Raw genomic sequence first — 57671 nt, 5'->3', positions numbered from 1 at the left:
CCATCCATTCCTTTGGGGTAGTAAACGTACTGGACCAGATTTACACAGAATTGGTGGTAAGTACTCAGATAACTGGCACTTTAACCACATGTACGATCCGCAAAGTACATCATCGGGTTCTATTATGCCACGTTACCCTTGGTTAATTACGGGTTCTAGCAGTGAGTTAGATAAATCGATGACCGAGAAAAAAATGGAAGCTATGGTTACTCTTGGTGTTCCTTATACAGATGACGAAATAGCCAATGCACAACAAAGTATGTTAGAGCAAGGTGCTAAAATTGAAGAGAACCTTCATGCCGATCCTGATTTTACAAAAACGTATGAAGCGGATAAAAAATACGCTTCGGATAACGGTGAACCATTTATAGAAATGAAAAACCGAGAAATTGTAGCTCTTATAGCGTATTTACAACGCTTAGGAACAGATATTAAAGGAGAAACAGCACAAAATTAATCAACTAAAATTTTAAAAGTCATGTTGAAATTTGTAAAAAACCATATGGATAGTATTGCAGGAATCGAGATTTACCCAGTGATTTCTTTAATTATCTTTTTCACCTTTTTTGTAGTTCTATTTTGGTGGGTAATAACCGCTAAAAAAGATTATATAGACAAGGTAAGTAACATGCCATTAGACAACCAAAACGACGATATATTATGAGACAATTAGTTCCATCCTGGATTCGTGTTCCAGTAGCATTCTTTATTATTTTTGGAGCCGTAGAATTCTTTATAGATTCAGGAGACAAGCCAGCATTTGTTGAGTATCCAGCAGTTTTACTCTTTCTGCTTTTAGTATTATTAATATTAATTGCTATCGAAGCTATTATTGGTGCTTTAGAAAATGTGATGCTTCATAAATTAGATGAAGCTGGTAAAGCTCGTTTTTTAGCAGAAAAAGAAAATACCATTAAATTTACTTGGTTAAAAGAGACGTACCAAAAACTATTAGGACAAAAACCAATAGAAGAAGAAACGGAAATTATCCTAGATCATAATTACGATGGTATTAAAGAGCTAGATAATAACTTACCACCATGGTGGGTGTATTCTTTTTACATTTCTATAATTTTTGCTGCCGTTTATTTATTGAGATTCCACGTATTTGATGGCTATACACAAATAGACGAATTAGAAACAGAATTAGCCGATGCTAGAATTGCTTTAGAAGAGTATAAAAAAACGGCTAAAGATTTAGTAGATTTTAATACGGTAACCGTGTTAACTGATGCTGCCGATGTAAAAGCTGGACAAGCCATTTTCCAAAGTAACTGTGTTGCTTGTCACATGGCAGATGGTGGAGGTGGTATTGGACCAAACCTAACAGACGATCATTGGATATTAGGTGGTGGTATTAAGAATGTTTTTAAAACCATATCTGAAGGTGGACGTTCTGGTAAAGGTATGATTGCGTGGAAAGCACAATTAAAACCTGCACAAATGGCACAAGTAGCAAGTTACGTATTAACATTGCAAGGCACTATACCAGCAAATCCTAAACCTGCCGAAGGCGATATTTGGGTAGATGAAAATGCTCCTGCAAGCGAAGTACCTACAGAGGCTATGGAAACTAAAACAGAAAATATTATTACTTTAGAATAATAGATTTAATAAACAATACCTGCAACCTTTTATAATCTTGTAGCATAATAAAAAAACATGGAAACTCCAGAAAACGAAACCTTTAGAGACTCGATCGGTACGATTACCGAAGAAGGTAAACGCGCTTGGGTATTTCCTAAAAAACCAAGTGGTAAATTTTACGAGTATAGAAAATATGTAAGTTATATTTTACTAGCCTTTTTACTACTTGCACCATTTGTAAAAATAAATGGAAATCAGTTTTTAATGTTTAATGTTTTGGAACGCCGTTTTAATATTTTCGGATTTCCTTTCTGGCCACAAGATTTTCATTTGTTTGTAATATCCATGTTAATTGGTGTTATTTTTATAGCTCTTTTTACGGTAGCATTCGGACGTATTTTCTGCGGGTGGATTTGTCCGCAAACCATTTTTATGGAAATGGTTTTTAGACGAATAGAATACTGGATTGAAGGCGACAGAAACAAACAACGTAAACTAGACAAACAAAAATGGGATGCCGAAAAGATTAGAAAAAAAGGACTAAAAACAATCATATTTGTTTTAATCTCCTTTATTATTGCTAACGTTTTTCTGGCTTATTTAATTAGTAGCGATAAATTAATTCAATACATTTCTGAAGGCCCACTTAATAACATAAGTACCTTAATATCGTTACTTATTTTTACAGCGGTTTTCTACTTTGTATTTGCTTGGTTTAGAGAACAGGTTTGTATTATAGCTTGTCCTTACGGAAGGTTACAAGGTGCACTTTTAGATACAAAATCGATAGTTGTTGCTTACGATCATAAACGTGGTGAAGCTGAAAATGGTAGAAAAAAGTTTAGAAAAAATGAAGACCGAGAAGCTTTAGGTCATGGAGATTGTATAGATTGTATGCAATGTGTACACGTTTGCCCTACTGGCATTGATATTAGAAACGGTACACAATTAGAATGCGTAAATTGTACAGCTTGTATTGATGAGTGCGACCATATTATGGAAAGCATTAATTTACCAAAAGGTTTAATTCGTTATGCTAGTGAAGAAAACATAGAAAACAAAACACCTTTTAAACTAACACCTAGAATTAAAGGTTATATAGCGGTTTTAGCTATTTTAACTGGTCTATTGGTTGGTATGTTATTTTTAAGAAACGATGTGGAGGCTAATGTTTTAAGACTTCCTGGACAGCTATATGAACACAAAGAGAACAACATCATAAGTAACGTTTTTACCTATAAATTAGTAAATAAAACATCTAAAGATATTGAAGATGTGAGCTTTAAACTCATGTCGCATAAAGGCGAATTAAAATTAGTATCTACTGGTAACGATTTTATTGTACCAAGTCAAGGTATAGCAGAAGGCACCTTGTTTATTGAAATAAATAATTCGGCATTATCTGGCGATAGAAATAAAATAAAAATTGGCGTTTACAAAGGCGATAAGTTAATTGAAACCACTACGGCTAACTTTTTAGGCCCGCGGAGTTTTAAATAGTTAATGGTTAATTAGAGACAAATAACCAGCAACAAAAAACAAATTACTAAAAAAGAAAATTATGAAAATTAATTGGGGAACCGGAATTGTTATTGCTTTTATAGCCTTTATTTCGTTTATAATGTACTTTGTTATAAACATGAGTGTAAATAGCAAATACAACCATGATTTGGTTAGCGAAGATTATTACACCGAAGAATTACAATTTCAAGATGATATAAATAAACTAGAAACCGCTAAAAGTTTAAACAAAAATATTAGTTATAAGAAAACAAACGAGGGCTTGGTAATACAATTTCCCGATACCTTCGATTACAAAAATATTAAAGGAAAATTGTTCCTATATAGACCATCTAACAAACAACTAGACTTTGAGACTGCTATCTCTTTGTCTAATTCAAATTTGCTCATACCTGACAATCGTTTGGTAGATGGTCGTTGGAACATTAAAATAGATTGGCAATATAACGGAAAATCTTATCTTTTTAAAGAATCTATAAATTATTAGTATGCTGTTTTCGGCGTTTATATTAGGGCTATTAGGAAGTTTTCACTGCGTAGGCATGTGTGGACCCATAGCTTTTATGTTGCCCGTAGATCGCACAAACCAATTAAAAAAAGTATCACAAATTGCCATTTACCATTTCGGTAGATTATTAGCTTACAGTATTATTGGACTCGTTTTTGGGCTAATCGGTAAAAGTCTTTCCATTTTCGGCTATCAGCAACAACTCTCTATTACTATAGGGGTTTTAATGATTTTAGTAGTACTAATTCCGCAAAAAACATTTAACAAATACAATTTTTCTAAACCTATTTACAAACTAATATCTAAAGTAAAATCTGCTTTAGGTTCTGCTTTAAAGAAAAAAACAATGGACACGTTTTTAACCATTGGTTTTTTAAATGGCTTTCTCCCTTGTGGTTTAGTTTACATGGCAGTATTTGCAGCCATTGCTGGCGGTAATGCCTTAAACGGTAGTTTATACATGAGTGTTTTTGGCCTTGGCACCGTCCCTTTAATGACTACTGCAATTTACTTTAGTCACTTTTTAAAAGGCAAGGCAAGACAACGCATACAAAACATAATACCCGTTTTCGTGGTAATAATAGGTGCACTATTTATAATTCGGGGTTTAGGTCTTGGAATTCCTTACCTCTCTCCTGCTCCGGTTTACGATATGGTTACTAACGGTATCGATTGTCATTAATTTTTTAGTTTAATTTTAGGGTTACCCTCGTACCTCTGGTCGGGCTTTACGCTTCAAGTCCTCGCTTCGTACCTCGCTGTGGGCTTTCCACTGCAATCCCTAACCCACTTATCCGCGAAAGTAAGTTATCAGTACATCCATTCTGCTTATATCTAAAAGAGCTTTACAACGGCTTGCTAACTTTCCTACAATAGTATTTTTCAATCCCGCATAAAGAAAAACAATAGTTTTGTTTTTAAAAATAATAGTAATACTATTATATTTGCATTTAAATTTATTAATTATGGATTCATTACTGTCAAATTTAAAAATTTCTGTACCCGAAAAAATCTATGTGAAAGACCCAGAATCTTCTACCTTAGGAAAACGCATTATAGAGCATAGCATCCTTTTAATAGACGACATTGGTTTTGATAGTTTCACCTTTAAAAAATTAGGACAATTAATAGGCTCTAATGAAAGCTCTATTTACAGATACTTTGAGAGCAAGCATAACCTATTACTTTATTTATCGTCTTGGTATTGGGCATGGATAGAATACCAATTGGTGTTCGAAACTCACAGTTTAAACCCATCAGAAAAACTAGAAAAAGCAATCGAAATTGTAACCCGAAGCATAAAAGTAGATTCGAAATTCTCGCATATAAACGAATCCATTTTAAATAGGATTATAGTTAACGAAAACTCTAAATCGTTTTTAACTAAAGAGGTAGACCAAGAAAACAAAGAAGGTTTTTTTATTATTTACAAACGCATTGTACAACGCTTACGCGATATGATAATTGCAATAAACCCCGATTATAAATTCGCTTCTAGCCTAGGTAGCACAATTCTAGAAAGTGGTTTGCATCAGCACTTTTTAAAAGACCATTTTAAAACTATTACAGATTGTAATGATAGTACTACCCCAACGTCCTTTATAAAAAACCTAGTACTTAACACGCTCAAGTCTTAAATATGAAACACAAACAAATGACACCGTGGCAGCGTTTAATAGGCATGCTACAATTAGAAAAAAGAGATATTCTTCAAATTTTTTACTATGCCATTTTTGCCGGAGTTGTAGCCTTATCACTTCCTCTTGGTATTCAAGCTATTATTAACCTATTGCAAGGCGCTCAAATATCCACATCGTGGGTGGTTTTAGTTATCATAGTAACCTTAGGTGTTGCCTTTTCTGGCGCCTTACAACTTATGCAACTAAGAATTATAGAAACCATACAGCAACGTATATTTACGCGATCATCGTTTGAATTAGCGTATCGATTTCCAAAAATTAAAATGGCCGAATTACGCGATTATTACCCGCCAGAATTAGCAAATCGTTTTTTCGATACCTTAACCATTCAAAAAGGACTATCAAAAATTTTAATAGATGTTCCTGCTGCAGTTTTACAAATTGTTTTTGCTTTAATTCTACTATCGTTTTACCATCCGTTTTTTATAGTATTTGGGCTTTTATTACTAGTACTCATTTTTGTGGTTTTTAAATTCACAGCACGAAAAGGCTTATCCACAAGTTTATACGAGTCTAAAAACAAATACAAAGTAGCCCATTGGATTCAAGAAATTGCCCGTTCGGTTATTAGCTTTAAACTATCAGGTAGCACAAGCTTGGGTATAAATAAAAATGACGATTTGGTAAACAATTACCTAAAAGCGCGAGAGAGTCACTTTAAAGTTTTAATGCTTCAATTTATCCAAATGATAAGTTTTAAAGTTATTGTAACCGCTAGTTTACTACTTATTGGAGGTGCATTAGTTTTAAACCAAGAAATGAATATTGGGCAATTTGTAGCTGCAGAAATTATTATTTTATTGGTTATTGCTTCTGTCGAAAAACTAATTATAGGCTTAGAAGCCTTTTACGACACTCTTACATCCTTAGAAAAAATAGGTCAGATAGTTGATATGGATTTAGAAAGTCAAGAAGGCGAAACACCTCAATTTAGTAAAGGCTTACAGATTGAGTTAGATAACGTTTCTTTTGAAGTTGAGAATAGAGATGCCCACATACTAAAAGATATCTCTTTAAAAGTTAACTCCAAAAGCAGAATTTTAATTAAAGGAGAAAGTGGCTCAGGAAAATCTACTTTACTCCGTTTAATTGCCGGTGTAATTGAAGCTACAAGCGGTCATGTTTATGTTAACGATATGTCTATTAAAAGTATTCACTTAAATTTCTATCGTTCACAATTAGGCTTATCATTATCGGACGAAACACCCTTTGAAGGCACCATTAGAGAGAACCTAATCTTTTCTAACTCAAACATTTCAGATGAAAAAATTTATGAGATTTTAAATATCGTTGGTTTAAAATCTTTTATTAAATCGCAACCAGAAGGTTTAAATACTGTGTTATATCCAGATGGCAGGCAAATGTCGTACTCAGTATCTAAAAAATTAGTCCTAGCACGAGCTATTTTAAAGAACCCTAAAATACTAATTCTAGAAGATGCTTTAGATCGATTTAATAGAAAAGAAACTAAAGCTATTGTAGATTATTTATCGCATCCAGACAGACCTTGGGCTCTTATTGTAGTTAGTTTTAGCTCGGTATGGACAGATAAATGCAACGAAATTATAACCCTAGATAAAGGTCAAATAAAATCTAAAAACGACTAAGCTATGCTCAATATATCTCATAACCAATTGAATAAAAAAATTGATTTGGCGGACTATAAGTCTGGTAAAAAAATTATGAATATTAGATATTACAAATACTTTAACCGGTTTTTATTGGCCGCAGCCATCATATTATTTATTGTCATGTTTTTGCCTTGGACCCAAAATATTACAAGTCAAGGTACGGTAACTACTTTAAAACCCAATCAACGTCCACAGCACATTCAATCTCAAATACCAGGACGTATTGAGGAATGGTATGTTCAAGAAGGCGACGAAGTAAAAAAAGGCGATACTATCTTAAGAATATCCGAAGTAAAAAGCGATTATTTCGACGATAGATTAATGGAACGCACTAACGATCAAATCCTAGCAAAATCATCTTCCGTAACCGCGTATGGTGGTAAGGTAGATGCTTTAAATCGTCAAATTTCTGCCTTACGAAACGAACAAGAATTAAAGCTAGAGCAAACTCGAAATAAACTGTTACAGTCGCGATTAAAAGTAAAAAGCGATAGTATTGATTTGGAAGCTTCTAAAACCAATTTAAAAATTTCAGAAACACAGTTTAATCGTATTCAAACATTACAAGAAGAAGGTTTAAAAGCCGTTAAGGATGTTGAAGAAAAACGTTTAAAACTTCAAGAAACTCAAGCTAAATTCATTTCGCAAGAAAACAAATATTTAGCAAGTAAAAACGAAGTTATAAATGCACAACTAGAGCTATCTAGAACCAACGCTGTGTTTACCGATAAAATATCGAAAGCGCAAAGCGATATGTATACTGCGCAATCTAGCGGGTTCGATACAGAAGCTCAAGTTAAAAAACTTGAAAACGCCTATAGTAATTACAAAAAGCGAAATAGCTTATTGTATGTAACCGCACCACAAAATGGCTTTATAAACAAAGTACTAACAGGCGGTATTGGTGTTACATTTAAAGAAGGAGAACAACTCGTTGGTATTATGCCATCGCAATACGACTTAGCCGTAGAAACTTTTGTTCGCCCAATAGACTTGCCATTACTGCACATTGGCGAAAAAGTACGTGTACAGTTTGATGGCTGGCCTGCAATTGTATTTAGCGGATGGCCTAATGTATCTTACGGTACTTATGGCGCTAAAGTGGTGGCCATTGAGCGCTTTATAAGTAGTAACGGGAAATACCGTGTGTTGCTAGCGCCAGATAACACAGAGTATAATTGGCCTGAAGCCATACGTGTTGGTTCTGGCGCAAAAACAATAGCATTACTTGAGGATGTGCCCATTTGGTTCGAGTTATGGCGTCAAATTAACAGCTTTCCTCCCAACTATTATCAACCAGAAGGCAATAAAACAGCTTTTAAAAAAGATAAATAATGAAAGCATTTATATATAGTTTTCTTTTAGGTTTTAGCTGCGTGGTTTCTGCACAAGATAGCACATCGGTTATGGCTCTATCAGAATATTTGGGTTATGTTAAATCGTTTCATCCTATTGTTAAGCAGGCCAACTTAACCATAAACGAAGGTGAAGCTAAATTAATGAAAGCCAGAGGAGCTTTCGACCCTAAGTTTGAAGTAGATTATGCTAGAAAAAAGTTTAAAGACAACGAGTATTACGATAAACTTAATGCATCGTTTAAAATACCAACTTGGTTTGGCATAGAATTAAAAGGAAACTTTGAAGAAAACACTGGAGACTATTTAAACCCAGAATCTTACGTCCCGGACGATGGATTATACAGTGCAGGTGTTTCTATTCCTGTTGCTAAAGGGTTGCTTACAAATAGTCGTATGGCCATGTTAAGACAGTCCAAACTATATGTAAAACAAGCCCAAGCCGATAGACAGTTGTTGGTTAACGACATTTTATATAATGCAACATTAAGCTATTTTAACTGGCTAAAAACCTATAATGAAAAACGGGTTTATCAAGATTTTTTAGCCAATGCCGAAATACGATTTAATGGTATTAAAAAAAGTTTTGAAGTTGGCGATAAACCCGCCATTGATACTCTAGAAGCTAGAATAGCGTTAAACAACCGCAAACTTAACTTAGAAAAATCTAGAATTAAATTTATAAAGGCCTCTCTAGAACTTTCTAATTATTTATGGCTTAATGATAATACACCGGTTGAAATTAAAGACCAAATTATACCCGACATTAATACGGTTGCAACTATCGATTTAACCTTGAACACCTCTGGGTTAGATGTTGAAAGCTACGAAATAAACAATCACCCAAAACTGCAATCTTTAGATTATAAATTTCAAAGTTTAAAAATTGAAAAACGATTGAAGTTAAACAACCTTTTACCGCAAATAGATTTGCAGTATAATTTCTTATCCGAAACTCCTGAGGTGGCACGATCGTTTAGTACATCGGCCTATAAAAGTGGTGTAAATATTAGTATTCCTTTGTTTTTAAGAAAAGAACGGGGCGATTTAAAACTGGCCAGAATCAAGCTGCAAAACACGACGTTCGATATTAAAAACACACAGGTAAGTCTTAAAAATAAAATTAATGCTATAAATCTAGAATTAGAGTCTTACCTAATCCAAAATGATTATACAAACACAATTGTAAATGATTATTCTAAAATGCTAACAGCCGAAGAGCGTAAGTTCTTTTTAGGTGAAAGCTCATTGTTTTTAGTAAACTCGCGCGAATCAAAACTAATTGATGCCAAACTAAAAGCTATTGATCTTGAAAATAGTTTTTTTAAAACTAAGGCGACTTTATTTAATGTTTTAGCTCTTTCTGAAGTAGACATTAACTAAATTTTACAGCTACCACATATGGTTGATGTTTACCAAAATAAGGGACAAGAATTACTTGGCTTTTAGAAATCTTGCTAATTCTTGCAATTGATTCATTTAATTGTTAACTTTAGAATTAATAAAAAAAAAGTCTAAGAAAAATGAAAAAATTAAACATCATATTAACTGCTCTAATACTAACTTTTACGTCTTGTAAAAACGAAAAAAAAGAGATAAATACTGTTGAAACCATTGAAACTGAAACAGCAACGGTTGCACCCAAAAAAGTTAAAATTACTTTAAGCGCTAAAAGCGATAGCAATGTATCTGGAAATGTGGTTTTTAAAGAAACTGATGGCAGCGTGAGTATGACAGCCATTATAAGTGGTCTAACCGCTGGTAAACATGCTATACATATTCATGAATCTGCTGATTGCTCTTCTGCCGATGGCAAATCTGCAGGAGGACACTGGAATCCAACATCGCAACCACATGGTAAATGGGGAGACGCAAAGGGTTACCATAAAGGTGATATTGGCAATTTTACTGCCGATGAAAATGGAAACGGCACCATTTCTTTTTCTACGGACGAGTGGTGTATTGGCTGTGGCGATACTACTAAAGATATTCTTGGAAAAGCTGTGATTGTTCACGCCGGTATAGATGACTTAACATCGCAACCTTCTGGAGCTGCTGGCGCACGCGTTAGTTGTGCTGGTATTATTCAATAATTTTTTTATAGTTATATTTGCTGTTATACTGCCAATAAGAATGTATGTAGATAAAAATCCTCCCTTAGTAAAAAAGGGAGGATTTTTTTATTGGCTTAAATCTTAAAAGTCATAACGGGTAAAGTGGCGTGATTTACTACATCTTCTCCAATGCTGCCTTGAAAAAAGTGCGCCAAACCTTTTCTGCCATGTGTTGGCACTATTATTAAATCGGCTCCAATTTTATTCGCGCAATTTAAAACACCGTTTTCTATGGTATAATCGGATACGTAAAAGACGTCTTCCATTTTGTCTAAATTGCCCTCAGCTTTTGTAAAGAAATTAACGACTTTTTTCTCGATTTCTAAACTACTTTTAAACCTTTCGTTAGGTAAATTAACATGTATTAAATATAGTTTAGCACCTTGTTTACTAAACATTTCTTGAGCGCTTAAATACGATTTTATAGACTCTTCGCTAAAATCGCAGGCAAAGGCAACCACATCAAAATCGACATCCATCATATCGTTTTTAACTACTAAAACGGGTATATTAGAGTTGCGTACAACACGCTCTGTATTAGAACCTACAAAATACTCGGTAAAGCCATTTGCACCATGAGAGCCCATTACAATTATATCGGCGTCGTATTTTTTAGCTACGTCGTTTACCTCACTAAATACTTTAAAATGTTTTATTATTGGTGTTACTTTTAGATCGTCTAGATAGTCTTTACTTAAAAAATCTTTAAATTTTTGCTCTGCTAATTGCAGAAAAAACATGGTTTTTTGGTTTTGAATGCCATCGGTTGTAGATAGCATAATATCGGACATTTCTAGCATATGAAGGGCCAATAATTCGGCATCATGTTTTTTGGCTAGTTTTGCTGCTGTTTTTAAAGCATATTCTGAATGTTCTGAGAAATCTATTGGTATAATTATTTTTTTCATGGTCTTTAAGTTTTAGGTTCTTGTTATAAAGCAAAAACAGTTAAAATTGAATGTTTTAATACTTGATATTAAAATGACTTGGTATTAAACAGTCATAGAAAATAGTTGCGTATCTGGCTTTTTACGTTGCAGTAGCACATCGAAAGCCATACATATATTTCTAACAAACGGTTGTCCTTTTTGGGTGACTTCTATTTTATTAGAATATATATTTAGTAAGCCATCTTTTTCCATTTCCTTTAGTTTAATTAAAGTGTCCGGTAAGTCATTAAAATTAAGTTTTTCGTTTGTCCATGAGGTTTCAAATTGGCACATTAAATTTAAAATATGTTTTCTAATTACAAGATCTTCGTCATTTAAAATATGCCCTCTATAAACTGGAATAATATTATCTTTTAGCAAGTTATAATAGCTTTCTACTCCTTTTACATTTTGAGAAAAACCATACCAGCTATCACTTATCGAGGATACACCCAACCCAATCATTGCTTGTGTTTTTGAGGCGGTATATCCCATGAAATTACGGTGTAAATCACCATTAATCATAGATGTGAATAAGGAATCCGTAGTTAACGCAAAGTGGTCCATTCCTATTTCCTTATAACCAACTTCGGCTAGTAATTCCTTTCCTAGTTCGTACTGCTTGCGTTTTAAATCAGCACTTGGTAAATCGGCATCATCAAAGCCTCGTTGTCCGTTTCCTTTAATCCAAGGCACATGTGCATAGCTGTAAAAAGCTAGTCGGTCTGGAAGCAAAGCTTTAGTTTTCAAAATGGTTTCCTCAACGTGTTGTAAAGTTTGAAAAGGCAATCCAAAAATAATATCATGACCTACAGATGTGTATCCAATTTCTCTAGCCAACTCGGTGGCTTCCTTTACGTTTTCAAATGGCTGAATTCTATGAATCGCCTTTTGAACCGTTGGGTTATAATCTTGCACACCGTAACTAACGCGTCTAAATCCCACATCGTAAAGCGCCTGCAAATGCTCGCGAGTGGTGTTATTAGGGTGACCTTCAAAACTAAACTCGTGGTGTGGTGCTAATTTTGAAGTGTTTAAAATAAACGTAATAAGCCGTTTTAAGTTTTCTGGACTAAAAAATGTTGGTGTCCCGCCACCTAAATGCAACTCTTTTATAATAGGTTTTTCGTCAAACAATTCTAAATACAAATGCCATTCTTTTAAAACTGCATTTATATATGGAGACTCGACATTATGCTGTTTGGTAATGCGCTTATTACAGCCGCAAAACGTGCATAAACTTTCGCAAAATGGTAAATGAATGTAGAGACTTATACCTTCTTCAGAATTGCTTTCTTTAAAAGATTGAATTAATGACGATTTCCATTTTTTTAATGAAAATGTTTCTTGGCTCCAATACGGAACCGTTGGATAACTCGTATAACGAGGCCCCGCAATATTATACTTATTTACTAACGATTTTAACATACCTAACTTTTATATTTCAAAAGTATAGGAATAGCTCAAGTTATAAAATGACATATATCATACTAAATCTTGCAATTGAATTATTAATGACTTAACTTTCGGGTAAATAAAAAATCAATAAAAATGAAGAAAATAAGCATCCTATTAATTGCCTTAACCATAAGTATAGTATCATGTAAGAACGAGAAAAAAGAATCGCAAACGGAAGCTGAAACAACAGAAAAATATGTTGTGAAACCTGAAGGTACAACCGTAAAATGGACGGCCTATAAAACAACAGATAAACTTCCCGTTGGAGGGAAATTTAAACTTTTAAATTTCGAAAATAAATCTGGTGCAACACCACAAGAAGCTTTAAACAACTTAAGCTTTTCTATACCAGTTAGTAGTGTATTTACAAACGATGCTACCAACACCCGAGATGGTAAAATAATAAACTCTTTTTTTGGTGCTATGTTAGATACCGAATTTTTAAAAGGTACTATTAAATATGCTAATAATGCTTATGTAGCTTCTATTACCATGAATGGAGAAACTAATAATTTACCATTAGATGTTAAAATTACTGATGAAAGACGTGTAACCCTTACAGGGACTATGAATCTTAAAGACTGGAATGCATTAGATGCTTTAGCCTCTTTAAATAAAGTATGTTTTGATTTACATAAAGGAGCAGATGGTGTAAGTAAAACTTGGGAAGATGTAGCCATTGAAGTTGAAACTTACCTTCGCGAAAACTAAACCATATATATAGTATTAGTATTATTTTAATCACTAAAAAACTTATATGGAATTAGACCAGCTGGTAGAAAAATTTAAACAAAAAGACGAAAAAGCATTCGAGAAACTGTACAATATGTACAGCGATAGCATGCATGGTGTTATTTACAATATTGTAAGAGACCATGATATTGCTCAAGAAGTTATGCAAGATGTTTTTATAAAAGCATGGCATAAAGCGGATAGCTATTCGTCAAAAAAAGGTAGATTTTTTACATGGATTTTAAATATTGCTAGAAACGCAGCCATAGATAAAACGCGGTCTAAAGCCTTTAAAAACTCAAAACAAAACCTCAACTCAGATTTTTTCGTAGATATAATTGAAGGCAATGAAAACCTGGATGATAAAACGGATGCTATCGGCATTAAAAAATTTGTTGGTAAACTAGCCGAAAAATGTAAAGCGGTAATTGAACTACTTTACTTTAAAGGTTACACACAAAGTGAAGCGTCTGAAGCACTTGATATGCCAATTGGCACTATTAAAACCAGAAATAGAAATTGCATTCAGGAATTGAGAAACATGGTATTAAACTAAAATGGATATAAAAGCATACATAGAATCTGGAATACTAGAGCTATACGTAGCCGGAACCCTTTCTGAAAAAGAAAATGAGGAGGTTTATGAGCTTATGCAAAAACACCCAGAGGTTTTGCAAGAAGTTTTAGAAATTGAAGCAGCCATTGTTAAATTAACCGCTTCGACATCGCAACGCGATAGCGACCATATTTTACAGCGTATTAAGCAAACATTAGGTTTTGGTAGTGATAAGGACACCAAAGTAATCCCTATTGCTAAACCTAAATACAATTGGATTACTTATACAGGTTGGGCAGCTTCTATTGTTTTAGCTGCTGGATTATTATGGACCGTAAACCAGAACAAACAATTACAATCTGATATTCAAATAGCAGAAACACAACAATCTTTATTAGAAACCCAAATAGCTAATTCTAAAAACAGCTTAGAAGACGCTAATGTATTAATAAGTGTGTTACGCGATGATAATATTAAAAAAGTACCATTAGCAGGGCAAGGTAATTTTGCTAATACTTTTGCTAAGGTATATTGGGATAAAGATTCCGAGCGTATATTTATAGATGCTCTAGGTTTACCAGACCCACCAGAAGGGAAAGTTTATCAAGTTTGGTCTTTAACTTTAACACCGTTAACACCAACAAGTTTAGGAACTATTGACCGTTTTACCACAGACGCCAATAAAATATTCGAAATTAAGAATGCTAATGAAAGTGAAGCCTTTGGTATTACTTTAGAGCCTGCTGGTGGTAGCGAATCGCCTACCATGGATCAATTATATACTTTGGGTGTAGTAAGTGCTAGCTAACAAAGTAAACAAGCAGTATTAAATATTAAAAATGCACTACCAATTAATATAGTAGTGCATTTTTTTATGCGATAATAAAATTAAAACCCCTTAGCAAAACGCTACTAAACATTTATATATTTATACAAAGCCTAAACTAAATATAACACCGTAAAACCATGACCTTAATTAATTTTACTGCAGAAAGTGATAGTTTCAACTGGAAAACGGTGGATGATAATGTAATGGGCGGAAAATCTGAAGGTGCCTTTAAAATAAACGTTAATGGAAATGGCTTGTTTTACGGCGAAGTATCGTTAGAAAATAACGGTGGTTTCTCGATGGTTAAATACCCTATTGAAACTTTAAAAACAGCATCTTATTCTAAATTTTGTATAAATTTAAAAGGCGATGGCAAGACATACCAGTTTAGAGTAAAGACTTTTGAAAGCGACAATCATTCTTACATTTATCCATTTAAAACCACAACTTGTTGGGAAACTATAGAAATCCCTTTTATAGATATGTATGCAAACTTTAGAGGTAAAAAACTTGAGCTACCAAATTTTGAAGGTAACCAAATTGAAATGATCGCCTTTTTAATAGGTAACAAAAAAGCTGAAGCCTTTAATTTAGAGATAGGCAGCATCTCTTTAAGGTAAAACACTAACAAGTATGCCCGCGCTAGGGATTGAACGGTATGTTTGAGCTCCCTGACCTTTTAGGAAGGAGCGAGTAGTGAAAGCCCGTCCCTTGTGGTAGCGCCCAAATTACTGTTTAACTAAAACGAATGGCTTTAACTGGCGATATTTTTGTAATTAGGTAAGACGGAACCAGTAGCATGAGTAAGCACAGCACTAATGTACCTATGTTTAATGCTAAAATATAGCCAAAACTAATATAAACAGGTGCTTCTGAAACGTAATACACACTTGGATCTAACGGAAAAAGGCTAAAATATTTTTGCGCAAACAAAATCCCTAAACCTAAAATATTACCCCATAAGAGTCCTAATAAAATGAGGTAGGATGCATTGTAAAGGAATAGTTTACGAATGCTCCAATTACTGCTGCCTAAGGTTTTTAAAACGCCTATCATTCTGGTGCGCTCTAGTATTAATACAAGTAAGGCTGTTACCATGTTAAAACCAGCAATAAGTACCATTATGCCTATTATGCCGTAGGTGTTTTTATCGAAAATTTTAATCCACTCGAAAATAGAATAATAACGATCTGTAATGGTTTGCGAATCTAGTAAGGAGGAAATGTTTTGGTGTATTTCGGCGCCTTTTTCTTCTAATGCATCGTAACTATCTATAAATACCTCAAAATTACCAATTTGATCGCTTTCCCATCCATTTATACGTTGTAAATGGCGTATATCGCCAATAATATATTGAGCATCCAAATCTTGAAACCCAGAATTAAAAATACCAGATATGGTGTATGTTATTATGTTTGGTAATTTTTCGGAATCGTCCTTTGCAAAAACCATTTGAAAGGTATCACCGGCTTTAAAATGCATTCTATTCGCTAGATATTGAGATATTAAAACATTTTCGTTTCGCTTTTGTGTGTAATCTGGCAACTGCCCTTCTACTAGAAATTCTTTAAAATAATCCCAATTATAATCGGCACCAACGCCTTTTAAGTACAGCCCTTCAAAATCGGTTTCGGTGCGTATTACACCAAATTTTGTTGCTACACCTTGTACATGCTTAACGCCTTGTACTGCTTTAAAATCGGGATAAAAATCTTGATATATTGTAATAGGAATTACGCTTTCTTGGGAGTTATTGGTATCGTAATTTGTAATGGTTACATGGCCATTAAACGCAATAACTTTATCGCGTATTTTTTGTTGCAACCCTATACTTATGGCTACGGTAACCATCATTACAACCATACCAATAGCAATTGCAGCGATTCCAATTTTTATTATTGGCGCCGATATGCTACTTTTATACGCTTTACTACCAATAATGCGTTTTGCTATAAAGAACTCGTAATTCAAAAGATAAAAATGAGGTTTAGTGATTTCAAAAATACAGTTTTCCCAATAATTATTGGGCTAGTTTTAGTAATGATTTCTTGTGGAAGCAAATCCAAGGGCGATGTTTCTATATCTCAGGTTAAAATTAATAATCCAGAAGAAGAATTTACTAAAGTAGAAATAGATACGTCTATAGTTCTTGGGGTAAACCAAACCAACGTTTACCTCCCGCTATTAAAAGGAAAGCGAGTTGGTATTGTGGCTAACCAAACCTCTGTGTTTTTTACTAAAAGTGCAACACAACCGTTGGATGCCATAACATATACACACGTAGTAGATTCGCTTCTTGCTTTACATGTAGATATAAAAAAAGTGTTTGCTCCAGAACATGGTTTTAGAGGAAAGGCTGATGCCGGCGAGGTTGTTAAAGATGGTATAGATACTAAAACTAATTTACCTATTGTATCGCTTTACGGAAAAAACAAAAAACCATCGGAGGCACAACTAGAAAATTTGGATGTTGTTATTTTTGATATACAAGATGTAGGCGCTCGTTTTTACACCTACATTTCGTCCTTACATTACGTTATGGAAGCTTGTGCAGAAGCGGGAATTCCTGTAATTGTTTTTGATAGGCCTAACCCAAATGGTAATTATATTGATGGTCCTGTTTTGGAAATGGAGCACACTAGTTTTGTTGGCATGCATCCTATTCCTGTGGTTCATGGCATGACTATTGGCGAATATGCTAAAATGATTAATGGAGAAAGATGGCTAGCTAATGGTAAACAATGCGACTTAAAGGTTATTACCATGAAATATTACAACCACAAACTAAAATACAGCTTACCAATAAAACCAAGTCCGAATTTACCAAACGACCAAGCCATTAACCTATACCCTAGTATTTGCTTTTTTGAAGGTACCAATGTAAGTGCAGGCCGAGGTACAGAAACCCAATTTCAAATATTTGGAAGTCCGTTTTTAAATCCTGCTATATATAGCTTCCACTTTAAACCTCAACCCAACGAAGGTTCTAAATACCCAAAACATCAAAACAAAACATGTTATGGTAAGGATTTAACCAAAGTTGAGACTATAAATACTTTAAAACTAAATTGGCTTATTGATGCCTACCAGAATACAAATAATAAAGCTGAATTTTTTAATAGCTTTTTTACAAAGTTAGCAGGAACAAAAACATTACAACAGCAAATTGAATCTGGAATGCCTGAAACAGCAATTAAAGCCACTTGGAAAGAAGGATTACAACGTTTTAATAAAACGAGAAAAAACTATTTACTATACCATTGAAAAACATATTAGCCTCAATATTTTTCTTTTTTACTTCTGTAGGATTTAATTCGGCAGAACATGACACTACATCTTACTACAGAATAAAAACCGCTAAAAAACGTGCTAAACAATTTATGCGCCAACAAGGCATTCCTGGAATGTCTATATCGATATCTCAAAATGGTAAACTTATTTGGTCTGAAGGTTTTGGGTATGCCAAAAGAAAACCTAAAGTAAAAGTAGCCCCTAATAAAACATTGTTTAGAATTGCCAGTATATCTAAAACTATTACCGCCTTAACACTGGCACATTTAGTAGATAAAAAGCAAGTTGATTTAAACAAAAGTATTTACAGCTACCTACCCAATTACCCTAAAAAGGCTTACGATTTTAACATTAAAGAATTAGGCGGGCACCTTGCAGGCATAAGGCATTACAAAGGTAATGAGTTTCTATGGAATAAAAAAACATCCATTACTGAAGGCGTAAATATCTTTAAAAACGACTCGCTTTTATTTGAACCTTCAACACAATTTTCATACAATACATTTGGCTTTGTTTTGCTTAGTGAAATTATGCAAAAAGCGTCCCAAACCGATTTTAATGAATTAGTAAAACAAACTGTTTTTAATCCTTTGGGGATGACAAATACTTTGGCGGAAGATTCAGAATTAAACCTACCCAATAAAACTAATTTCTACCGAAAAAAAAGGGTGCTTTCTACTCCCGTCGCTAATGAGTACAAGGTTGCTGGTGGTGGTTTTTTATCTACTTCAGAAGATTTAATAAAATTTGGAGAAGAAATTATTTCGCCTAAAACAGTATCTGCCGAAGCTTTGCTAGAAATGACAACTTCTCAAAAACTAAAATCCGGTAAAATTACGGGGTATGGTATTGGGTTTTCTTCTGAATGCACAACAAACAATACACCAAAATATTACCATACTGGTGGTGGTGTTGGCGCGTCTACCGTTTTATTAATATACCCAAAAGAACAGATTGTCATCTCAGTTTTAACCAATAAATCGGGAGTAAAAATGGATGATTTTGCAAAAAAGCTCGAGGATATTTTTATTAATTAAAAAAGAAAGTGCCTAATTACAACTAAGTAACTAGACACTTTCACCTAACAAAAAACCTTAGATTAAACACTACATTAAGGTCTCTTTATGATAATTAAGTTTTCACAGAAATTATCATACACATAACAAATCAAACTAAATTTATATATTTTTTATTTCGTTTTCCACAATAGGACCAAGTTCAAAAACGCTTTCTAAAAGCTCTTTTTTTAATGCATTAGCCTTTTCTATTTCTCTATTAGCTTTATAAATTTTAGCTATATGAAATAACACATCGGGCTCAGAGGTTTTACCATTTACATGTTGTTCTAAAATTTCCATCGCTTCTTTTACTTCACCATGATTATAGAGTGTCCATGCTAACAAATCATACGATTGTGGCGTAGGTCTATTTTTAATTTCAACATAAGCAATCTCTAAAGCTTTTGCTGTATCTTTTTCGCTTTCAGCATATAACAAAGCGTTGTACTTATTATACATATCGCCATATAACGAATTTTCAACCGCATTAGCATATAGCTTTAATTGTTCTTCTTTTAAGACATTATTACCATTATATTCTGCAATTTCTGCCTTTAGTAAATGATAATCTGGAGCGTTGTAAGTTTTCGTAACTTCATTTAAAATACGAAGTGCTTCGTCAGGATTTTTTTCATAAGAATAAACAATCCAAGCAATTCCCTTTTTAGCATACGCATCGTTAGGATCTAACTCTAAAGCTTTTAAATAATGGTTGTAAGAAGCTTCAATACGTCCAGCGTGCCCATAATAATCGGCTAAATTGGTATACACCCATTGTTTCGTAGATGCCAAATTTGTACTTTCTGCAATTGTTTTAGCTTGTTCCATATATTTTATGGCAGCATCTATATTACCACGATGGTCCGACCATTTTGAAAGTCTTATTAAATAATCGAAATCATTATTTTTCTTAATAGCATCTAAGTATCTTTTGGCAGCATCATAATTACCTAATTCTAAATGCACATCGAAAAGCATTTTTTGCGTTCCTTTTAAACCTTCACCGTTATCTTCAGCCTTGATAAGTAAAAGTAAAGCTTCTTTAAAACGATGCTGAGAGACATAGTTTCTTGACAAAGCTCTTAAATATCCCGCGTTATTATAATTTGTTGCTTGATTTGCCTTAACTAAATATGTTTCTGCTTTAATTAAAGCTTCAATATTTCCGGTTTTATTAAAAATCACAGATTGAGATGCTGCAGCCTTAGCCAAGTAGGGAAATTGATTTGGTTCTTTTTCTAGCTTTTTTTCCCAGAAATTAAAATCCTCTTTTACTAATTGCAACACCTCTTTATCTGATGCTTCTAAATACCCAACATAATCCTTAGTATTTGTTATTTTTTTTGTGTTTTCGTTACAACTTACCATAAGCAGTAACAAAAAAATAAATGTTAATTGATTTGTCGTTTTCATATTAATGAGTGTTTGTGTTTGTGTTTTTTGTGTAGGTAAAAAATCTAGAACATGGTAATTACCACCATGTTCTAGAAGTAATATATCCTAGTGAGGAGATGCTAGGTAAGGAAATGAGGTCAAAAAGGTTTTATCATTTTCGCTAACATTATCGTTAGATAAGCCAGGGTTTTCAGTGAAATCTTCACCTCCAAAAATTAATAATAACTCAACAGTAATAACATCGTCAGCTAAAGCACGTCCAGAAAGTGTATTTGCTGGTTCGCCATCATAAAATGTAGTTGTTCCATCTAACGATACGTTTAAAACATCGGTAGCTAATAAACCAGTAAATGCTGCGGCATCTTGTCCAAGGGCATTCATTCCTCCATCGGCATAAGCAGGACTTAAGGCTAATAAATTAGCTTCAAATTTACTTTGAAATGCTGCACTTTGAGCTGTTGGTGTAGTAACGTTAAATGCATCTTTATCTGCACTCGCATTAAATACCGTATTTACGGCTGGTCTACCCATTTGATCTTCTTGTGAGTAGGTTCCAGAGAAATCTAAAACAGGCTCCTCCATACTCATATTATTATCATCGTCGTTCGAGCAGTTAAATGCTATTAACGATACTGTTAGCGCTAAGGTTAATATTTTTATATTTTTCATAATTTGATATTTTAATAAGGTTATTTTGTTTTATTATTTTCTTTTAGACTCTACCCATGTATTAATTTTCCCAGAACCACCAATCATAGATTTAGGTACCTCAACAACAATAGACATTACGTTAGTTCCTGCAAACGTATCAGATGCAGAACCTTCAGGTAAAAAAGCGGTTTCTTCCTCGCCATCGCCATCATCATCACCAGGAGTTAAAATTTGAGTGAATCGTGCAAAATCCATAAAGAATGGATCGTCTCTAGGACCTGCAAAAAAGGACATACCACCATTACTAGCAGTTACTGCCGCACTTCCGTAGCTTGAAATTGCTACACTTCCACCAGCTGTAGAAGTCGTTTCAATAATACTATTTAAGCCCGTTTGAGAAGGCGCAACAGGACCAAAAAAATACATTTTACCATCTCTAGGAATGGCTTGAATAACTAAATCTTCAACATTATCTTGGTTGGTATCAATATTGAACTCAACCATTACATTTTCATTAAATGATGCAGCTGCTGTGTTTGCAGGACTTATTAATCCTTGAATGTTAGCTACCAAAACTAAATTATCTTCATTTTCAGCTTGAAAGGCATAAAAATCGGTAATATCACTATTCCCTCCAGATACTTCTGGCGCGTCAATATGATCGGCCGCAATTACAAAGCAACTAGCTACCGCTACTACTCCAATTCCTAATACTCGTTTTAAATTTTTCATGTTTTTGAGATTTTTTGTTATTATTAATTTCACTCTCTGCCATACCTACGAAAAAAAAGAAATAGCGGTTTTGTTAAAGTTATGTTAAAGAAAAGACCGTGCAGATATTCAGTTAAAAGTTTACTTTTACAATCTATTTGAAAATTGAATTATGAACCCATCATCTGCAGGTTGGATTAAAAAGTTGATGAAAGAGATAGAAAGCAACAATCTCTTTTTAAAATTTGACGAGGCATCCTTTTATGAGTCTTTAAGGCTGTGCGGATTTATTTATGGTAGCAATCTAGAAGTTGTAAGTCAGGTAATTATAAATAAAAACCTAACAGAAGAAGAGCTTTGTAAAACCAATTTATGCCTCTCCTTATATTACATTCATGCCAATTCAAATTCAGAAATCTCTTTTATAGACAGCGTTATTGGGTTTTATACAGATATTGATGAAATTAAAACCTCCTTTTTTAGCGATTTATTAAGTGGTAAAAAGTCTAGTGATCAGCTTGAAAAAATAATACACAGGCGCATTCAAATTGATGCCAATGTACTCACCAAAAACTTTAACTACTTTATTATTAATGCACTTTTGTTTGTAGATGTATTAGCGTATAAAACCTATTTGGAGCAACACAGAATATCTAAAGATTATTTAAAAGACATGGAAGCTTCCATTACTTCTATTTCCTTAAATGTTTTAAATTCTAAAGAAACCAAAAACAAATATGACGATAGTTTAATAAAATTATTTGATGCTTCGTTACGTTATCAGGAAAACCCATATATAGACTACAATAAGGCGGTTAGCAACATTAACACAAACCTTGAAAAACATTACGTTTTAGACTTAGCATGTATGGCGACCTGGAGCGACCAAATGATTGACGTAGAAGAACAGCATTTTCTAGAAAAACTAGGTAACGACCTTAATCTAGGACTCTCTAAAATACATTACTCTATAAAGGCTGTTAATAAATTCTACACCATAAATAAGGATAATATTGCGCTTTTAAGCTCAAAAAACGTGGTACAAAGTTTTTACAATAACTCTAGTAAAATGGTTAACAAACTAATTACTAGAAATAGTAAACGCTTGTATCAAGAGTTAAAGGATAGCAAGGAGCTTATGGTTTTGCTAACACAATCTACTATTAGAGATTTAAATAAAGAGGAACAGAAAAAAGTACAAGAGCAACTCCTAGATATATTTAAGTCTATACCTAGTTTAGCTATATTTTTGTTACCAGGTGGCGCTTTATTATTGCCTTTAGTTGTAAAGTTTATTCCTAAATTATTACCATCGGCCTTCGATGAAAATAGGATTGAAGACTAAAACACTATAATTTTAGTTTTTTTTCCATTAGCTTTACAAGCACACTAACCAACTAAAATTACATGGAAACTTACACAATTGAGGAAATTAATGACTTGTTAAAAGGTGAATTAATAGGAAACACTACGCAACGTATTGAAGGCCCAGAGCAATTAAACCATGCTAAAAAACATCACATTACATTTATTGGTAGTAGTAAATACTTAAAATACTGGAATGATTCTGAAGCTTCTGCCGTTTTGTTAAATGATAACTTAACGCTAGAACCTGGAGACAATCGTGCTATCATAAAAGTAAAAAATGCCGATTTGGCGATGGCTAGGATTTTAGAATTATTTAATCCGCCAGAACCAGAATTTGAAACCGACATTCATCCTACCGCCGTAGTTCATGATACCGCTACAATTGGAAATGGCTGTAAAATTGGAGCCAATTGCTATGTAGGCAAAAATGTAGTTTTAGGATCTGGGGTAACACTTTACCCTAACGTTTGCGTTTTTGATGAAACTACTATAGGCGATCAAACCACTATATGGTCTGGAACGGTTATAAGAGAACGTTGTGTTATAGGTAATCATTGTATTTTTCATACCAATGTAAGTATTGGTGCCGATGGTTTTGGATATCGCCCAAGTGATGATGGCAGAGGTCTTACAAAAATACCGCAAATTGGAAATGTAATTATTGGTCATCATGTTGAAATTGGAGCAAACTCATGCGTTGATAGAGCTAAATTTAGCAGTACCATTATTGGCGATGGCTGTAAAATTGATAACTTAGTACAAATAGCGCACAATAGCGTTATGGGACGCTCGTGTATTATGGCTGGCCATAGTGGTCTTGCAGGTTCCGTAACTTTAGGCGATGGCGTTATTATTGGTGGTTCCGCTTCGATTAAAGACCACACCACAATAGAATCTGGTGCAACAGTTGGTGCCGGTTCTGGTGTTATGAATAACGTTAAAGCTGGCGAAACCGTTTTAGGATATCCTGCTCAAGATGCTAAGGCTATGCTTAAACAATGGGTAGCCATGCGAAGGCTTGTTAAAAAATAAGATAAACTTTAGCGAGTTGTTTATCGTTTAAAATTTACAAGCTATTAGAAACCTAAAAAACTTTAAATAGACTAATTAAATAAATACTTTTTTCGCTTTCGCGGAATTAAGAAAAGCCACTTTGTAAAAATAAAGTGGCTTCTTTATTTATTTATATAATTTTAGCTTGATATGACAATAAAAACAACGTTCTTTGATTACTCCTGTCTGTACAGTTACACCTAGGTAAAATTAAACCTATGGCAAACGCAGATGTTTTCGAGAACAACCAATTTGAAGGGCTTATCAATGGGCTTATAAAAAACAATTATGGCTGCTGCGATAATTTTATTCTACCACAAACTGTAAACGGCTTAAGGGCTAATATTCAGCTTTTAAGTGATGCAGGAAACATGACATTTTCTGGAATTGGAAATAAAACTGATTTTCAGCAAAACAAACTAATTAGAGGTGATAAAATTAACTGGATTGAAGCGCAAAGTTTAAATCCTTTTGAGCTGGTTTATTTACAAAAGGTTGAGCATTTTATTAAGTACTTAAACGAAACTTGCTTTACTGCTATTAAACGTTATGAAAGTCATTATTCAAGCTACGAAAAGGATAGTTTTTACAAACGGCATATCGACCAATTTAAGAATGAAAAGGGTCGTAAATTTTCAATCGTGTTATATCTTAATAACGACTGGAAAGATACTGATGACGGACTACTCTCGTTATACCCAGAGCATGGCAACCAAATAAATATTTCGCCTTTAGGAGGCCGCATGGTTTTTTTTAGAAGTGATGAAATGGAACACGAAGTTCATGCTTCGCATACGCGAGAAAGACAAAGTATTGCGGGTTGGTTAAAAAACTAAATAAACTATATTTTGGGTGCATTACAAAACTTACTTGATAGGTGCGTTAACGATTGAACGGCCTGTTTGAGCTCCCCGACTTTTTTGGAGGGAGCGAGTAGTGAAAGCGTGTTAAAACGGCCAAATAAAACAAAGTTATACCTATCTTTGCGCCACATAAATTATAAATGGCTTTTACATTACTTTCGTCTCCATTACAAGGGTTTACAGATTTTAGATTCCGTAATGCGTTTCATCATTATTTTGGAGGTATAGACACCTTTTATTCGCCTTACATAAGGCTTAACGGAAAGTTTAAAATAAAATCGTCCTATCAAAACGATTTATTACTAGAAAACAATACGACATTAGAGGTTATACCGCAAATTATAACTAACGATGCCGAAGAGTTTTTGTTTGTTGCCAAATATGTGCAAAGTTTAGGCTATAAGGAGTTAAATTGGAATTTGGGGTGCCCATACCCTATGGTTGCTAAATCTGGAATGGGTTCTGGGTTAATTTGTAATCCTGAAAAAATAAATACTATTTTAGAACGCGCCCATAAGGAAACGGATATTTTGGTATCGATGAAAATGCGAATGGGTTATGAGCATGCTGAAGAAATATTAGAGGTCTTCCCTATTTTAGATCAATATCCACTAAAAAACATTGCTATTCATGCCAGAATAGGCAAACAACTTTATAAAGGTCCTGTAAATCTTGATGCTTTTGAGCGTTGTATAAGCAGTACGAAACACAAGCTGTATTATAACGGTGATATTACAAGTGTGGCTAGTTTTAAAGCTATGCAAGAGCGTTTTCCTAGCTTAAATCATTTTATGATTGGTCGTGGCTTAATTGCCGACCCGTTTTTACCACAAATGATAAAAAATGACACCACAGAATATCCTGAAAACCGCTGGGACATTTTTGAAGAATTCCATAATACTATTTACCAGCAGTACGACGACTACCTTTCGGGACCAACACCTATAAAAATGAAAATGCTAGGCTTTTGGGAGTTCTTTTCGCAATCGTGTTCCAACCCTCAAAAAACTTACAAAGCAATAAAAAAAGCGACCAACCCGTTTAAGTACAAGCAGGCCGTTAAGCTTATTTTAAATAACGAACAAAAGTTATCTAGGTAACGTCTTAAATAGCACGAAATCTTTAAAAGAAACGTTAAAAACCTTAATAAGTAAGGCTATAGCTTTTATATTTACCAAAAAAAAATAATATGATGAAAAAACTATGTATGGTACTTGCTGTAATTTTATTTACAGCTTGTAGTTCTGACGATGCCCCAAAAGACTACACAAGCGAAAACGAACAAGAAATTCAGGCATATATTGCCACTAATAATTTAACTGTACAATCTAGTAACAGTGGTTTATATTATATAATTGATACCCCTGGAACAGGTGTTGCCCCATTAACAACCGATAGAGTTAAAGTAGCATACAAAGGCTATTTAACAGACGGTACTGTGTTTGATGAAAGCCCAGAAGAAGGTGTTTCTTTTACGTTTTTAAACAGTTTAATACCTGGGTTTACTGAAGGTATAACTTATTTTAAAGAAGGCGGAAGTGGTACTCTTATTATCCCAGCACATTTAGCCTATGGTAGTAGCACTAACGGAAGTATTCCGGCAGGCTCTGTAATTATTTTCGATATAGAACTTATTTATGTGAATTACAAAACTGAAAACGAAGCGGAAATTCAAAATTATTTAATAGAAAACGAATTAACAGCGCAACAATCTGGCACCGGTTTATTTTTCACGATTGATGAACCTGGAGACGGTCGACAACCCACAATAACGGATAATGTAACAGTTACCTATAAAGGCTATTTAACGGACGGAACCGTTTTTGATGAAAACACAACAGGGATAGATTTCAACTTAAACGGTTTAATATCTGGTTTTGCAGAAGGTATTACCTACTTTCAAGAAGGTGGAAGTGGAAAACTTTATATCCCAGCCCATTTAGCCTATGGAAACACAGGTGTTTCAGGAATTGAAGGAGGTTCGGTTATTATTTTCGATATCGCTTTACTATCTGTTAATTAGAATATATTTTTAACGATATATAAGAACCACCTTGTGAAAACAGGGTGGTTTTTTCGTTTACATACTCTTGGGAAAATAAATTTTAAAAGAAAAAACACCCCTGACATATTACGACACTAAACCCAATAATTTTGCATGTAAGTTTAACAAATAAATCTATTTTAAAATGAAAAATGCAATCAGTTGGTTTGAAATTCCTGTAATAAATTACGAAAGAGCCAAACAATTTTACACTACGGTAATAGCCAAAAAAATTATTGACCATCACATGCCAGAACAAAACGTTAAATATGGAATGTTTCCTTACGACACTGACAACAATGGTGTTGGCGGCGGACTTATAGAAGCAGAAGGACAAGAGCCAACAACCAACGGCCCAACACTTTATTTAAATGGAGGCGACGATTTAAGCGTACCTTTAAGCAGAGTAGAAACAGCGGGAGGAAAAATAATTATGCCAAAAACGGATATTGGAGAAAATGGATTTATGGCTCAATTTATTGACACCGAGGGTAACCGAATAGCATTACACTCATTCATGTAAAAACTGTAAAATCAAAAAACGAGGGATAGCGAATTGTATTTCGGTTCGCTATCTTTGTTATTATGTCGCAACTCTCAAGACTTATATCGATACTAACCCTGCTAAAATCTAAACGACTTTTAACAGCAACCGAGCTTGCTACAAAATTTGATGTGAGCGTAAGAACCATATATAGAGACATAAGGAAACTTGAAGAAGCAGGAGTTCCAGTAACCACACTCGAGGGTCGAGGTTATTCCCTTATGGAAGGCTATCAAGTAGCGCCAGTTCAATTTACCGAAACACAAGCCAATGCTTTAATTACGGCTCAACATATTATTAATCAATCCAAAGATGTGTCCTTTGTTAATAATTTTAATGAAGCGCTAATAAAAATAAAATCTGTTTTTAAAAGTTCGGTTCAAGAAAAAAGCGAAATACTAAATGATAAAATCCGTGTACTTAATTGGGAATATGAAGAGTTTTCTAGTGATGCTTTATCCGAAATTCAATTAGCTATTACGCATTTAAATTTTATTGAAATAGATTACCAAAAAGCTAACGACACCTCTGTTACAAATAGAAAAATAGAACCTTATGCTTTTTATTCTACAAATCAAAAATGGATTTTAATGGCGTGGTGTTATTTGCGTAACGAGTATCGAGCTTTTAGAATTGACAGAATTAAACATTTTAAAATTCTGCCAGAAACATTTGTAGACCGTAAATTCAATTTACAAGATTATTTTCGAGAATGTCCATATAACAAGTGATAAACACACCACCTTAAACATCTGCGCTGTCAATTTGACATTGAAAAACAAGCTTATATTTCCATGAATTATTTCGGCACATTTTTTGAAAAATAACAACCGTTAGTTATTGTTTAATTTTAAAATATATACCTATGAGAACATTGAATTTAATCCCTTTGTTTTGTTTGTTGTTTTTTAATTGTTCAGGACAAGACAAACAACAAAGCGAACCTCTAGCCTTAAAACCAGACGAAAATATTACAGTTAATAAAGAATATGATGAAAATGGTAATTTAACGCGCTACGATTCCATTTACTCCTACAGTTATTCTAGTAACGAAAAAGTAAACGATAGTTTAAAAATGGAATTTCAGAAGCATTTTAATAGTCATAGCTTTTTTAATGATTCGTTTTTTAATGACTTTTTTGGTCGTGATTCTGACTCGAAACAGTTTCATTCAGAAAACTTTTTTCATGATGGTTTCATGAATCATAATCAACAAATTGAACACATGATGCGCCGCATGGATTCTATTCAGCAATTATTTTTTAATCAGCAATCCAGACCTATTATTCCTGCAGAACCAGAAAACAAAAAACCAAAAACCGAACAAATAAACTTTAAACAAATTTAAAGTGTTAAAAAAAAACAAAAACCAGCATTTACACTGGTTTTTGTTTTTTTTAATCTTATTTACCATTAAGTTCCCAGAGTTCTACAATTTCTAGAGCACGCCAATTTTGTTGGCGTTTCGTATTTTTTGAAGCCAATTTCACTGATTTTTTATAGCAATTACTTAGTTGAAATCTACCTCCTTCGGCTAATTCTTTTTCAATAGGATGCTCTGTAGTTACTTCGACTATTTGCGCTAGGTTTGAAAATAGTATTACCAATTTACCATTTGGCAACAAGCGCTTTTTGGCTTGTTCGAAAAACTCAGGAAACAAGGTGGCGTTATAATACATGGCTTCATCAATATTTTTTATATCATTTGATGTTGGTAACCAAGGCGGATTAAATACAATTAATTCGGTTTGCTTATCCCATTTACCAAATAGCGATGCGTAATCCAACTCTATTTTTCTAGAGAGTTTGGTATCTTTTATAGATTCGGTTAAACCTACAATAGCATTAGGATTAGTATCGGTGGCAAAAACGTTTTGAAAACCATGTTTAAGTATTTGAAAAGATAATACGCCACTTCCTACTCCTACATCGATAGCCGATTTTTTAGGGCCTTTATAGCGTGCTAACCATTTATCGAATAGTATTAAATGATCAAAACGTGTTGGGAAATAAGCACCGTAATATGGATGAATTTTATTCCGTAACACCGGAATTACCACTCCTTTGCTATACCATTGCCAAGAACTATTTAGACCTTGTATTTGAACAAATGTTAATATAAAACTACTAGTTTCTGGATACAGCACTTTTAACCACCCAATAGCTGGTGCTTTTTTTACAGTTAATTGATGGTCTGTAACCTCGATTAATATAAGATTTGAAAGCTTATGATACGCAGATCTATATGCACGTTGCTCTTTAAAAGTAGTATGTGTCAATGTGGTTTTTAAATGAACATCGAGTGCTTTAAGAAGCAGCAAACCATTGCTATAAAAGGCTGTAATTAATAAGGGTTTACCGGCTTCTAAGGTTTTTATGGCCTGCTTAACATCGGTACTGCTATTAAATACTTTTAAGGGTTGCTTAAAAATAAAAGGTGTTGGTTTGTTTATTTTAATATCTAACATGATAGTTACTATTTAGTGCGTGAGGGATTGCAATGAAAATCCCACAGCCTGACTGGAAGGAGGTGCGAGGAATTGTAATGTAAAGCCCGACCCAAAGGGGCACGCCCAAAACTGGAATCCAGTAATTGTTACTTTAAATCCTCGTTAATTTACGTTGTATGATAATTGGAAGTTGCATTTCTAGGAATGCGTAAACCTTTATTAAAAATAAATTGATTTAGTATAAGCCCAGGTCGTATTTTTAAAGCCATGATTTTTAGATTGACACGCCATGCGAAGTAATGACATAAGCAGGGCGAAAGATTACTATTAAATAGGTATTATCTAGCAATCAGGCATTAAGTTGGCCACTAGGATTTGAAATATAAATTCGGACTAATGTGTTAAGTCTTTGCTTTTCGCGAAAGTATTGCGAAAACATGAATTAATATGAACAAACAAATAATTTTATACCAAAGATACCTTATAAAACACCATTACAACTCTAATATTCAAGTAATAGCAAATTAAAAGCTTAACCTATGTAAATGGCAAAGTTCAATGCTATGGTTATGGATTTTAAAAAGATATAATAAGTGGAGCCGATTTAACACTTGTATAAGACAAAACACTAATGTTAACAAGCGTTAAATAAAAACTAAAACCAACCCTATCGCTGTTATGTTTTTTATATTTGGGGTTCAGCTAATAATAAACCATGCAGAAACAATTACTTAGATTATTGGTATGCCTTTTGGCAGTATCATTTACTCAAGCACAGAAGCCCAAAGCACCATCATCATCAGAGATTTATGAATCCCTACAAAAGCTAAACTTTTTAGGTTCTATTTTATATGTAGCAGCACATCCAGACGACGAAAACACGCGTTTAATTGCATACATGTCTAACCAAGTAAAAGCAAGAACGGCGTACTTATCGTTAACACGTGGCGATGGCGGGCAAAACCTAATTGGCCCCGAAATAAGAGAACTTTTAGGCGTTATTAGAACTCAAGAATTATTGGCTGCAAGACGTGTAGATGGTGGCGAACAGCTGTTTACTAGAGCCAACGATTTTGGCTACTCTAAGCACCCAGATGAAACTCTAGATATTTGGGATAAAGAACAAGTACTAAGCGATGTTGTTTTGGCCATACGCCAATTTAAACCCGATATTATAATTAATAGATTCGATGAAAAAAGAGCGGGCAAAACACACGGACATCATACAACTTCGGCTATTTTAAGTATCGAGGCATTCGATTTAGCTAACAATGATAAAGCCTACACATCTCAATTAAACCAAACGGAACTTTGGCAACCAAAGCGTTTATTTTACAACACAAGTTCTTGGCGTTATGGCGGTCAAGAAGCTTTTGAAAAGGTTGATAAAAGCAACATGCTAACCTTCGATATTGGTACCTACTACCCTACAAAAGGTTTAAGTAATAATGAATTGGCAGATTTGGCTCGTAGCCAACATTTATGTCAAGGTTTTGGTCGTTTATCACAACGTGGCTCGGACATTGAGTACATCGACTTTTTAAAAGGAGAACCTTTAAATGGCTCGAATAATATTTTTGAAGGTATTGATACCACTTGGAACCGAGTAAAAGGTGGAGGTGCTATAGGCGATATTTTAAATACTATTGAAGCTAACTTTAACTTTAAAAATCCAGCGGTACATATTCCTGGGTTAATTGAAGCATACAAATTACTTCAGAACATAGATAACGAACATTGGAAAACTCAAAAAACTAAGGAGCTTAAGGCTATTATTGAAATGTGTGCTGGATTGTATTTAGAAGCATCGGCCGAAACGAATTGGGCAACCCAAAACGAAACCATAAAACTAAATATTGAAGTACTTAACAGAAGCGACTTACCCATAGTTTTAGAAAGCCTAAACAATGCCAGCGATTTAAACATAGCTAAAGGTATTACGCTTAAAAACAATGTAAAATATGATTTTAGCGAGGTTTTAAAAGTCGCTAATAACGCAGAACCTACTACGCCTTATTGGCTAAACGAAAAAGGATCTTTAGGTATGTATAAAGTGGATGATAAAACACTTATTGGAAAACCAGAAACGCCACGAGTTTATAATATCGATTTTAATCTATTAATTAACAATACACCAATAACCTTTACAAAACCTGTTATACAACGCTTCGCAAAACCAGATAAAGGTGAATTGTATCGTCCGTTTGAAATCATCCCTGAAGTTTCGGCAAAAATTACAGAGAAGGTAATTATTTTGGATAATGACCAACAACAAGACATCACTGTAGTTGTAAAGGCTGGAAGAGATAATCTTGAAGGCGATGTTGAAGTTTGCCATCCGAACGGTTGGAGTATTTTACCAAAAAAGCAAAAGGTATCTATAGCGCATAAAGGCGAAGAACAATTACTTACGTTTACGGTAATTCCGCCTAAAGAACAGAGTGAAGGCTTTATTGGTCCTATTGTTCATATTGGCGATAAAAGTTATACCAAAGAACTTATTGATATAGATTACGAGCATATCCCTTTCCAAACGGTATTGCTGCCTAGCGAAAGTAAAATTGTGCGATTAGATATAAAAAAACGAGGCAATAATATTGCGTATATTCAAGGTGCCGGTGATGTGGTTCCTGAAAGTTTAGAGCAAATTGGTTATAACGTTAGGATTATATCGCCTGAGGATATTACTCCTGAAACATTAAGTAATTTTGATGCTGTTGTTGTTGGCATTAGAGCTTATAATACGGTTGAAGAATTAAATTTTAAACAGCAATTATTATTCGATTTTGTTGCCAATGGCGGCAACATGGTGGTACAATACAATACCAGCCACCGTGTAAAAGTAGACGCTATAGGGCCTTATAATTTAACATTATCGCGAGATAGAGTAACCGACGAAAACGCCGAGGTTAAATTTTTAAACCCGGACCATGAGGTTTTAAATTTCCCTAATAAAATCACACCAAAGGATTTTGAAGGATGGACTCAAGAACGCGGTTTGTATTTTCCTGATAGTTGGGATAAAGCGTTTACGCCTATCCTATCCATGCACGATAAAGGAGAATCTGCAAAACATGGTAGTTTACTTCTAGCAAAACATGGTAAAGGCTATTACACGTATACAGGTTTAAGCTTTTTTAGAGAGTTTCCTGCGGGTGTTTCGGGTGCTTATCGCCTATTTGCAAACATACTTTCCTTAGGAAAAGAAGATATACCACAGCCAGTAAAACTGAATGATTAATCATGAACGAAGACGCACCTAAACAAAAATGGCATTCGCTTTACACCTTAGTTTTGGTGGCCAATGCCATATATTTTATAATATTTTACCTCATTACTAAATCCTTTTAAACGATGCAGACATTAAATTGGATTGACTGGTTGGTACTCGGCATAACCCTAATTGCTATTGTAAGTTATGGTACTTGGCAAACACGAGGTAGCAAAAATGTAAAAGATTATTTAAGAGGTGGAAACACATCCAAATGGTGGACTATTGGTCTATCGGTTATGGCTACACAAGCCAGTGCGATAACGTTTTTATCTACGCCAGGGCAAGCCTTTAATGATGGCATGGGGTTCGTTCAATTTTACTTTGGCTTACCTATTGCCATGATTGTTATTTGCATGGTGTTTATACCCTTGTATCACCGCCTAAAAGTATATACCGCCTACGAGTTTTTAGAAAACAGATTCGATTTAAAAACCAGAACTTTAGCGGCTATTTTATTTTTAATACAACGCGGATTAGCTGCTGGTATTACCATTTTTGCACCTGCCATAATATTATCGGTGGTACTAGGATGGGATTTATTAACGCTAAACATCGTTATAGGATGTTTGGTTATTATTTACACCGTTTCTGGTGGAACAAGAGCCGTAAACGTAACGCAAAAGCACCAAATGGTAGTTATTTTTATTGGTATGCTTATCGCCTTTTTATTAATTGTAGATAAGTTACCTGAAGATATCACTTTTAGTAAAGCCTTAGATATTGCAGGTGCCAGCGGAAAAATGGAAGTGCTAGATTTCTCATTTAATTTAAATAATCGCTATACATTTTGGAGTGGTATTATAGGCGGTACTTTTTTAATGCTTTCTTATTTTGGAACCGACCAAAGCCAGGTGCAACGTTACCTTTCGGGTAAATCGGTTAAAGAAATGCAGCTTGGTTTGGTTTTTAACGGCCTTTTAAAAATCCCTATGCAGTTCTTTATTCTGTTAGTTGGTGTTATGGTTTTTGTGTTTTATCAGTTTAATGAAGCGCCTGTAAACTTTAATCCTACCGCTACCGAGTTGGTGTTAAACTCTGAATATGCCGATGATTTTAAAGCATTGCAAGCAGAACAAAAACAAATATTTAGAGATAAACAGAAAATTATTGAAGCCTACACCACTTCTGATAATCCTGAAACCGTAAAATATATTGCTGCCGCAAATGCTGCCAATGATGAATTACGAAAAGAAGCTCGAGATTTAATTGATAAAGTTTCCGATAGCCAAGATATTAAGGTAGAAAGCAACGATAAGGATTATGTATTTATACATTTTATTTTAAACAATTTACCGCGTGGTTTAATTGGTTTATTATTAGCAGTAATTTTAAGTGCTGCCATGTCTAGTACAGCAAGTGAGCTTAATGCTTTAGGAAGTACTACAACTATAGATTTATACATTAGAAATACCGGAGAAAAAACCGAAGAAGAAAAAGTAAAAGCATCGCGTTGGTTTACATTCCTTTGGGGTATTATTGCCATTGGAGTTGCCTGTATTGCTAATCTTGCCGAAAATTTAATTCAGTTGGTAAATATTATCGGTTCCATATTTTACGGTAATGTTTTGGGTATTTTCTTGTTGGCGTTTTTCTTTAAATTTGTGAAAGGAAATGCCGTTTTTATTGGCGCTTTAATTACTCAAGTATTAGTTATTGCCTTGTATCTATTAGATTTATACCAGTATATAAACCTGCCATTTTTATGGCTAAACTTTATAGGCTGTATTATAATAATGGCTATTGCCTGCATAATTCAATTTATAACACCAAAAACTAAAATAAATGCTTAAAACTATTAATTGGGGTATTATTGGCTTAGGAAGTATTGCCAATAAATTCGCAACGGATTTATTAACTATTGAAGATGCTAAACTTTATGCCGTAGCGTCTAGAAACCAAGATAAAGCAGATGCATTTGCTTCAAAATATAATGCTACTAAGGCTTATGGTAGTTATGAAGCTATGGTTGAAGATAAAAATATTGATGCCATTTATATTGCAACACCGCACACTTTGCACAAGGAAAACACGCTATTATGCTTAGAACACGGTAAAGCCGTATTATGCGAAAAGCCTTTTGCTATGAATGCTGATGAAGTTGCTGAAATGATAGCAAAAGCTAAAGCCGAAAATGTACTACTTATGGAAGCTCTTTGGACTTACTTTTTACCGCATTACCAGTATGTTTTAAAAGCCTTAGAGGATAAAGTTTTTGGTAACTTAGTTAAACTTGAAGCCGATTTTGGTTTTCATAGAGGTTTTGATGATTCGACGCGATTATTTAATAAATCCTTAGGCGGTGGCAGTTTGTTAGATATTGGTATCTACCCTATTTTTGCTGCTTTATCGACTTTAGGAATGCCTAAAACTATAAACGCCGAGGCTACTTATTTTGAAAATGGAGCAGACTCATCGTGCACCATGCTTTTTGATTATGATGATACTAAAGCGCTACTAAAAAGCACCTTACTTGAAAATGCTCCTACAGAAGCTATTTTTTATTGTGAAAATGGAACTATTAAAATAAATACCATGTTCCATATGCCAACTACGGTAACGTTAATTCCTAAAGGTGGCAAACCAGAAACTATAGATTTTAATTACAAAACAATTGGTTACAACTACGAAACCATACATTTTAATGGGTTACTTAGAGCGGGAAAAACAGAAAGTGATGTGATGACTTTTGCCTTTAGCGAGCAGCTAATTAAAACCTTAGATGCGGTTAGAACAAAAATAAACTTGGAGTATTAATTAAAAAGTACTCTAGCTGATAGGTGCGCTAGGGATTGAGGCATTTGTTGAAGCTCTTTTTGTGTTGTTGCACCTATGCAACACAAAAAAGCGACTGCCGAAAGCCCGCCCCTTGTGGTAGCGCCCAAATAATGAACAAAAAAAACGCAACCTTAATAGATTGCGTTTTTTTTATTGATATAGGTTATGGCTTACATGGCACCCCAAGCTTTTAAAGACTCGGTGTTCATTTTTACATAAGCCGCATTATCTGCTTTTTTAGCTAAGTCTAACGACGCTTTAGCCGCCGCAATAGCCGTTTTTGTGCTTCCTGCTTTAGCGTGTATTAAGGCTTGTTTTCTTAAGTACCAAAAACGTGGGGTATCTTTTGTCATTTCGATGGCTTTGTCTATCCAAACTTTGGCTTTATTGATATCCTTGTCGTTTTCTAGGTAATAGGTTGCAGAAGCGTAGTAATCTTCTAGACTAGGTCCATTCATGGCACCATCGATACTTGCTGTAACTTCGGCATCTGTAGGCACTGTAAAACCTAACCCTACCCAAGTTTTTTCCCAAATAAACTCTAATCTAGCACCTGTGCTACTTAGGTTGTTTATATCGATAGTAAAGGATTCTACATTAAAAGGAATTTCGTGAGCCTCAACACTTGTTTTTGCAGCTACGTACTTACCATCTAAATCTTTTGGTGTTCCAGATGTTTCGCCGTCGTTATAAAAAATAACATCCCAAGCATCGGCATTTGGTATAGTAAAAATAGAATAAGAACCTGCTTTTAAGGTTTGGCCATCTATTACAGCATCTGTACTAAACGTAATTTTTGTTCTCGCATTAGCTCCTGTTCTCCAAATTTTACCGTAAGGTACTAAATCGCCAAAAATAGTACGATCCTTAACACCTGGTCTTGAGTACTCGATAGTGACATCTGTAACTCCTACTTTTTGTTCTAACTTAGAGAAAGGACTAGGTTGTGGCGTTGCAATTTGTGCGCTAACACCATAAAAGGTGGCACACGACATGAATAATAATAGTAATTTTTTCATTTTCTCAGTTCTTAATATTTGGTTTAACACTGTATAAAATTAAGGATAATTACATGGCTAACTGTTAACAAAAGCTTAAAATAAAAATCTTACAAGACAGCCTTATAACCTCTTAAAAACTAACACAATAGGTTTAAACTATACTACCATAATAATTTTTGTTTAACTTTTAATTATATTTGTTAAACATTTTGTATTTTTGATGTAAATAATAGAAAACATGGCTAAGAAAAAAACAGTTTCGAAAAACGATATCATTACTTATTACATGGATTACGTGTTGGAACATGACGAGAATCCTAAAACAGTATTTGCCTTTTCCAAAATAAATAATTTTGAAGAAGCTAAATTTTACGAGCACTTTGCTTCTTTTGAGGCTATAGAGAAAGGTATTTTTGAAGCCTTTTTTACAAATACAATAACCGTTTTAGATAAAAGTGAAGATTACAAAATTTTTGATGCCAGAAACAAGCTATTAAGTTTCTATTACACTTTTTTCGAGAATTTAACGGCCAACAGAAGTTATGTTAAACATGTGTTGGACAAGTATAAAACCGACTTTAAAGGTTTAAAAATGCTTACGGGTTTAAAAGCACATTTTACGCAATTTATTAGCGAATTGGGCATACAAATGTTAGATATTAAACAGGAACAATTAGAAAAAATTCAAGACAGAGCACTAAAAGAATCGGCTTGGTTACAATTTATACTAACCATGAAGTTTTGGTTGGAAGACACATCGGCCTCTTTTGAAAAAACAGACATATATATTGAGAAATCTGTAAACACCACTTTTGATGTGATTGACGTTGCGCCTTTAAAAAGTGTTATAGACTTAGGTAAATTTTTATTTAAAGAAAAATTTCAAATGAATTAATAGCCCATGAAAACTATAGACAATATACCAACATCGAAAATACAAAGGGCGACTAAGCTAGTAGCTACAGGCGCCAAAGTAGGCGTAAATTATTTAAAATATTACGGCGATAAAATAGTTAACACACCCGAAGATGCGAAGGCACGCCTAGACAAAAGTAATGCTACCGATATTTACGACGGCTTAAAGAAATTAAAAGGCAGTGCACTTAAAGTAGCGCAAATGCTAAGTATGGAAAAAAGCATTTTGCCACAGGCTTATGTGGAAAAATTCTCTCTAGCACAATTTTCGGTACCGCCATTATCGCCGCCACTAGTAATAAAAACATTTAAAAAATATTTTGGAAAACATCCAAATGATTTATTTGATACTTTCAACGCAACTTCTGTAAACGCTGCAAGCATCGGTCAGGTGCATATTGCAACAAAGAATGGGAAAAAACTTGCTGTGAAAATCCAATATCCAGGAGTTGCGGAAAGTATTGCTTCAGATTTAGCTATGGTAAAACCAATAGCTATGAGTATGTTTAATATAAAAGGAAAAGACTCCGATAAATATTTTAAAGAAGTTGAAAACAAGTTAACAGAGGAAACCAATTATGTTTTAGAGATACAACAAAGCAAGGAAATTGCTAAAGATTGTGCGCATATTCCAAACCTTTTGTTTCCTAATTATTATGAGGCTTACTCCTCTGAACGGATTATAACTATGGATTATATGAAAGGTGAGCATCTTTCAGAATTTAATGCCAGTAATACGAATCAAGAAAAATCAAATAAAATAGGTCAGGCACTGTGGGACTTTTACATGTTTCAAATACATAAGTTAAAAAAAGTACATGCAGATCCACATCCTGGAAACTTTTTAGTAAATAAAGAAGGTGAATTAATAGCGCTCGATTTTGGGTGTATGAAAACCATTCCTATGGAATTTTATACACCTTATTTCGAATTAGCCAAGGCAGAAAACATTAACAATAAAGACTATTTTGTTTCAAAATTATACGAACTAGAAATACTTAGAGAAGACGATAGTAAAGATGAAATAGCCTTTTTCACAGAAATGTTTCATGATATGTTAAGTCTATTTACCCAACCATTCCATCAAGATACCTTTGATTTTTCGGATGCTAGATTTTTTGGAAAAATAGCCGAATTAGGGGAACGCTACTCTAAAAGTACCGATTTAAAAAAGATGAATGGTAATCGTGGTTCCAAACATTTTATATACATAAACAGAACCTTTTTTGGACTTTATAACCTAATGTTCGATTTAAAAGCACAAAACATTAAAATAAATAATTATTTAAACCTATAATGGCGTACTTTAACGAAAGCCATATAAAAAACTTGGAGCATTTATATAAAATCAACTTAATAAATAGTTGTTCTGGATATAAATCTGCCAATCTTTTAGGAACAAAATCTAAAGAAGGCAACGAAAACTTAGCCGTTTTTAGTTCGGTTACTCATATTGGTTCGAGTCCAGCTATGTTAGGTTTTTTTTTAAGACCAACCACTGTTATTAGAAACACCTATGAAAACATAAAGGAAACAGGTTATTTTACTATAAACCATATTCATAATAGCATAACTGAAGATGCGCATCATACATCTGCCAAATACGCTAAAGACATCTCGGAGTTTGATGTTACCGAATTAACGCCAGAGTACAAACCCGATTTTTTTGCACCATTTGTAAAAAATTCGCCTATACAATTAGCCATGGAATATGTAGAAGAATATGGTATACAGGCTATTAACACTATATTAGTAATAGGAAAAATAGTTGGGTTGTATGTAGATGACACTTTTCTAGAAGACGATGGTTTTATTAACCTTGCTAAAGCCGAAGTCGCTGCAATAAACGGATTAGACGCTTATGCCATTCCCAACACAAATAAGCGTTATGGTTATCAGCGACCAAAAGTACTGAATGCAAAAAGCTGATTACCACTAAATTTTTAACAGTGCTAATTTTTATACTAACACATGAATATTCTTGTAACTGGAGCCACAGGCTATATTGGCAAACGACTTATACCCTTCTTACTTAATGAAGGGCATAAAGTGGTATGTGTTGTTAGAGACCAACTTAGAGCCGATAAAAGTTATGCCGAAGATGAAAATATTTATGTTATTGAAGGCGATTTTTTAAAACCCGAAACTTTAGAAAACATCCCTATTAAAATTGATGTGGCGTACTATTTAATTCACTCCATGTCCAACTCGTCTAAAGATTTTGAATCGCTTGAAGCCCGTTGTGCCACAAACTTTAAAAACTACATTGAAACTACCGAGGTTAAACAAGTAATTTACTTAAGCGGCATAACTAACGAGAAAGAATTATCGAAACATTTACAGTCTAGAAAAAACGTTGAAAGCCTTTTAGAATCTAAAACCTATGCGTTAACCATATTTAAGGCGGGCATTATTGTTGGATCCGGAAGTTCGTCGTTTGAAATTATTAGAGATTTGGTTGAAAAACTCCCTTTTATGATTGCGCCCAAATGGCTAAATACTAAAACACAACCTCTGGCGGTAAGAGATGTTCTAGCCTTTTTATCTAAAGCTGCAGGAAACGAAAAACTATTTAACAATAGTTACGATGTTTTTGGACCAGAAGTTATTACCTATAAAGAAATGTTGCTACAGTTTGCCGAGGTAAGAGAACTAAAGCGATACATACTTACCGTACCTGTAATGACACCAAAATTATCGTCGTATTGGCTTTATTTTGTAACATCAACATCGTACAAACTAGCTTCTTCGTTAGTGGATAGCATGGGTGTACAAATTATAGGAAAACCAAGCAATATTAACAAAACCCTTGGGGTTAAACCACTTACGTATAAAGAAGCAGTGGCTTTAGCTTTCGAAAAAATAGAACAAAACAGTATAATTTCTAGCTGGAAAGACTCTATGGTAAGTAGCGGCAGATTAAGAAACCAATTGCATAAATATGTAAACGTACCTAAATACGGTTGTTTTACAGATTATAAAGAACGCAAAGTTCAAGATGCTGAAAAAACCGTAAACAAAATTTGGGCTATTGGAGGAAAAACGGGTTGGTATTATGGTACCGTTTTATGGCGATTACGCGGCTATATAGATAAATTATTTGGTGGCATTGGATTAAGACGGGGCCGTACAAGCCCAACAGAATTAGATGCTGGCGATGCTCTAGATTTTTGGCGCGTTATTTTTGCCGATAAAAAACAACAAAAACTACTGCTTTATGCCGAAATGCGTTTACCCGGTGAAGCATGGCTAGAATTTAAAATTGAAGATGGCTTGCTAAAACAAACTGCAACCTTTAGACCACGCGGACTTTGGGGCAGACTCTACTGGTATAGTGTATTGCCTTTTCATGGATTTATCTTTAGTGGAATGATTAACAAACTCGTTAATGTCAAAGCGTAAAAAGGGCGACTTACCTCAAAAAATATGTGTGGTATGCAAAAGGCCTTTTACTTGGCGTAAAAAATGGGAAAAGAATTGGAGTAACGTTAAATATTGTAGTGAAAAATGCAGACGCAACAAAACACAGGATTAGTATGGTTTAAAAACGACCTGCGTGTACATGATAATATCGTTTTAAATAGCGCAATAGAAAATAACACCGCAGTTATAGCTGTCTTTTGTTTTAATCCAGAACTTTTTAATACAGATAAATTTGGTTTTAAAAAAACCGAAAAATTCCGTGCTCAATTCTTAATTGAAAGTGTTTCTAATTTAAAGGAAAATCTTAAATCTTTAAACATTGAGCTTTTAGTATTTCAAAATAAACCAGAACAAGTAATTCCAAAACTGGTAAATGACCATGATATTAAAAACATTTACCTTCAAAAAGAATGGACCAGTGAGGAGAAGCATAGTATTAAAAAAGTAAAAGCTTTAGTTCCGAATAACTTGATATGGCACGAGCTGTTTAATCAATTTTTATTTCATCCAGAAGATATTAATTTAAACCTTGAAAATATACCGCAAGTATTTACAAACTTCAGAAAAAAAGTTGAAAAGGAAAGCCATGTAAGACCCTCTACTTCTTTCATACTTGCTAAGGAAAATCTTCAACTAAACAACGAAACTAAAATACCAAAACTTACCGACCTTGGTTTTGAAAATTTCGAAAAACACAGTAATAGCGCTTTTCCTTTTAAAGGTGGAGAAACTGCCGCCTTAAAGCGTGTAAACCATTACTTTTTCGAAACAAAAAAATTAGGATTTTATAAGAAAACAAGAAACGGCTTAATTGGTACAGATTTTAGTTCAAAATTTTCGCCGTGGTTAGCAAATGGTAGCCTTTCTCCAAGAACAATTTATTGGGAGGTTAAAAAGTTTGAAACAGAACATTTTAAAAACGACTCTACATATTGGCTTATTTTCGAATTGATTTGGCGCGATTATTTTAAATACGTTTCGCTAAAACATAACAGTAGTATTTTTAAAATTGGCGGCATTCTTAACAAAAACTACCATTGGAATACCAATAAAACAAACATAAACCATTGGATAAATGGAACAACAGCATCTCCATTTGTTAATGCAAACATGATAGAGTTAAAAAAAACAGGATGGATGAGCAATAGAGGTAGGCAGAATGCGGCATCATATTTTTCAAAAGAACTCATGTTAGATTGGAGAATTGGTGCTGCATATTTTGAATCTACGCTACTAGATTACGATGTGCACAGCAACTATGGCAATTGGATATATGTATCCGGTGTAGGCAACGATCCTAGAGACCGAAAATTTAATGTACAACTCCAAGCCGAACGTTACGATGCCAACGGGACATTCCAAAATCTTTGGTTACAAGAAACTCTTTTCTAAATGAAAATTCTAAGACTTATACTAGGCGATCAACTCAACATAAAACACTCGTGGTTTAAAGAACCTAACGATAACGTTGTGTATTGCTTATTTGAAATGCGCCAAGAAACAGATTATGTTACCCATCATATTCAAAAAGTTATTGGATTTTTCGGGGCAATGCGTCAATTTTCAGAAGACCTAAAAGACAAAGGGCACCACGTTGTTTATTACAAAATAAACCAAGCGGAAAACACCCAAAGTTTAACCGATAACCTTTTAAAGGTCATAGGGAAATACAACATAGAAACCTTTGAATATCTAGAACCAGACGAATACCGCTTAGACCAACAATTAATAAAGTTCTGCAAAACTATCGATATACAACATAGCGTCACCTCTACCGAACATTTTTACACCAATCGCAATGATTTAAAAACCTTTTTTAAGGATAAAAAGCAATACCTCATGGAAAATTTTTATCGCGATATGCGTAAAAAACATGATATTTTAATGCATGCGGGACAACCCGAAGGCGGTAAATGGAACTACGATAAAAGTAATAGAAACAAATGGAAAGGCGATGTTGATATACCTACCTACAAATTATTCAAAAATAATGTGGATGCTGTTATACTTGACATTGAACAATCTAAAATAAAAACCATTGGAAAGTTTGATACCAAAACCTTTTCCTATCCAATTACTAGAAAACAAGCTTTAGAGCAACTAAAGTATTTCTGCAAAGCACTTTTAATTCATTTTGGAGATTATCAAGATGCCATGCATACAGATGAAGTCTACCTTTTCCATTCACGTTTATCTTTTGCCATGAATGTAAAACTCATTTCGGCTAAGGATGTGGTAAAAACGGTACTCAATTACTACCGCAAACATGGTGAAGATATTAGTATTTCTCAGGTAGAAGGTTTTATAAGACAAGTTATTGGGTGGCGAGAATACATGCGTGGCATGTATTGGGCTTTAATGCCAGGGTTTAAAAATGAAAACCAACTAAATAACAAAAATAAGTTACCCGATTTCTTCTGGACAGGAAACACCAAAATGAATTGTCTAAAACAAGCCATTTCCAACTCGCTAGATAATGGTTATGCCCACCACATACAGCGTTTAATGATTACTGGAAATTATGCACTGTTAACAGAAACACATCCCGACGAGGTAGATAAATGGTACTTAGGTATTTATGTGGATGCTGTGGAATGGGTTCAAATTACCAATACAAGAGGCATGAGCCAATTTGCCGATGGAGGTAAAATTGCAACAAAACCCTATGTATCATCTGCGTCGTACATTAATAAAATGAGTAATTACTGCGATAATTGCCATTATAGCAAAAGCAAAAAAACAGAAGACAACGCCTGCCCTTTTAATAGTTTATACTGGAATTTTCTAGATTCTAAAAGACTAGAGTTACAAAACAATTTTAGAATGAAAATGATGTACAGCGTATTAGATAAAATTAAAGCTCCAGACTTAGCCAAATTAAAAGAAAGAGCCCAACATATAATAGCGCATCAAGATGAATACTAAACCAGAATTACATGTTGTTTGGCTAAAACGCGATTTGCGTTTACAAGATAACGAAGCTATTTATAATGCCCTTGCTACAGGCAAACAGGTTTTAATTATATATAGTTTTGAGCCTATATTACTTAACGATCCGCACTACAGCGAACGCCACTGGAATTTTATAAAAGAATCGTTAGTAGATATTAACCACCACCTTAAACCTTACAACTCCAAAGTATTTATTGCACAATCTAACATCATTGCTGTTTTTAATCAGTTACTTTCAAAATACCGCATCACTAAGGTTTTTTCACATCAAGAAACAGGTATTTTAGTGACTTATGAACGTGATAAGAATTTTGAACGTTTCTGCAAAAATAATCTTATTACTTGGGTGGAAAACATTAATAACGGTGTACAGCGAGGTTTAAAAAATCGCGACAATTGGATGGCATTATGTAATTCGTATTTTGAAATTACGCCATTAAACTTCGCTCCTAATGCCAATCAATTATTAAGCATACCCGAAATTGAAGCCATTGAAGCTCATTTTAAAATCCCCGATTTAACCACACCAAGCAACGCCATATTCCAAAAAGGCGGACGAACCATGGGTTTAAAGTATCTAAACTCTTTTTTTAAAGAACGCTACCCGAATTATATGCAGCACATTTCGAAACCAGAATTATCTAGGTCGAGTTGTAGCCGTATATCTCCCTATATAGCTTGGGGTAATTTATCCATTAGAGAAGTGTACGCTCAAGCATTTCATCTTAAAAAAACATCAAAACATAAAAAAGCCTTGGAAGCTTTTATGTCTCGTTTACAATGGCAATCTCATTTTGTACAGAAGTTTGAAATGGAACACACCATGGAAGAAGCAAGCATAAACAAGGGGTTTCATAAACTTAAAAAAAGTATTTCTCAAGACTATTTAAAAGCTTGGAAAACGGGTACAACAGGATATCCAATAATTGATGCATGCATGCGCTGTTTAAACGAAACTGGTTACTTAAATTTTAGAATGAGAGCCTTAGTGGTTTCTTTTTTAACTCATAATTTATGGCAACCTTGGCAAGAAGCTACCACGCATTTATCGCAAATGTTTCTTGATTTTGAACCAGGTATACATTTTCCACAATTACAAATGCAAGCCGGAGAAACAGGTATTAATATGTTACGCATTTACAACCCCATTAAAAATAGTTTAGAACATGATCCTGATGCTCGTTTTATAAAAAAATGGTTGCCAGAACTAAAAAATATTGAAACTCCATTTGCCCACCAACCCTACTTAATGACACCTCTTGAAAAACAGTTTTTAAATTTTAAACTTGGAGTAGATTATCCCTACCCTATTGTTGAGCTAGAATCTACACGAAAAAAAGCATCAGACGTCCTTTGGAATCTTCGAAAAAACAAAAAAGTGCTTAATGAAAGTGAACGCATACTAAAAAAGCACACTTTAAAGAAATCAAAATAAAACACAAAACACTACATAACAGATAGTTACACGTTAACCACAAATAATTCTTATAGCATTATGAATACTTTTGTTTAATCTTTTTGTTAAAAAGATAAACATTTTGTACATTTGAAGGAATAAGAATATAAAATGATACTTAATTCTACACATTATAATAAAAAACAGAAAGAAATCTTGAATGATTTGGTTGGTAAACCATTCTCTTTTTTAGAGTCTCTTAGAATGAACGGTATCGGTTCTAAACGTATGGTTATTGAGGATGTTAGTCTAAATTTAAAAGTGTATATGAACGCTGTTTCAGATATCAATTACGCCAATATAGAGCTACGTAAACAAGGAATTCTAATTTATATTAATCAAGGACTTAAAAATTTCACGTGGTCTATTCCCTACTATCAGTTAGTTATTTACCGAACCAACGGCATTAGTATTCATGCCCAAGGAAAATTCATTCATTTTAAAAACAATAAAATGTTTAAAGAGAACAAACAATTTTTCACGAAAATGCTTGATGAAAAAATAAATTTTGATGAACAACATAATTTTTTAAACCAATGAGTTTAGAAATTCAAGACATAGATAGAATAATTGAAATGGCGTGGGAAGACCGCACAACCTTCGAAGCCATAAAATATCAATTCAATATATCTGAGCAAGAAGTAATAAAGCTCATGCGCAAAGAAATGAAACCAAAGAGTTTCAAACTTTGGCGAAAACGTGTTCAAGGTAGACAAACCAAACATGAAAAATTAAGAGTCTTTGAAAAAGGACGTTTTAAATGCAGTAGACAAAAACAAATTTCGAATAATAAAATTTCAAAACGCTAAACAGTGCTTTGTTTGAGTTAATCACCTCAAAACAGCACATAAAAAAGAAAATATGGAAACAGACAACTTAGCACCAACTAAAAACGACAATAAGTTAAATGGCTTTAGTCTAGACGACATTGGAGACGAACACCAATTTACTGGGTTAGAAACAGCAATGAAACCAGATGCTTTTAAACTTTCTAATTCCGAAAAAAAAGAACGCATTTCTATTTTATTTGAAGAAATTATGGATGTTATGGGCTTAGATTTAACCGACGATTCTTTAAAGGGCACACCACAAAGAGTTGCCAAAATGTACATTGACGAAATTTTTTCAGGTTTAAACCCGTTAAATAAACCCAAAATAGCATTATTTGATAATAAACATAATTACAATCAAATGCTAGTGGAACGCGATATTACATTTTATTCCAATTGCGAGCATCATTTTGTACCCATTATTGGAAAAGCGCATGTTGCTTACATCTCATCAGGAAAGGTTATTGGCTTATCAAAACTAAATAGAATCGTACAATATTATGCTAAACGTCCGCAAGTACAAGAACGTTTAACAAATCAAATTGCAAACGAATTAAAAACCATTCTAGAGACTAACGATGTGGCCGTAATTATTTCAGCAAAACATTTGTGCGTGTCCTCTAGAGGCATAAAAGATGATACATCATCTACGGTAACCGCTTTTTATGGCGGAACATTTAATACCCCCGAAAAAATCACAGAATTTCAAAACCATATAAACAGCTAAAAACATGGAATTAATAGACAGAGCAATAGAATTTGAACAACGAAAAATGAGATCTTTATCTACCAGCGATCGTGTAAAACTTTCTAGAGAAGCGAAAGCCTTAATTTTAGATTTAAATGAAATTTATAAGGTAAAAAAAGACGATAAAATTATGGATATCATGAAACGTTTAACCGTAATAAAAAGAAAGATTGAACGCCGACTTAAAGGTAAACTTTTATAAAAAGTAAAGATTTCATATATAATTTGCAAATAAGTATTAAAATTTTTCTAATAATTCTATATAAAAATAGTTAATCTACCATAATTTACTATATTGGCAAAATTGGTAATCCAATACTACCAATTAGAAAAGATTAAAGATTAAAAAAGAATTATGGAGATTATTGATAAAGCTTTAGAATTTGAGCAACGAAGACACACTTTTAAAACTACAAGTGAGCGCATCGAATCATCTAGAGAAGTAAAAAGCTTAATATTAGGATTAAACGACATTTATAAGGAGAAAAAAGATCCTGAAATAATGGACCTAATGAAGCGATTGACTGTTATAAAACAAAAAATTGAAAAAAGGCTAAAGGGCAGGCCATAGCAAATAAAATGCCCTGAAAACCATGAAAACAATAATTGTAATTGGTGGAAGCAAGGGCATTGGAAAAGCTTTAATAGATAAACTATTAATATCCTGCCGTGTTATAAACATTAGCAGAAGTACTCCCGAAATATCGCACAACCACTTAACTCACCATTCGTGCGATGTAATAAATGATGAATTACCCAATATTGAACAAGCCGACGGACTTGTGTATTGTCCTGGTAGCATCAATTTAAAACCTATTTCAAGATTAAGTATTGATGATTTTAAAAGCGATTTCGAAATCAATGTACTTGGTGCTGTAAAAGTTATTCAAAAGTATCTTCCCATTTTAAAAAATGGCAACCAAGCTTCTATCGTACTTTTTAGTACAGTAGCGGCAAAATTAGGTATGCCATATCACGCGAGTATAGCAGTTGCTAAATCGGGTGTTGAGGGTTTAGTTAAATCCTTAGGCGCAGAATTAGCACCAAATATTCGTATTAACGCCATTGCTCCTACTGTTACCAATACAGAGCTTGCATCCAAGCTTTTACGGAATGACAAGATGATTGAGAATATAACAGAACGTCATCCGCTTAAAAAGTTTCTTGCTCCAGAGGAAGTTGCAGAAATGACTGCGTTTCTTTTATCGGATAGTTGTGCTTCTGTTTCTGGTCAAATATTTGAAATGGACTGTGGTATAGTTAGTTTTAAAATATAACTTATGAATACGCTCAAAGCATTTTTAGCGACTTTTAGCACTAAATCTCGACCTAAAAAGATGAATATTGATTCCATCTATGATATTAAAATTAATGCCATAAATGCAAAACCAATCAACTTATTACATTATAGGGATAAACATATTTTATTTGTAAATGTTGCATCTAAATGTGGTTTTACTCCACAGTATAAAGATTTACAGACCCTAAATAACAAATATAAAGACCATCTAGAAATAATTGGTGTTCCTTGTAATCAATTTGGAAACCAAGAACCTAACAGTGAAGAAGAAATAGAGTCTTTTTGTAAAACTAATTATGGGGTTACTTTTTTAATTACAGAAAAGATAAATGTAAAAGGGAAACATAAACATCCTTTATACAGTTGGCTAACCAAAGCAATTAATAATGGCACGAAAAACTCAACGGTTAAATGGAATTTTCAGAAATATTTAGTAGGTCCAAATGGCGATTTAATAGACTATTTTTTACCAACCATAAACCCATTAAGCTCTAAAATTACTAAACACTTAAAATAAAAACTATGTTCGGATTATTCAAAAAGAAATCAAAAAAGGAGAAATTAGAAGACAAATTTAAAAAGCTGATGAACGAGTGGCACTCATTATCATCAATAAACAGGTCTGCTAGTGATGATAAATATGCTGAAGCTCAGGAAATTGCTAAACAAATAAACCTGCTCAAAAATGAAGCTGCTTAAATATTTTATAATATTCTTAATTATTAATTTTGGTGCACTAGCAATAGGCAGTTGGTTAATGGGCAATGGACCAAAATCCGATTGGTATACAAATTTAAACCAAGCACCTTGGACACCACCAGGCTGGGTTTTTGGTGTAGCTTGGACAACCATAATGATCTGTTTTTCGGTTTATATGGCCTATTTATATAAACAATTCCCGCATGTAAATACACTTGCGCTTTTCGCTATTCAGCTCGTCTTAAATATTATATGGAACTATATTTTTTTCGCACAACATTTTGTATTGGTTGGCTTTATTACCATAATAGCGCTTACTTTAGTTATTATCAGCTTCACTATAATTTACAAAAAAGATTTAGGTGCTAAAACACTTTTAATAATCCCCTATTTAATTTGGATTTGTATTGCCACATCTCTCAATGGATATATATTATTAAATAATTAAGAAATGAAAATATACAGACTACATAAAAAACAAAACCTACCAATAAGTATTGATACAGCTTGGGAGTTTTTATCCAACCCAAAAAATTTAAAAACTATAACACCAGATTATATGGGATTTCATATCTTATCTGGAGCAGATAGACCTATGTTTGCGGGTCAAATTATACAATACATTGTTACACCTGTATTGGGAATAAAAACAAAATGGGTAACCGAAATTACTCATAGCGTAGATAAACATTATTTTGTAGACGAGCAACGTTTTGGCCCCTATGCACTATGGCACCATAAACATTTTATTAAAGAAATTGATGGTGGTGTAGAAATGGAAGACATTATAGATTATAAAGTACCCTTTGGATTGCTTGGGCAATTGGTGCACCCAATTTTAGTTAAACCTAAACTAGAAGAGATTTTTAGTTATAGAACAACAAAATTGGAAGAATTATTCGGAAAATACTAGGAACCGAGAACCCCTAGTTAAAATAGCATTTTAATTGTAACGGCACCGCAATAAAGTCTTTAAAACAAAATAACCCGTTGCAACAAAAAACACAAAATTAAAACACTTAATGAGTAAAAAAGTAAATATTTTCTGGTTTAGGCGCGATTTAAGATTGGATGACAATGTGGGCTTTTTTGAAGCCCTAAAATCTAATAATCCAGTATTGCCCATTTTTATTTTCGATTCCGAAATTCTAGAAAAACTACCGGAAGATGATGCTCGTGTTACATTTATTTATGAAACGTTGCAAAACATGCGCTCTACTTTGCAAGACCAACATAACAGTAGTATAGCAATGTATCATGGCAAACCCATTGATATTTATAAAGATTTAGCTGAAGAATACAGTATTGAAACTGTTTATACTAACCACGATTATGAGCCATATGCCAAAGAGCGTGATGAACATATAGAAGCATTTTTAGCCAAACATAATATTGAATTTAAAACCTTTAAAGATCAAGTTATTTTTGAAAAAGATGAAATTGTTAAAAAAGATGGCGATCCTTACATGGTTTACACACCATACATGAAGCTCTGGAAACGGATTTTCAATACTAAAGATTTAAAAATTTATTATACAAATCCATATCTAGATAATTTGATAGAACACTCTAGGTTACCAAACATAAGTTTATCGGATATTGGTTTTAAAAAATCCATTCAGGACATAGCACCATATACGGTAACACCAACACTTATTCAAGAGTACGAAAACACGCGTAATTTCCCTGCCAAAGACAGCACGTCTAAACTTGGTCCGCATTTACGTTTCGGAACAGTAAGTGTTAGGAAAATGGTAAAAAAAGCCATAGCAGAACAAAACGAAATATTTTGGCAAGAATTGATTTGGCGTGAATTTTTTACGCAAATTCTTTGGCACTTTCCACATACTAAAACAGATAGTTTTAAACCCAAATACGATCGTATTGAATGGCGCAACAACGAAACCGAATTTAAAGCGTGGTGCGAAGGTAAAACAGGCTATCCTCTTGTTGATTCTGGTATGCGCCAACTTAACCAAACCGGTTTTATGCATAATAGAGTAAGAATGCTAGTTGGTAGTTTTCTTTGCAAACACTTACTTATAGACTGGCGCTGGGGCGAAGCTTATTTTGCCGAAAAACTACACGACTACGACATGGCAAGTAACGTTGGTAATTGGCAATGGGTTGCTGGCAGCGGTGTTGATGCTTCTCCATATTTTAGGATATTTAATCCAACAACCCAAATTCAAAAGTTTGATAAAGACCTTAATTACATAAAAAAATGGGTACCAGATTTTCAAGAATTAACCTACCCAAAACCAATTGTGGAACATAAATTTGCAAGAGAACGTTGTTTAGATACTTATAAAGCTGCATTAAATTAATTTTCCACTTAATATTTAGTTTGTTATAAAAAATGCCGTACTTCGTTGTAGCGCTACTGCAACAAAAAACTTCTCAAGTAAAATTACTTTATACATTAAAATGGGTTTTGAAATAAGGCTAATATGGAAGATACTTTTTTTTATACCAATCTTACAAATTATAAAGAACCTGTAACAAAATTACTTTCAAAACCAGAGCTTTTTAAACAGATTCCTAATAATTGGTCTATTGTTATTACCGATATAAAAGGCTCCACGGCGTCGGTTCAAAAAGGCCTATCGGAACTAGTAAACCTAATAGCAACCGGTAGTATTGTTGCCGCATTAAACATTGCAAAAAAACAATCCATAGATATTCCTTTTTTCTTTGGTGGCGATGGTGCAACATTATTAATCCCTCCTGTTTTACTACATGACATTATGGAGGCTTTAATTTTGCACCAAGAAAACATTAAAAAAGAATTTGATATTTATTTAAGAGTTGGGCATGTTCCTATATCTCAAGTTTACAAAAACAATCAGGAGTTAAAAATAACCAAGGCAAGCATTAACAAATTACTTACTATTCCTGTTGTACTAGGCAACGGCTTACATTTTGCCGAAAACCTTATAAAATCTAAAGATGCTGTAGTTGATAATTTAAACAAGCAAACAGACGTATTAGATTTAGATGGTATGGAATGTCGCTGGAATAAAATTCCGCCACCAGAAAACTCCAACGAAGTGGTGTCGTTGTTAATTAGTGCTACAAACGAACCGGACCAAGCTCCTATTTTTAAAAGCATATTAGAAAAAACCGATGAACTTTATGGCCCATTAAAAAACAGGAACCCCATTTCTGTACCAAAATTAAAACTGAATTTTAATTATAAAAAAATAAAGACCGAACTAAAGGCAAGCAATAAAAAGTTTGGAGTTAGAAATTTTTTAAAGGTTTGGATTACTGGACTTATTGGCAACTTTTATTATTTACCCAATAAAACCGGTAGAAAGTATTTAAAAGAGCTAACTCAATTATCGGATATTCTAGTTATAGATGGGCGAATAAATATGGTGATTTCTGGAACATCTAAACAAAGAAAACTGCTAACCACCTTTCTTGATGGTTTAGAAAAAAACAAGAGCATTGTTTATGGCATTCATGTTAGTAACCGAAGCATTATGTCGTGTTATGTACAAAATAGAAATGCTAAACACATCCATTTTGTTGATGGTGGAAGTAGCGGCTATACTAGAGCTGCTAAGGTTATAAAAAGAAAGTTAAGCTAAGTTTCTAGTTTAGTATTATAACCTAAAACCACAAACAAACTCCCCCTTTAACCAAAGCAAAAGCGATAGCAAACACCTGCGTTAGCGATTGAACGGCCTGGTTGAGCTCCCGACCTAAGGAGGAGCGAGTAGTGAAAGCGCGACCCTTGGGGTAACGCCCAAACTTATATTTTAAAGTTCTTTTGCTTGGCCTTAAAATTGTTATGCTAATAGGCTTTTATAGCAGATTAATTATATTTACAGTAAACCAATACAATAATGGAGCATAATTTTATAGACGAGCAAACTTTTAAAAATAAAACCTTTACCGAAAATGAATTTGAAAAAGGCGATTACGAATTATGCACCTTTATAAACTGTATTTTTTTAAATGCCAATTTATCGCACACACGATTTATAGAGTGCGAGTTTCATGATTGTAATTTAAGTTCGGCTAATATTTTCGATACTAGTTTTCAAGATGTGTATTTTAAAGGCTGTAAGCTACTTGGTTTAGATTTTGAAAAATGTAGTGATTTTGCTTTTACTATTAAAGTGGAGCAATGCCAACTAAACCATGCCTCTTTTTATAAAATGAATCTTAAAAAAACACTATTTAAAGGTTCTAAACTAGATGGTGTTGATTTTACAGAATGTAATTTAAGTAATGCTGTTTTTGATGAATGTAATTTAATAAACGTAACTTTTTTTAACACGAATTTAGAAAACACGAACTTTAAAACCTCCGAGAATTTTAAAATAGACCCGGAAAACAACCGTTTAAAAGGTGCTAAATTTTCGTTAAGGACTATAGAAGGACTTTTAAGTAAATATCAAATAAAAATTGAATGAGGTTATGAAAAAAATTTATTCGGTTGAAGAGTACATAGAGGAACACAGTAATTTTAGTGAGGCATTAACGCTATTAAGAACGCTTATATTAACTACCGAGGTTGACGAAGCCATAAAATGGAATGCGCCCACTTATATGGTTAATGGCAAGAATGTTTTAGGCTTAGGCGCTTTTAAAAACCATTTCGGTATTTGGTTTTTTAATGGTGTTTTTTTGAAAGACACACACAACTTATTAGTTTACGCCCAAGAGAACAAAACCAAAGCGCTAAGGCAAATGCGTTTTGATAGCATAGAGGCTATTGACAAAAACAAAGTTTTGGCTTATGTGAAAGAAGCCATAGAAAACCAAAAGTTAGGAAAAGAAATCAAGGCTACCAGAACCACTAAAAAAGATATTACCATCCCTTTAGAGCTTAAGGCAAAATTGGACGCTAGTCCTGTACTTAACGATGCTTTTAAAAACCTAACACCAAGTAAACAAAGGGAATATTGCGAACATATAGATACTGCAAAGCGAGAGGCTACCAAGCAAACCCGATTAGAAAAAATAAAACCCATGATTTTAAATAATAAGGGCTTGCACGATAAGTACAAAAATTGCTAATACTATATTTAACTTTAATTATTGTAGCACTAAGCCACACTTAAATAGGATACCTTCTTGGTAGATTCTAAAATGCTTCTTTGTGTAGATAGTTTTAGTGCTCTAAACTCATTTATTTCACACATTTTATAATTATTGGCCTTATGCTGGTTTAAATACAGCTCAAAAACCGATAAGTATTCTAACATTTTAAGTTTATTACTTAACCGCTCCTGCTCTAAAGCCAAATTGCGCATACGCTTTGCTTCAAAGTTATTAGAGTCCGTTTTGGAGCTACTCACAAAGTTAAGTATAGCATTAGGCTGGTTATTAGTTTTATTTATTATAACAGGGTAACTTTTAAAGCAAACATTAATTGTTTTTCTCTTTAAAAACGTTACCAAGTGTATTGCGATTGTTTTTTGCTTAAATACAAATAACAGAACATTAGTTATGCTTAAAATTACTAGGTAGGTTAAAAGTAAATCCATGACAAATAAATTATAAATTAATACACAATTCATTTATAAGACAACCCATAAGTGTTTTACCCTACTAAAATTCGAAATAAAAAAATAGCCAAACAGTTAGTTCCCTTCAATTATAAGCATAAAAAAAGCCTCCTTAAAAGGAAGCTTTCTTTATAAAAATATAAAAAGTAAAATTACTTAACCGTTGCAGGAGCATTAAGTTTAGAACTCATTTCCATAGAAATGGCAGATCTATCAAACTTTAATTTTCCGGCCATGGTTTCAATAACACAACTGTTATCTTTATCATTTAACTCGGCAATTTTACCGTGTAAACCACTTTTAGTAATTACTCTATCTCCGCGTTTTAATTCGGCTGCAAATTTCTTTTCTTTTTTTGCTCGTTTCATTTGTGGTGCAATCATAAAGAAATACACAACAACGAACATTAAAATGAATGGCAAAAATTGCCCAATTCCTTCTCCCATTATCTAGTTTATTTAGCTTTTAGCTGGTACCGCTTTATTAGGATCTGGTTTTACAAACGCTGTAATTTTTACAAGTTCAGAACCTTTTTCAGTGTTAGCAGTAACTGTTATCGTTTTAGTTATTTTGTTTGATCCACTACCGTTAAATTTTACAGAAAACTTACCAGAATCTCCAGGTAATAAAGGCTCTCTACTCCAATCTTGAGGTACAGTACACCCACAAGAACTTTTAATATCTGTAATTACTAAAGGTGCATCACCTTTATTAGTGTAGTTAAAAGTTGTTTCAACAGCTGTTTTAGCTTCAATTTCACCAAAATCATGCTCAGTTTTATCAAAAACTAATACAGGAAATTTAGATGCAACAGCATCTCTTTCTGCTGCAACAGCAACATTAGCTTCATCAATTTTTTGAGCAGCATTATCTTTACAAGAAGTAAATGCAACTAAACACAAGGCACCAAGACCAAATATTATTTTTTTCATTATAGGTTTATTTTAAAATTTAAGATGTGCAAAAATAGCAATTATTTAAAGGATTAAAAAGTTTTGTATTCTTCTTAACAAATATTTGTAATTTCAAATCGCATTACATCAGTCCGCGACCAATTTTATTCAATTTTCCAGAGGCTTCATACTCTTTTACCAGCTTATCTAAAATACCATTTATAAAAATGCTACTTTTAGGTGTAGAGTATTCTTTCGATATTTCTAAATACTCATTAATAGTTACCTTTACTGGTATAGACGGGAAGTTATTAAGCTCACAAATAGCCATTTGTAATAATACAAAATCTACAGTTGCAATACGGTCTGTATCCCAGTTTTTTGTTTTCAGGTCTATTTCCTTATTTATGGCTGTACTCTGTAAAAGGGTTTTCTTAAACAAATCAATAGCAAATTGCTTGTCTTCTATATCCTTATATAACTTGGGTGTAAAATAGTTTTCAGGCATAGCCTCTTTAACCTTTCTAAGCAACTTTAAAATAGTGGTATTAACCGTAGGAAGATCATCCAACCAAGTTAGATTTTTATCCTCCATATAATCATAAAGTTTCTCGTTAGGTGCAATTATATCCTTAAAAACATCAACAATAAAATTTTTGTCTTCCTTAAAATCAGACACTCGCGTTTGCATATACGCTTTATATAAATCGCTAGCCAAAATATCCTTAAAAATAAGATCTACATATTCGCTATCTAAATCCCAATTATTAATGTTATGGGCTTTCAGTTGGTCGGCTAAGGGCAAGTTATCCCTTAATAAATTTAGTATCTTATTGTTAACAAACTTTCGGTTTGGGTCTATATCTTCCTTGGTGGCAAGATGCTTATTTTGTTTCTTTTTTAAATCGCTTTCCGCACGTTTCTGTACTTCAATTAATAGCGATACCAATAATAAATACAAGTTGTACATATTATCAATACTAAAAAGTAAGAATTTCTGATCTTTAGAAAAATCGTCACTCTCGCTTCCCTTAAAGGCATACATGGTTTGCATAACTTTTACACGTATATGTCTTCTATTTAGCATCATTACAAAGAACTTTTAATTAAAAAATACAAACTATTTTTCATTGTTTTTAGAGGCGCAAAAGTAATACTATATTTTAGTACAAAACAATAAAATTTAAAGTTATTTGGGCGTTACCCATAAAGGGTCGGGCTATCCTTTGCAAGTCCTCGCACCTCCTACGTCGGGCTGTGGGCTTTTCAATACTATCCCTAACGCGGGTTCGCTTGTAATTGATAGTCTTTAAATAGCAATCCTCTCCCTTTTTTTTTAAAAGATATTTAACACTTTGAAATCCTTATAAACAATCATATTCCCTATTAATAAGTTATATTTGCACTCCTATTCTTAATTAGGTAAATGAAAGAATTACAACACTTAAATAAATACTTTTATAAATACAGAACGCACCTTATAATTGGTTCTATTATAACCATTATAGCGCGTTTATTTTTATTGTACACAC

At 33.6% G+C, this 57671-nt stretch carries 63 protein-coding genes (2 of these 63 running past the window's edge); 51 read left to right on the top strand and 12 right to left on the bottom strand.

Annotation, left to right across the window (positions count from 1 at the left end; translation table 11 throughout):
* The 11 genes from ccoN to AAFN75_RS12305 form a co-directional block, all read left to right on the top strand.
* A protein-coding gene (gene ccoN / locus AAFN75_RS12355) for a cytochrome-c oxidase, cbb3-type subunit I (protein ID WP_411806606.1) crosses the window boundary here: on the top strand, positions 1–457 show its final stretch. Its footprint begins 1736 nt before the window's first position; 457 of the gene's 2193 nt are visible here — the last part of the coding sequence; the start codon falls outside the window, past its left edge; its stop codon occupies positions 455–457.
* A gap of 21 nt (positions 458–478) precedes the next feature.
* Positions 479–664: a CcoQ/FixQ family Cbb3-type cytochrome c oxidase assembly chaperone gene (locus AAFN75_RS12350; RefSeq protein ID WP_144116952.1), complete on the top strand. Its 186-nt coding sequence runs from the start codon at positions 479–481 to the stop codon at positions 662–664.
* Complete coding sequence (locus tag AAFN75_RS12345; RefSeq protein WP_411806605.1) at positions 661–1605, top strand: cbb3-type cytochrome c oxidase N-terminal domain-containing protein; 945 nt, start codon at positions 661–663, stop codon at positions 1603–1605. The genes AAFN75_RS12350 and AAFN75_RS12345 overlap by 4 nt, the downstream gene beginning before the upstream one ends.
* A gap of 57 nt (positions 1606–1662) precedes the next feature.
* Positions 1663–3087 carry a cytochrome c oxidase accessory protein CcoG gene (gene ccoG, locus AAFN75_RS12340; RefSeq protein WP_411806604.1) on the top strand — a complete coding sequence of 475 codons (1425 nt, stop codon included), beginning with the start codon at positions 1663–1665 and terminating at the stop codon, positions 3085–3087.
* A 61-nt stretch (positions 3088–3148) separates the two neighbouring features.
* On the top strand, positions 3149–3595 hold the full coding sequence (locus tag AAFN75_RS12335; RefSeq protein ID WP_411806603.1) for a FixH family protein: 447 nt from the start codon (positions 3149–3151) through the stop codon (positions 3593–3595).
* A 1-nt stretch (position 3596) separates the two neighbouring features.
* The gene (locus AAFN75_RS12330) at positions 3597–4298 is read left to right on the top strand and encodes a sulfite exporter TauE/SafE family protein (protein WP_411806602.1); all 702 of its coding nucleotides are present in this window, start codon (positions 3597–3599) and stop codon (positions 4296–4298) included.
* A gap of 283 nt (positions 4299–4581) precedes the next feature.
* Entirely contained in the window at positions 4582–5253 is a 672-nt protein-coding gene (locus tag AAFN75_RS12325) for a TetR/AcrR family transcriptional regulator (RefSeq protein WP_411806601.1), read from the top strand.
* Positions 5254–5255: 2 nt separating this feature from the next.
* Positions 5256–6923: a peptidase domain-containing ABC transporter gene (locus tag AAFN75_RS12320; RefSeq protein ID WP_411806600.1), complete on the top strand. Its 1668-nt coding sequence runs from the start codon at positions 5256–5258 to the stop codon at positions 6921–6923.
* A 3-nt stretch (positions 6924–6926) separates the two neighbouring features.
* On the top strand, positions 6927–8282 hold the full coding sequence (locus tag AAFN75_RS12315) for an HlyD family secretion protein (RefSeq protein ID WP_411806599.1): 1356 nt from the start codon (positions 6927–6929) through the stop codon (positions 8280–8282).
* Entirely contained in the window at positions 8282–9685 is a 1404-nt protein-coding gene (locus AAFN75_RS12310) for a TolC family protein (protein WP_411806598.1), read from the top strand. The genes AAFN75_RS12315 and AAFN75_RS12310 overlap by 1 nt, the downstream gene beginning before the upstream one ends.
* A 140-nt stretch (positions 9686–9825) precedes the next feature.
* Positions 9826–10395, top strand: coding sequence for a superoxide dismutase family protein (locus tag AAFN75_RS12305; protein WP_411806597.1), 570 nt, complete (start codon positions 9826–9828; stop codon positions 10393–10395).
* Between the two features lie 95 nt (positions 10396–10490).
* Here the strand turns inward: AAFN75_RS12305 and AAFN75_RS12300 are convergent, their stop codons facing one another.
* Together AAFN75_RS12300 and hemN are read right to left on the bottom strand one after the other, a co-directional pair.
* Positions 10491–11324: a universal stress protein gene (locus tag AAFN75_RS12300; RefSeq protein ID WP_411806596.1), complete on the bottom strand. Its 834-nt coding sequence runs from the start codon at positions 11322–11324 to the stop codon at positions 10491–10493.
* 84 nt (positions 11325–11408) lie between these two features.
* Positions 11409–12773 (bottom strand): oxygen-independent coproporphyrinogen III oxidase, encoded by a 1365-nt coding sequence (gene hemN, locus AAFN75_RS12295; RefSeq protein ID WP_411806595.1) that lies wholly within the window; start codon positions 12771–12773, stop codon positions 11409–11411.
* A gap of 123 nt (positions 12774–12896) precedes the next feature.
* Between hemN and AAFN75_RS12290 the strand changes: the two genes are divergently transcribed.
* The 4 genes from AAFN75_RS12290 to AAFN75_RS12275 all read left to right on the top strand — a co-directional run bounded on the left by AAFN75_RS12290 (position 12897) and on the right by AAFN75_RS12275 (position 15540).
* Positions 12897–13514, top strand: coding sequence for a YceI family protein (locus AAFN75_RS12290; protein ID WP_411806594.1), 618 nt, complete (start codon positions 12897–12899; stop codon positions 13512–13514).
* 46 nt (positions 13515–13560) lie between these two features.
* Entirely contained in the window at positions 13561–14091 is a 531-nt protein-coding gene (locus AAFN75_RS12285; protein ID WP_144116939.1) for an RNA polymerase sigma factor, read from the top strand.
* A 1-nt stretch (position 14092) separates the two neighbouring features.
* Complete coding sequence (locus AAFN75_RS12280; RefSeq protein WP_411806593.1) at positions 14093–14899, top strand: anti-sigma factor domain-containing protein; 807 nt, start codon at positions 14093–14095, stop codon at positions 14897–14899.
* Positions 14900–15057: 158 nt separating this feature from the next.
* Complete coding sequence (locus tag AAFN75_RS12275; protein ID WP_411806592.1) at positions 15058–15540, top strand: CIA30 family protein; 483 nt, start codon at positions 15058–15060, stop codon at positions 15538–15540.
* 115 nt (positions 15541–15655) lie between these two features.
* Here AAFN75_RS12275 and AAFN75_RS12270 read toward each other — a convergent pair whose 3' ends face one another.
* Positions 15656–16891 carry an ABC transporter permease gene (locus tag AAFN75_RS12270; RefSeq protein ID WP_411806591.1) on the bottom strand — a complete coding sequence of 412 codons (1236 nt, stop codon included), beginning with the start codon at positions 16889–16891 and terminating at the stop codon, positions 15656–15658.
* Positions 16892–16900: 9 nt separating this feature from the next.
* On the opposite strand from AAFN75_RS12270, the gene AAFN75_RS12265 reads away from it, so the two are divergent.
* Both AAFN75_RS12265 and AAFN75_RS12260 read left to right on the top strand, forming a co-directional pair.
* Positions 16901–18184 carry an exo-beta-N-acetylmuramidase NamZ domain-containing protein gene (locus tag AAFN75_RS12265; protein WP_411806590.1) on the top strand — a complete coding sequence of 428 codons (1284 nt, stop codon included), beginning with the start codon at positions 16901–16903 and terminating at the stop codon, positions 18182–18184.
* Positions 18181–19248, top strand: a complete 1068-nt coding sequence (locus AAFN75_RS12260) for a serine hydrolase domain-containing protein (RefSeq protein ID WP_411806589.1) — start codon at positions 18181–18183, stop codon at positions 19246–19248. Before AAFN75_RS12265 ends, AAFN75_RS12260 begins: the two co-directional genes overlap by 4 nt.
* Before the next feature lie 141 nt (positions 19249–19389).
* Here AAFN75_RS12260 and AAFN75_RS12255 read toward each other — a convergent pair whose 3' ends face one another.
* From AAFN75_RS12255 to AAFN75_RS12245, 3 genes are all read right to left on the bottom strand, one after another.
* Complete coding sequence (locus tag AAFN75_RS12255) at positions 19390–20682, bottom strand: tetratricopeptide repeat protein (RefSeq protein WP_411806588.1); 1293 nt, start codon at positions 20680–20682, stop codon at positions 19390–19392.
* Between the two features lie 87 nt (positions 20683–20769).
* Positions 20770–21333, bottom strand: a complete 564-nt coding sequence (locus AAFN75_RS12250) for a DUF4331 family protein (protein ID WP_144116933.1) — start codon at positions 21331–21333, stop codon at positions 20770–20772.
* Positions 21334–21366: 33 nt separating this feature from the next.
* Entirely contained in the window at positions 21367–22047 is a 681-nt protein-coding gene (locus AAFN75_RS12245; RefSeq protein ID WP_411806587.1) for a DUF4331 family protein, read from the bottom strand.
* Between the two features lie 151 nt (positions 22048–22198).
* Between AAFN75_RS12245 and AAFN75_RS12240 the strand changes: the two genes are divergently transcribed.
* From AAFN75_RS12240 to AAFN75_RS12205, 8 genes are all read left to right on the top strand, one after another.
* Positions 22199–23371, top strand: coding sequence for an LETM1-related biofilm-associated protein (locus AAFN75_RS12240; RefSeq protein ID WP_411806586.1), 1173 nt, complete (start codon positions 22199–22201; stop codon positions 23369–23371).
* A gap of 62 nt (positions 23372–23433) precedes the next feature.
* The gene (lpxD, locus tag AAFN75_RS12235) at positions 23434–24426 is read left to right on the top strand and encodes a UDP-3-O-(3-hydroxymyristoyl)glucosamine N-acyltransferase (RefSeq protein WP_411806585.1); all 993 of its coding nucleotides are present in this window, start codon (positions 23434–23436) and stop codon (positions 24424–24426) included.
* A gap of 239 nt (positions 24427–24665) precedes the next feature.
* A complete protein-coding gene (locus tag AAFN75_RS12230; protein ID WP_411806584.1) occupies positions 24666–25283 on the top strand; it encodes a 2OG-Fe(II) oxygenase in 618 nt (205 codons plus the stop codon).
* A gap of 167 nt (positions 25284–25450) precedes the next feature.
* Positions 25451–26410, top strand: coding sequence for a tRNA dihydrouridine synthase (locus AAFN75_RS12225; RefSeq protein ID WP_411806583.1), 960 nt, complete (start codon positions 25451–25453; stop codon positions 26408–26410).
* 89 nt (positions 26411–26499) lie between these two features.
* Entirely contained in the window at positions 26500–27333 is an 834-nt protein-coding gene (locus AAFN75_RS12220; protein WP_411806582.1) for an FKBP-type peptidyl-prolyl cis-trans isomerase, read from the top strand.
* Between the two features lie 166 nt (positions 27334–27499).
* Entirely contained in the window at positions 27500–27877 is a 378-nt protein-coding gene (locus AAFN75_RS12215; RefSeq protein WP_411806581.1) for a VOC family protein, read from the top strand.
* Positions 27878–27939: 62 nt separating this feature from the next.
* Complete coding sequence (locus AAFN75_RS12210) at positions 27940–28629, top strand: helix-turn-helix transcriptional regulator (protein ID WP_411806580.1); 690 nt, start codon at positions 27940–27942, stop codon at positions 28627–28629.
* Positions 28630–28763: 134 nt separating this feature from the next.
* The gene (locus AAFN75_RS12205) at positions 28764–29246 is read left to right on the top strand and encodes a hypothetical protein (protein ID WP_411806579.1); all 483 of its coding nucleotides are present in this window, start codon (positions 28764–28766) and stop codon (positions 29244–29246) included.
* A 55-nt stretch (positions 29247–29301) separates the two neighbouring features.
* Here the strand turns inward: AAFN75_RS12205 and AAFN75_RS12200 are convergent, their stop codons facing one another.
* Entirely contained in the window at positions 29302–30366 is a 1065-nt protein-coding gene (locus AAFN75_RS12200; protein WP_411806578.1) for a methyltransferase, read from the bottom strand.
* Positions 30367–31063: 697 nt separating this feature from the next.
* Here AAFN75_RS12200 and AAFN75_RS12195 point away from each other — a divergent pair.
* From AAFN75_RS12195 to AAFN75_RS12185, 3 genes are all read left to right on the top strand, one after another.
* Entirely contained in the window at positions 31064–33589 is a 2526-nt protein-coding gene (locus AAFN75_RS12195) for a PIG-L family deacetylase (RefSeq protein WP_411806577.1), read from the top strand.
* A 113-nt stretch (positions 33590–33702) separates the two neighbouring features.
* Positions 33703–35412: a sodium:solute symporter gene (locus AAFN75_RS12190; protein ID WP_411806576.1), complete on the top strand. Its 1710-nt coding sequence runs from the start codon at positions 33703–33705 to the stop codon at positions 35410–35412.
* Positions 35405–36376 carry a Gfo/Idh/MocA family protein gene (locus AAFN75_RS12185; protein WP_411806575.1) on the top strand — a complete coding sequence of 324 codons (972 nt, stop codon included), beginning with the start codon at positions 35405–35407 and terminating at the stop codon, positions 36374–36376. Before AAFN75_RS12190 ends, AAFN75_RS12185 begins: the two co-directional genes overlap by 8 nt.
* 191 nt (positions 36377–36567) lie before the next feature.
* Here AAFN75_RS12185 and AAFN75_RS12180 read toward each other — a convergent pair whose 3' ends face one another.
* Positions 36568–37416 (bottom strand): DUF2911 domain-containing protein, encoded by an 849-nt coding sequence (locus AAFN75_RS12180; protein ID WP_411806574.1) that lies wholly within the window; start codon positions 37414–37416, stop codon positions 36568–36570.
* Positions 37417–37636: 220 nt separating this feature from the next.
* On the opposite strand from AAFN75_RS12180, the gene AAFN75_RS12175 reads away from it, so the two are divergent.
* The 22 genes from AAFN75_RS12175 to AAFN75_RS12070 all read left to right on the top strand — a co-directional run bounded on the left by AAFN75_RS12175 (position 37637) and on the right by AAFN75_RS12070 (position 54755).
* Entirely contained in the window at positions 37637–38293 is a 657-nt protein-coding gene (locus AAFN75_RS12175; protein ID WP_411806573.1) for a TetR family transcriptional regulator C-terminal domain-containing protein, read from the top strand.
* A gap of 6 nt (positions 38294–38299) precedes the next feature.
* Positions 38300–39610, top strand: coding sequence for an ABC1 kinase family protein (locus AAFN75_RS12170; protein ID WP_411806572.1), 1311 nt, complete (start codon positions 38300–38302; stop codon positions 39608–39610).
* The gene (locus tag AAFN75_RS12165) at positions 39610–40242 is read left to right on the top strand and encodes a flavin reductase family protein (protein WP_411806571.1); all 633 of its coding nucleotides are present in this window, start codon (positions 39610–39612) and stop codon (positions 40240–40242) included. Before AAFN75_RS12170 ends, AAFN75_RS12165 begins: the two co-directional genes overlap by 1 nt.
* A gap of 42 nt (positions 40243–40284) precedes the next feature.
* Entirely contained in the window at positions 40285–41715 is a 1431-nt protein-coding gene (locus AAFN75_RS12160) for an SDR family oxidoreductase (protein WP_411806570.1), read from the top strand.
* Positions 41702–41848, top strand: coding sequence for a DUF2256 domain-containing protein (locus AAFN75_RS12155; RefSeq protein ID WP_411806569.1), 147 nt, complete (start codon positions 41702–41704; stop codon positions 41846–41848). Before AAFN75_RS12160 ends, AAFN75_RS12155 begins: the two co-directional genes overlap by 14 nt.
* Positions 41821–43128 carry a DASH family cryptochrome gene (locus tag AAFN75_RS12150; protein ID WP_411806568.1) on the top strand — a complete coding sequence of 436 codons (1308 nt, stop codon included), beginning with the start codon at positions 41821–41823 and terminating at the stop codon, positions 43126–43128. The genes AAFN75_RS12155 and AAFN75_RS12150 overlap by 28 nt, the downstream gene beginning before the upstream one ends.
* Positions 43129–44661 (top strand): cryptochrome/photolyase family protein, encoded by a 1533-nt coding sequence (locus AAFN75_RS12145; RefSeq protein WP_411806567.1) that lies wholly within the window; start codon positions 43129–43131, stop codon positions 44659–44661. It abuts the gene before it with no gap.
* Positions 44651–46123, top strand: a complete 1473-nt coding sequence (locus tag AAFN75_RS12140) for a deoxyribodipyrimidine photo-lyase/cryptochrome family protein (RefSeq protein WP_411806566.1) — start codon at positions 44651–44653, stop codon at positions 46121–46123. The genes AAFN75_RS12145 and AAFN75_RS12140 overlap by 11 nt, the downstream gene beginning before the upstream one ends.
* Before the next feature lie 132 nt (positions 46124–46255).
* The gene (locus AAFN75_RS12135) at positions 46256–46684 is read left to right on the top strand and encodes a hypothetical protein (protein WP_411806565.1); all 429 of its coding nucleotides are present in this window, start codon (positions 46256–46258) and stop codon (positions 46682–46684) included.
* Entirely contained in the window at positions 46681–46953 is a 273-nt protein-coding gene (locus AAFN75_RS12130; protein ID WP_144116911.1) for a TIGR03643 family protein, read from the top strand. Before AAFN75_RS12135 ends, AAFN75_RS12130 begins: the two co-directional genes overlap by 4 nt.
* Before the next feature lie 52 nt (positions 46954–47005).
* Positions 47006–47701 (top strand): GTP cyclohydrolase I FolE, encoded by a 696-nt coding sequence (folE, locus tag AAFN75_RS12125; RefSeq protein WP_411806564.1) that lies wholly within the window; start codon positions 47006–47008, stop codon positions 47699–47701.
* Positions 47702–47705: 4 nt separating this feature from the next.
* On the top strand, positions 47706–47924 hold the full coding sequence (locus tag AAFN75_RS12120) for a hypothetical protein (RefSeq protein WP_144116909.1): 219 nt from the start codon (positions 47706–47708) through the stop codon (positions 47922–47924).
* Between the two features lie 153 nt (positions 47925–48077).
* The gene (locus AAFN75_RS12115) at positions 48078–48293 is read left to right on the top strand and encodes a hypothetical protein (protein WP_144116908.1); all 216 of its coding nucleotides are present in this window, start codon (positions 48078–48080) and stop codon (positions 48291–48293) included.
* Positions 48294–48315: 22 nt separating this feature from the next.
* Complete coding sequence (locus tag AAFN75_RS12110) at positions 48316–48999, top strand: SDR family NAD(P)-dependent oxidoreductase (protein WP_411806563.1); 684 nt, start codon at positions 48316–48318, stop codon at positions 48997–48999.
* A gap of 3 nt (positions 49000–49002) precedes the next feature.
* Positions 49003–49539, top strand: a complete 537-nt coding sequence (locus AAFN75_RS12105; RefSeq protein ID WP_411806562.1) for a glutathione peroxidase — start codon at positions 49003–49005, stop codon at positions 49537–49539.
* Positions 49540–49544: 5 nt separating this feature from the next.
* Entirely contained in the window at positions 49545–49721 is a 177-nt protein-coding gene (locus tag AAFN75_RS12100; protein ID WP_411806561.1) for a Lacal_2735 family protein, read from the top strand.
* Positions 49708–50169: a TspO/MBR family protein gene (locus AAFN75_RS12095; RefSeq protein WP_411806560.1), complete on the top strand. Its 462-nt coding sequence runs from the start codon at positions 49708–49710 to the stop codon at positions 50167–50169. The genes AAFN75_RS12100 and AAFN75_RS12095 overlap by 14 nt, the downstream gene beginning before the upstream one ends.
* 3 nt (positions 50170–50172) lie before the next feature.
* Positions 50173–50634, top strand: coding sequence for an SRPBCC family protein (locus tag AAFN75_RS12090; RefSeq protein WP_411806559.1), 462 nt, complete (start codon positions 50173–50175; stop codon positions 50632–50634).
* A gap of 109 nt (positions 50635–50743) precedes the next feature.
* Positions 50744–52048: a cryptochrome/photolyase family protein gene (locus tag AAFN75_RS12085; RefSeq protein ID WP_411806558.1), complete on the top strand. Its 1305-nt coding sequence runs from the start codon at positions 50744–50746 to the stop codon at positions 52046–52048.
* A 123-nt stretch (positions 52049–52171) separates the two neighbouring features.
* Positions 52172–53317, top strand: a complete 1146-nt coding sequence (locus tag AAFN75_RS12080) for a DUF3095 family protein (protein ID WP_411806557.1) — start codon at positions 52172–52174, stop codon at positions 53315–53317.
* 258 nt (positions 53318–53575) lie between these two features.
* Positions 53576–54148, top strand: coding sequence for a pentapeptide repeat-containing protein (locus AAFN75_RS12075; protein ID WP_411806556.1), 573 nt, complete (start codon positions 53576–53578; stop codon positions 54146–54148).
* Positions 54149–54152: 4 nt separating this feature from the next.
* Positions 54153–54755: a YdeI/OmpD-associated family protein gene (locus AAFN75_RS12070; RefSeq protein WP_411806555.1), complete on the top strand. Its 603-nt coding sequence runs from the start codon at positions 54153–54155 to the stop codon at positions 54753–54755.
* Positions 54756–54784: 29 nt separating this feature from the next.
* Here AAFN75_RS12070 and AAFN75_RS12065 read toward each other — a convergent pair whose 3' ends face one another.
* From AAFN75_RS12065 to nusB, 4 genes are all read right to left on the bottom strand, one after another.
* A complete protein-coding gene (locus AAFN75_RS12065; protein ID WP_411806554.1) occupies positions 54785–55225 on the bottom strand; it encodes a hypothetical protein in 441 nt (146 codons plus the stop codon).
* 173 nt (positions 55226–55398) lie between these two features.
* On the bottom strand, positions 55399–55692 hold the full coding sequence (gene yajC / locus AAFN75_RS12060; protein ID WP_411806553.1) for a preprotein translocase subunit YajC: 294 nt from the start codon (positions 55690–55692) through the stop codon (positions 55399–55401).
* 12 nt (positions 55693–55704) lie between these two features.
* Positions 55705–56178, bottom strand: coding sequence for a DUF1573 domain-containing protein (locus tag AAFN75_RS12055; protein WP_411806552.1), 474 nt, complete (start codon positions 56176–56178; stop codon positions 55705–55707).
* A 103-nt stretch (positions 56179–56281) separates the two neighbouring features.
* Complete coding sequence (gene nusB, locus AAFN75_RS12050; protein ID WP_411806551.1) at positions 56282–57229, bottom strand: transcription antitermination factor NusB; 948 nt, start codon at positions 57227–57229, stop codon at positions 56282–56284.
* A 336-nt stretch (positions 57230–57565) separates the two neighbouring features.
* Here nusB and AAFN75_RS12045 point away from each other — a divergent pair, with 336 nt between their 5' ends.
* Positions 57566–57671, top strand: partial view of an ABC transporter ATP-binding protein gene (locus AAFN75_RS12045; protein ID WP_411806550.1) — the 5' end (the start) only. The gene runs 1658 nt beyond the window's last position; the window shows 106 of its 1764 coding nt (coding positions 1–106); the start codon lies at positions 57566–57568; its stop codon lies off the right edge, out of view.

The sequence above is a fragment of the Algibacter sp. AS12 genome (assembly GCF_046736315.1).
Classification (GTDB): domain Bacteria; phylum Bacteroidota; class Bacteroidia; order Flavobacteriales; family Flavobacteriaceae; genus Algibacter_B; species Algibacter_B amylolyticus.
This window is presented reverse-complemented; position numbering and strand designations above follow the sequence as displayed.

Excerpts from the sequence above, each read along its gene's own strand:
- AAFN75_RS12350 (WP_144116952.1), top strand. The coding sequence starts at position 479 with ATGTTGAAATTTGTAAAAAACCATATGGATAGTATTGCAGGAATCGAG.
- AAFN75_RS12345 (WP_411806605.1), top strand. The coding sequence starts at position 661 with ATGAGACAATTAGTTCCATCCTGGATTCGTGTTCCAGTAGCATTCTTT.
- ccoG (WP_411806604.1), top strand. The coding sequence starts at position 1,663 with ATGGAAACTCCAGAAAACGAAACCTTTAGAGACTCGATCGGTACGATT.
- AAFN75_RS12335 (WP_411806603.1), top strand. The coding sequence starts at position 3,149 with ATGAAAATTAATTGGGGAACCGGAATTGTTATTGCTTTTATAGCCTTT.
- AAFN75_RS12330 (WP_411806602.1), top strand. The coding sequence starts at position 3,597 with ATGCTGTTTTCGGCGTTTATATTAGGGCTATTAGGAAGTTTTCACTGC.
- AAFN75_RS12325 (WP_411806601.1), top strand. The coding sequence starts at position 4,582 with ATGGATTCATTACTGTCAAATTTAAAAATTTCTGTACCCGAAAAAATC.
- AAFN75_RS12320 (WP_411806600.1), top strand. The coding sequence starts at position 5,256 with ATGAAACACAAACAAATGACACCGTGGCAGCGTTTAATAGGCATGCTA.
- AAFN75_RS12315 (WP_411806599.1), top strand. The coding sequence starts at position 6,927 with ATGCTCAATATATCTCATAACCAATTGAATAAAAAAATTGATTTGGCG.
- AAFN75_RS12310 (WP_411806598.1), top strand. The coding sequence starts at position 8,282 with ATGAAAGCATTTATATATAGTTTTCTTTTAGGTTTTAGCTGCGTGGTT.
- AAFN75_RS12305 (WP_411806597.1), top strand. The coding sequence starts at position 9,826 with ATGAAAAAATTAAACATCATATTAACTGCTCTAATACTAACTTTTACG.
- AAFN75_RS12300 (WP_411806596.1), bottom strand. The coding sequence starts at position 11,324 with ATGAAAAAAATAATTATACCAATAGATTTCTCAGAACATTCAGAATAT.
- hemN (WP_411806595.1), bottom strand. The coding sequence starts at position 12,773 with ATGTTAAAATCGTTAGTAAATAAGTATAATATTGCGGGGCCTCGTTAT.
- AAFN75_RS12290 (WP_411806594.1), top strand. The coding sequence starts at position 12,897 with ATGAAGAAAATAAGCATCCTATTAATTGCCTTAACCATAAGTATAGTA.
- AAFN75_RS12285 (WP_144116939.1), top strand. The coding sequence starts at position 13,561 with ATGGAATTAGACCAGCTGGTAGAAAAATTTAAACAAAAAGACGAAAAA.
- AAFN75_RS12280 (WP_411806593.1), top strand. The coding sequence starts at position 14,093 with ATGGATATAAAAGCATACATAGAATCTGGAATACTAGAGCTATACGTA.
- AAFN75_RS12275 (WP_411806592.1), top strand. The coding sequence starts at position 15,058 with ATGACCTTAATTAATTTTACTGCAGAAAGTGATAGTTTCAACTGGAAA.
- AAFN75_RS12265 (WP_411806590.1), top strand. The coding sequence starts at position 16,901 with ATGAGGTTTAGTGATTTCAAAAATACAGTTTTCCCAATAATTATTGGG.
- AAFN75_RS12255 (WP_411806588.1), bottom strand. The coding sequence starts at position 20,682 with ATGAAAACGACAAATCAATTAACATTTATTTTTTTGTTACTGCTTATG.
- AAFN75_RS12250 (WP_144116933.1), bottom strand. The coding sequence starts at position 21,333 with ATGAAAAATATAAAAATATTAACCTTAGCGCTAACAGTATCGTTAATA.
- AAFN75_RS12245 (WP_411806587.1), bottom strand. The coding sequence starts at position 22,047 with ATGAAAAATTTAAAACGAGTATTAGGAATTGGAGTAGTAGCGGTAGCT.
- AAFN75_RS12240 (WP_411806586.1), top strand. The coding sequence starts at position 22,199 with ATGAACCCATCATCTGCAGGTTGGATTAAAAAGTTGATGAAAGAGATA.
- lpxD (WP_411806585.1), top strand. The coding sequence starts at position 23,434 with ATGGAAACTTACACAATTGAGGAAATTAATGACTTGTTAAAAGGTGAA.
- AAFN75_RS12230 (WP_411806584.1), top strand. The coding sequence starts at position 24,666 with ATGGCAAACGCAGATGTTTTCGAGAACAACCAATTTGAAGGGCTTATC.
- AAFN75_RS12225 (WP_411806583.1), top strand. The coding sequence starts at position 25,451 with ATGGCTTTTACATTACTTTCGTCTCCATTACAAGGGTTTACAGATTTT.
- AAFN75_RS12220 (WP_411806582.1), top strand. The coding sequence starts at position 26,500 with ATGATGAAAAAACTATGTATGGTACTTGCTGTAATTTTATTTACAGCT.
- AAFN75_RS12215 (WP_411806581.1), top strand. The coding sequence starts at position 27,500 with ATGAAAAATGCAATCAGTTGGTTTGAAATTCCTGTAATAAATTACGAA.
- AAFN75_RS12210 (WP_411806580.1), top strand. The coding sequence starts at position 27,940 with ATGTCGCAACTCTCAAGACTTATATCGATACTAACCCTGCTAAAATCT.
- AAFN75_RS12205 (WP_411806579.1), top strand. The coding sequence starts at position 28,764 with ATGAGAACATTGAATTTAATCCCTTTGTTTTGTTTGTTGTTTTTTAAT.
- AAFN75_RS12200 (WP_411806578.1), bottom strand. The coding sequence starts at position 30,366 with ATGTTAGATATTAAAATAAACAAACCAACACCTTTTATTTTTAAGCAA.
- AAFN75_RS12195 (WP_411806577.1), top strand. The coding sequence starts at position 31,064 with ATGCAGAAACAATTACTTAGATTATTGGTATGCCTTTTGGCAGTATCA.
- AAFN75_RS12190 (WP_411806576.1), top strand. The coding sequence starts at position 33,703 with ATGCAGACATTAAATTGGATTGACTGGTTGGTACTCGGCATAACCCTA.
- AAFN75_RS12185 (WP_411806575.1), top strand. The coding sequence starts at position 35,405 with ATGCTTAAAACTATTAATTGGGGTATTATTGGCTTAGGAAGTATTGCC.
- AAFN75_RS12180 (WP_411806574.1), bottom strand. The coding sequence starts at position 37,416 with ATGAAAAAATTACTATTATTATTCATGTCGTGTGCCACCTTTTATGGT.
- AAFN75_RS12175 (WP_411806573.1), top strand. The coding sequence starts at position 37,637 with ATGGCTAAGAAAAAAACAGTTTCGAAAAACGATATCATTACTTATTAC.
- AAFN75_RS12170 (WP_411806572.1), top strand. The coding sequence starts at position 38,300 with ATGAAAACTATAGACAATATACCAACATCGAAAATACAAAGGGCGACT.
- AAFN75_RS12165 (WP_411806571.1), top strand. The coding sequence starts at position 39,610 with ATGGCGTACTTTAACGAAAGCCATATAAAAAACTTGGAGCATTTATAT.
- AAFN75_RS12160 (WP_411806570.1), top strand. The coding sequence starts at position 40,285 with ATGAATATTCTTGTAACTGGAGCCACAGGCTATATTGGCAAACGACTT.
- AAFN75_RS12155 (WP_411806569.1), top strand. The coding sequence starts at position 41,702 with ATGTCAAAGCGTAAAAAGGGCGACTTACCTCAAAAAATATGTGTGGTA.
- AAFN75_RS12150 (WP_411806568.1), top strand. The coding sequence starts at position 41,821 with ATGCAGACGCAACAAAACACAGGATTAGTATGGTTTAAAAACGACCTG.
- AAFN75_RS12145 (WP_411806567.1), top strand. The coding sequence starts at position 43,129 with ATGAAAATTCTAAGACTTATACTAGGCGATCAACTCAACATAAAACAC.
- AAFN75_RS12140 (WP_411806566.1), top strand. The coding sequence starts at position 44,651 with ATGAATACTAAACCAGAATTACATGTTGTTTGGCTAAAACGCGATTTG.
- AAFN75_RS12135 (WP_411806565.1), top strand. The coding sequence starts at position 46,256 with ATGATACTTAATTCTACACATTATAATAAAAAACAGAAAGAAATCTTG.
- AAFN75_RS12130 (WP_144116911.1), top strand. The coding sequence starts at position 46,681 with ATGAGTTTAGAAATTCAAGACATAGATAGAATAATTGAAATGGCGTGG.
- folE (WP_411806564.1), top strand. The coding sequence starts at position 47,006 with ATGGAAACAGACAACTTAGCACCAACTAAAAACGACAATAAGTTAAAT.
- AAFN75_RS12120 (WP_144116909.1), top strand. The coding sequence starts at position 47,706 with ATGGAATTAATAGACAGAGCAATAGAATTTGAACAACGAAAAATGAGA.
- AAFN75_RS12115 (WP_144116908.1), top strand. The coding sequence starts at position 48,078 with ATGGAGATTATTGATAAAGCTTTAGAATTTGAGCAACGAAGACACACT.
- AAFN75_RS12110 (WP_411806563.1), top strand. The coding sequence starts at position 48,316 with ATGAAAACAATAATTGTAATTGGTGGAAGCAAGGGCATTGGAAAAGCT.
- AAFN75_RS12105 (WP_411806562.1), top strand. The coding sequence starts at position 49,003 with ATGAATACGCTCAAAGCATTTTTAGCGACTTTTAGCACTAAATCTCGA.
- AAFN75_RS12100 (WP_411806561.1), top strand. The coding sequence starts at position 49,545 with ATGTTCGGATTATTCAAAAAGAAATCAAAAAAGGAGAAATTAGAAGAC.
- AAFN75_RS12095 (WP_411806560.1), top strand. The coding sequence starts at position 49,708 with ATGAAGCTGCTTAAATATTTTATAATATTCTTAATTATTAATTTTGGT.
- AAFN75_RS12090 (WP_411806559.1), top strand. The coding sequence starts at position 50,173 with ATGAAAATATACAGACTACATAAAAAACAAAACCTACCAATAAGTATT.
- AAFN75_RS12085 (WP_411806558.1), top strand. The coding sequence starts at position 50,744 with ATGAGTAAAAAAGTAAATATTTTCTGGTTTAGGCGCGATTTAAGATTG.
- AAFN75_RS12080 (WP_411806557.1), top strand. The coding sequence starts at position 52,172 with ATGGAAGATACTTTTTTTTATACCAATCTTACAAATTATAAAGAACCT.
- AAFN75_RS12075 (WP_411806556.1), top strand. The coding sequence starts at position 53,576 with ATGGAGCATAATTTTATAGACGAGCAAACTTTTAAAAATAAAACCTTT.
- AAFN75_RS12070 (WP_411806555.1), top strand. The coding sequence starts at position 54,153 with ATGAAAAAAATTTATTCGGTTGAAGAGTACATAGAGGAACACAGTAAT.
- AAFN75_RS12065 (WP_411806554.1), bottom strand. The coding sequence starts at position 55,225 with ATGGATTTACTTTTAACCTACCTAGTAATTTTAAGCATAACTAATGTT.
- yajC (WP_411806553.1), bottom strand. The coding sequence starts at position 55,692 with ATGGGAGAAGGAATTGGGCAATTTTTGCCATTCATTTTAATGTTCGTT.
- AAFN75_RS12055 (WP_411806552.1), bottom strand. The coding sequence starts at position 56,178 with ATGAAAAAAATAATATTTGGTCTTGGTGCCTTGTGTTTAGTTGCATTT.
- nusB (WP_411806551.1), bottom strand. The coding sequence starts at position 57,229 with ATGATGCTAAATAGAAGACATATACGTGTAAAAGTTATGCAAACCATG.